The organism is Protofrankia sp. BMG5.30 (genome assembly GCF_001983005.1).
GTDB lineage: Bacteria > Actinomycetota > Actinomycetes > Frankiales > Frankiaceae > Protofrankia > Protofrankia coriariae.
Genome location: NZ_MOME01000042.1, coordinates 1 through 57,671, shown reverse-complemented (window position 1 = coordinate 57,671; position 57,671 = coordinate 1). Strand labels below are relative to the sequence as shown.

Sequence of the window (57,671 nt, the reverse complement as noted above, 5' to 3'; positions counted from 1 at the left end):
CACGGCGGTGAGCACGACCCCGCTGGCCGCGGTCGTGCTCGGGCAGGCCCCCCGGGTGCGGACCCTCACCGCGCCCGCACAACCGGGCGAACCCGCGCCGGGCGCCGTCCCCGCGTTCGCCGTCCCCGAGGACGCCGGCCGCGCACTGTCGCTCGCAGCCGAGCACGCACAGTGGCTACGGCGTCCCCGGGGCTCCGTGCCCGCCTTCGACGACGTCACCCCCGCGGGTGCCCGCGACATCATCGAGGCGGCACTGGCCGACCGGTCCGAAGGGTGCTGGTTGCGGCCGACGGTGGCGGCGGACCTCCTGGCCGCCGGTGGCATTCCGGTCGCCCGGCCCGAACACGCGGTCTCGGCCCAGATGGCCGCCGACATCGCCGGGCGCATCGGTGGACCGGTCGCCCTCAAGGCCGCCAACCCCGATCTGGTGCACAAGAGCGACCGGGGCGGCGTCCGGTTGGATCTGGCCACGCCGGCCGACGCCGCGCAGGCCTACCGGTCCATGTGGGCCGCGCTGGGCGAGGCGATGGGAGGAGCAACCGTACAGCCCATGATCGCCCCCGGCGTCGAAACCCTGGTCGGGATCGTGCAGGATCCCGCCTTCGGCCCGCTCATCGGATTCGGGCTCGGCGGCGTCCTCACCGACCTGCTCGCCGACCGGTCCTACCGGCTGCTACCGCTCACCGACCGGGACGCGGCGGAACTGATCCGTTCCCTCCGCGGTTCGGCGCTGCTGTTCGGGTACCGGGGAAGTCCACCGGCGGACGTTGCCGCGCTCGAGGACGTCCTGCTGCGCGTCGCCCAGCTTGCCGACGACCTGCCCGAAATCACCGAAATGGACGTCAATCCGCTCATCGTCCATGAGCACGGGGCGGTCGCGGTCGACGTGAAGATCCGGGTAGCGCGGGTGCCACGGACCCCTGATCCGATACTGCGCCGACTACGCTGACCGACCTCGTACAGTCCGCGGCGATGATCCGTTTCCCTGCGCTGGGTGGCCACGAGACCGCTCTGGCCGCTGTCCGCTTGTCGCCGCCGCGGACAGCGGCCAGCAGGCTCTCGTCGGCCAGGTATCACTGATCACTGCAAACGATCAGTGATACCTGGCCGACGCGTGCAGCGAGGCTGGGACGGAGTCGATCCGTTCCCGAGGCGGGAGGCGATCTGTATCGCCCGCCATGCCGAGGAGCCGCCGGCGGCGAGTTTCGTGACGTCCCGAGCGTTCACGACTTTCTACTTTCTACGCCTGGTCGCCGTCAGGCCAGCCCCTCTGCCCCGGAAACAACCGACAGTACGGACCTGCCCGTCCAGCCCCGATCCAGAATCTGCCGTCAGAACCTCGTCGCCAGCAGGCCGCCGTCGACGGGGAGCGTGACTCCGGTGATGTAGGAGGACCGGTCGCTGAGCAACCAGGCAACCGTTTCGGCGACCTCGCGCGGCGTGCCGGCGCGGCCGAGCGGGGTGTGGGTCTCAAAGCGTTCACGCACCTGCGGATACTGCTCGAACGTGGCTGCCACGCCGTCGGTCAGAATGGCGCCGGGAGCGACGACGTTCACCCGAATTCCCTGTGCCGCATATTCCTGGGCCGCCGCCCGCGCGAGCCCGGTGACACCGATCTTCGCCGCCTGATAGGCCGCGTCTCCGATTCCGGCGACCAGTCCGGACACGCTGCCAGCGATCACGATCGAACCGCCACCAGCCTTTATCAGCTCGGGTATCTGGGCACGGAGGTTCAGCCAGATGCCACGAAGCGTCAGGGCCTGTATGGAGTCCCAGGTCTCCTCGGTGATATCGGCCAGTCTCCTACCGAGTTCGTCTCCGACGGCCGCGTTGAGATACGCCCCGTTCAGCCTTCCATACCGTTCCAGCGCCGTCTGGACGAGTGACTCCACCCCGGCCGTCGTGCTGGCGTCGGCGGTCACGGCGACTGCGTCGAAGCCGTCAGCGGTCAGCTGGCCAGCCAGTTTCTCAAGCTCATCGCTGCCGCGTGCGCCCAGGACGACCCGGGCGCCCTCCTCAGCGAACAGCCGGGCCGCCGCGGCACCGATCCCCCGGCTGGCGCCCGTAACGATGATCACTTTGTCTGAGAGAAGTCCCATGGGAGAAATGGTACGAAAGTTGAATTAAGTATGCCTTAAGCGCGCGTCTCACGCGAGGAACTGCCTTCAGAAAGTGAGCACGGCAACGAAAAGAGAAAACCAGGGGAGTTGCGACCGTTGCGTTCGTGACGGACGGTCAGCCAGTGGTAGCAATGAGCGCGGCAGTGAAAGAGGGGAGGCTCGGGAAGCTGGACCGTTGCCTTCGCGGTGGCCGGCCAGATCGCGGTAACCATCCGCCCGGCCGGGAAAGTACCGGCAGCCGCCCAAGGACTACGAGTATCTGACAGATACCACCGAGAACGTCAGCTACCCGGCGATAACCATGATCCCGGCCCACCATACTACCGGCCGGCCACCCTGACTTTCGGACACCCTTCGGTAACTGTCCGGCAACAACTATCCGACAGCCCCGGCCCCGCGCTCCTCCCCCGACAGCCATTCCCGCGAACGGGGCCGCGGCGTGGCAGCGGTGGGACGAAAAGAGGGCAGAAAGTACGTCAGCGCTCCGTCCGCGCCCGCCGCCTTTCTGGTCAGGTCAGGGAGGGGGCCAGGCCGCCGGGGAGCGGGATGTCGCAGGCCGGTTGGGGCGTGCCGGCTGTGAGACGGACGGGAACGACTCCGGTCCAGTAGTCCAGGGTGAGGTCGGCCTCGTCGTCGGACGGAGGGCCGGTGCGGCGTTTCAGCGCGACGTCGGTGCTCTCGTCGTCCAGGCTCAGGGCGAGCACGGCTGTCGCGGCCAGCTCCCTGCTGGTGGGTGGCCTGCACTGCTGGGAACGCCCGACCCCGACGCGGTCCACCAGCGCGGCCAGCACCTGTGTCTTTTCCTCCACGGTGTCGACGAGACGGGCGTCGCCGTGGATCACGACAGAACGGTAGTTCAGCGAATGGTGGAAAGCCGACCGCGCGAGCACGAGACCGTCGAGCAGGGAGACGGTCACGCACAGCGGCAGCGGTGCCGGTCGCGCCGACACGAGCAGCCGCGCCGCGGTGGATCCGTGGATGTACAGGGAATCTCGCACCCGCACGTGCAGAGTGGGTATCACGTGCGGTCGGCCGGCGACGACGAGGCCGACGTGGCAGACGAGCGCCTCGTCGAGGACGGCATGAATGGCGGCACGGTCGTCGTTGACGCGCTCGGCGTAACGAGATGGTCTCAGCACGTGGCCATACTGCCCCGCCGGCAGGTAATGCGTCCAGCGAACCGCGTGACCGTCACTGCTGTACGTTCCAGGAGCCGGGAGATCTCTAGGATCTGGCGGACGCGGTGATGAATCCTATCCACATCGCGCCCCACCAGCATCCCTGAGAGACGATGGTCGTTATGGCGCCCCAGGCGAGCAGGCGCATGTTCAAAACGCCCGCCGCCGCTTYCATGCGCTTGCTGAGAAGCATCGCCTGCAGCCCGTTGAGGGTGAGAACCAACACGAGCCCGAGCTTCACGCGGGCCGTCACGGTGGCCAGATCCGGCTCCAACAGTGTGCCGCTGCCCATCAGGCCGATGAGTCCCGTCCAGATCAGCAGGTGCAGCCGATCGATTCCGGCGACGGCCTCGGCGAACGTGGAACGCCCGACCAGCCAGACAGCTATCAGGTAGTCGGCGACGAGCACGGCGCCGAATCCGAGGACGAGAGACGACAGATGGACGAACAGGGCGACAGTGTGCAGAGCTGGATCGGGGTGTATGTGGGCTGACATCCATACCGTTGCGCACCACACCGCGCACGCGGCGCACACGACAGCGGCGCGGGCTCCCCACGGGCCGGTCACCCTGCCGGGACGGACCGCTTCGTTCTGCGGTGTTCGCGGCGCTCGGGCGGGATCCTCCCGGGTCTCGAGTGACCGTTCAGGATTCGGGCCGGGTGTTCCAGGTACTTCGGTCAGATCTTTATGGTCCAGATCCTGGATCTTCATCCCACCGTCTTCGCCTTCGTGCTGTTACGCCGGTCGAACAGGTCGTCGACGATATCCTGCGAGCGATAGGTATCCTGCGGGCGGTGAGCAGGTACACTGACCGGCGGATCGCCGGTTCCGTTGACGAGACCGTGACAATACGAACCGCGGCGATACGAACCGTGGCAATACGGACCGTGGCAATACGGTTTGTCACCGCCGGCGGGAGCCACAGCCCGGCTGACAGTTGTACCGGCGGTTGTGCTGGTAGTGGTTGTACTGATAGTGGTTGTGCTGGTGGTTGTACCGTCACCTGTACGTCGCGGTTCGACGACAGTCTCGTTCCAAGCCCCGTGGCGAGTACCCGCGTGCTTCGGAGAACCGGCGACCCGCCGCTGGCAGTCCGATGGTTTCCAGGTGTTCTCAGCCAGCCCACGCGGACCGGATTTCCCGACAGCGGCCGCGAGCGATTTCTCGATGGTGGCCGCGAGTGCCGGGTCTGTTGCCGGCCCCGCTCCGACCGTCGGTACGCCAACCTCCTGGTCGGTCATCTTCCCCCCTGATGATTTCGGTCGGGCCGGTCGCGATTCGGATACGTCGGGATCGCTGGTCGACACCGGTGGTCGGGCGGAGGCCACAATGCAAGACAACCATGCAAGACGGCGATGCAAGACGAGCCATACAAGACGGCAGTACAAGACGGCAATCTGCGGAGTGATTCAGCTAGGAGACCGTGACGCTCTGCAGGTCCAGCTCACGGAACTGGGTGGGGACGACATTGTGCAGCCGTGCGGACCAGGCGGCCGTGGCGCTCTGGTACCAGATCGGAATCGTCGGCATGTCCCGCAGCACGAGCCGTTCGGCCTCCTGGTAGAGCTTCTCGCCCTCCCGCTCCGACGGCGCCCCGTCGGCGCGGGTGAGCAGCGCGTCGACGGCGGGGTTGGAGTACTGGCCGACGTTGGACGAGCCACCGGTCCTGAACAGCGGGTTGAGGAAGTTCTCGATCGACGGGTAGTCGGCGACCCAGGCGCTGCGATAGATCGCGCCTATCGTCCCGTCGTCGAGCTTCCGGCGGAACTCACCGAGCGTCGGTACCGGCTCGAACCGGCATTCCCGGCCGAGCGTCCTCTGGATCGACTCGCAGGTCACCTCCATCCACTGCTGGTTGGCGGAGTCGACGTTGGAGGTCAGCACGACCGGCCCCTGGAACCCGCTCTCCTCGAACAGCTTCCTGGCCTTCTCGGGCTGATAGGTGCACAGTTCCCCACACTGGTTGCCGACGTAGCCCTGCACGTTCGGCGCCACGATGCCGTCGGCCGGCGTCCGAGCCCCGTTGAAGACCTTCCTGATCAGGTCGACCCGGTCGATGGCCATCGAGATGGCCTGCCGCAGCCGCACGTCGGCAAAGCGCCCGTCATAGAGGGGAAAAGCGATCGCCTGGTGTCCGAGGTATGTGTAGGAGGCACGCCGGGAGTCCGGCAGATCCGTCTTGATCTTGCTGTTGACCGTCGACGACCACGGCGTGAACGAGAGATAGTCGAGTTTGTTCGCCAACACGTCCGCGTAGGCGTCGTCCAGGTTCGCGTAGAAACGGAAGTCGATGCCGTCGACGTGCGCTTTCTCGCCGGCGAAGCCGTCGTAGCGCTTCACGAGGAGGCTCTTCCCCTCCGTGTACGACACGAACTGGAACGGACCGTTGCCGACCGGATGCGCCTCGTAGGCCTTTCGGTCGGCGAAGAAACTCGCCGGCAGCGGGAAGAAGGCCGCATAGCCGAGCTGGGTGGCAAACGTGGAGAACGGCGCGGACAGGGTCACGACGAAGGTGCTGTCGTCGACGACTTTCAGGCCCGACAGTTCCTTCGCGGGCGGCRGGGCGTCCGGCTGCCCGCCGTCCGGCGTCGCGTTGTTCACCTGGCCGAAACCCTCGACGTGCGAGAAGTAGTTCGCGCCCTGCATCCCGTTCGGGGAGTAGGCGGTGTAGTTCCAGGCGTCGACGAAACTCTTCGCCGTGACCGGCGTGCCGTCATGGAAGGTCCACCCGGACTTCAGTTTGATTGTATAGACCTTTGCGTCGGTGGTCTGAATGGACTCGGCAACGGCGTTGCGTGGTGCGGCGGTTTTCGCGTCGTACTCCACGAGCCCCTTGAACAGGGCGCCGAGAACTCCGATGCCGCCAACCTCCGTCGTGTCGCCGGGGATCAGTGGGTTTTCCGGTTCGGTCTCACTGTAGCTGATGATYGACTGCCTGTTCGGGCTGGTACCGCTCGCATCTCCCTTACCACTCGTGGTGTTCGTGCCACACGCGCCGAGCARCACGGTGAGCGCTATCACTGAGCAGACAGCGGATCGAAATGGTCTCATGTTCTTTCCATTCACGATGATAATGCCGAAGACGTCGATGATGCCGAAGCAGCGTTCGACGGGACCGCGGACGGTCATCGTCCGCGACCGGTCCGGACACCTGCTTTTCCGTCGGCCCACCCCTGAAAACGCGCCGACAACACGAATGCCGAATCACACGGTCACGGACGGGACAACTGCCTGCGAGAACGTCATACAATGCCGAGGCAGAGCGGGAAACCGGGCCTGCCGCCCAGCAGATGGGCACCGGCCGACTGCAGGATGCGGTCCTGGGCGACGATGTGCTGGCACATCGTGTTCGTGTCACGCAGCCACCGGTCCAGCGGGGACGGCCGGTAGATCGAACCGGTCTGCAGCAGGTCGTAGAGCCGGCTCACGATCGACCGCGCCGTTCGGAAGGCGTGCAGGCGCGACAGCGGCAACGCGGCCCGCTCGTCCGGAGTGAGATCGTCGAAGGTGCCCCCGGCGGCCAGGACGTCGTGCTGGCGCCGCATGCTKCCGTACACCCCGTTGCGGGTGGCGACGAAGTCGGCCTCGCAGCCGGCGATGACGACCTGCATGCGGTAGTCGTCGGCCGCGGCGGCGCCCGTCGGACGTGCCCGGCTGGCGATGATCTCGCGGGTGTGGTCGAGCGCGGCGCGCGCGATGCCCAGCGGCACGCCGGGCATGTTGCGCATGTGCACCTCCGGCTGGGCGAGCGCGCCGGTGCCGTTGCGCACGGCCCCGAAGACAAGGGTGTRCTCCTCGGGGACGAACACGTCCGTGATCGTGTAGTCGCAGCTTCCGCTGCCGGCCAGACCGGTGGTGTACCAGGTGTCGACGATCTCGACCTGCTCGCGCGGCACCATCATCAGCCGCGAGTCGTGCGGATCCCCGTCCGGGCCCGGCTCCGGCCGGCCGTCACGGTAGATGAACGCCCCGGAGATCACCCAGTCGCTGTGGGTGATCCCGCTGCYGAACTGCCAGCGGCCGGTGAGCCGGTAGCCGCCGGGGACGCGCTCGGCGTGCCCGGTCGGGAACAGCAGCCCAGCCGTGATCATGTCCAGGCTGGGGAACATCTCCTTGGCCACCGGCTCGTCCAGGAACGCGGCGTAGAGCCCGGTGTCCGAACCGATCATCGCGCACCAGCCGGCGGACGCGTCGCCGTAGGAGAGCGCCTCGATGACCTCGGTCTGTTCCACCGAGGTGAGCTCGGGGCCGCCCCACCGGCGCCCGAAGCCCATCCGGAACACCCCGGTGGCACGCAGTATCTCCACCACGTCCGTGGGCAGCCGCCGCGCGCGTTCGATGTCCTCGGAGCGCTCCCGCAGCCGCGGGGCGGCCGCCCGGGCGCGCTCGAGGATCTCCCTGCCGGTCCGGGGTGGCGCCTGCGCGGCCAGGCCGGCCGGACCGGGGCCGGCCGCGGCGGGCTCACGGTAGGTCTGTGTCTCGGTCATGTGATCGCTCCCCTTGGATGCGGTGGGTGCGCTGGTGCCGCGTCAGCCAACGCCTGCCCCGGGCGCGGCGGACGGGACGAACGCCGGCTCACGCAGCGCTAGATCGCCTGGGCGAAGCGGAAGACGCGGTCGGGGTCGTAGCGGTGTTTGACCTCGTTCAGCCGCGCCAGGTTCGGGCCGTAGTAGGCCGACCGCCAGTCAGGAAGATCAGGATCGGGAAAGTTGACGTAGGCCGCGTCGGAGGCGAACGCGCCCATCTCCTGGTGCAGGCCGGTCAGCCACTCCAGGTTGTCCCGCGCCACCTCGGCGGGATCGTCGGTGTTCCACGAGGTGTCCATGCTGATCAGGAACAGCACATCCCGGTGCGGGAACGCGGTGTCGGCCACCGGCACCCGGTTGATCGCGCCGCCCCAGGTGAACAGGGCGACGCCGGCACCGTCCGGATTGCCGCTGCCCGGCCACTTCTCCAGGGCCGCCAGCACGGTCGCCACGCCCGCCTCGGGCAGCGGCTGCGGTACGCACCGGGTGCGTACCGCGAACGCGCCGCCCGAGGTGGTGTGGTGCAGGTAGTCCACGGCCTCCCAGTAGGTCCGGTCGGCGATGTCCGCCCGGTACGGCGTGGCGGCCGCCAGCGCGGGCTCGAGCAGCTCCCGCAGTTCCTCGGCCGGGCCGAGATGCTGCCCGATCATCGAGACCGTGCCGTCCTGGCCCGGGGCGCGGCTCGCGCCGATACGGGCGGCGAACGCCTCCGGCGCGCGTCGCATGACCTCCTGCGCGGTGCTCAGCACCTCGGGCGCGTGCTCCCAGGACCACAGCAGCAGGCAGGTGGAGCTGGCGGGCGGCACCGGCCGGGCCTGGAAGGTGAAGGAGGTGTTCACCCCGAAGTTCCCGCCGCCGCCACCTCGGCAGGCCCAGAACAGGTCGGCGTTCTCGGTCCCGTCGCAGGTGAGCGTCGTGCCGTCGGCGAGGACGACGTCAGTGCGCACCAGCGCGTCGCAGGTCAGCCCGAAGGCGCGTGACACCGCCGCGACGCCGCCGCCGAGCACCAGCCCGCCGATCCCGACATCGTCGGAGTTGCCCAGCGGGAACGCCAGGTCGTGCGGGCGCAGCGCGGCGTAGATCGCCTTCATCCGGGCGCCGCCGCCGACGGTGACCAGTCCGCTCGACGGGTCGACACGCACCTCGTCCAGCCCGCGCAGGTCGAGCACCAGCCCAGTGTTGACCGAGCTGCCCGTATAGCTGTGGCCGCCGCCCCGGACGGTGAACGGTGTGCCGTGCTCGCGGGCCCAGCCGATCGCCCGGCCGACGTCGGCGGCGTTCGCCGCCGTCAGCGCCGCGGCAGGCCGGACGTGGTGGTAGCGCTCGTTGAACGCCCTGCTCGCCTCGGTGAAACCGGCGTCGCCCGGCAGCCGCAGGCGGCCGTCGACCAGGCTGCGCAGGCCCTGCCAGCCGGCCACCCCGGCCACCCCGGCCACCCCGGCAGACCCGGCGGTTCCAGCCACTCCGGCGGCCTCGGACGCCCTGGTCGCGCCGGGCATCTCAGCTCACCTCCTCGAGGTAGGAGACGCCGGCCTCGGCGTGCGCGCCGTAGCGCTCCCACTCCTCGCGCAGCACCAGCCGTCCGCCGTCGTCCCGCTGCGGGGTGTTCACGGTGTGCCCGGAGATCACCCGGCCGTCGACGAGCGCCATGGTGTAGGACAGCCGCAGGGTGCCCTCCGGCCCGCAGGTACCGATGATCGCCCCGCGGCGCACCTGCCCACCGGCGAAGTCCGCCCACACCAGATCGCCGTCCTGGTGGTAGCGGGCGACCGTGCCGTCACCGCCGCCGGCCCTGCGGAACAGCCGCCCGTCGTAGTTGATCGTCATTCGTCCACGTCCAGGAGGCCGGCGGGCATTTCCAGGGCCGTGCCGGGCGGGGGCGGCGCGACCGGGTCGGCGTCCACCGTGACCAGCGCGCTCGCCACGTCCAGCCGCTCGACGCAGGTCGGTGTGTCGTCGGCCTGGCACACCACGAAGGAGTGGCGGGCGATGTAGCCACCCGGCGGCAGCCGCAGCGTGGTCCCGGGCTCGACCATCCGGGACGCGGTGACCAGCCCGGGCGCCGCCTGTGGCACGCGGACCGACCGCACCCGGCAGTCCCGCTCCGGGTAGCCGAACCGGATGCCGGCGACGCCGCGCCTGACCGGCACGATGTCCGGTCGCTGCCCGACGGCGACGTCGACGAGCACCTCACCCGGGTCGATGCCGGTGGCGAGCCTGCCGAGGAACGGGATCAGGTCGCCGCCGAGCCTGCCGTTGATCTCGATGATCAGCGGGCCCCGCTCGGTGAGCCGCACCTCGGCGTGGGTGATGCCGTTCTCGATCCCGAGGACCCGGTGTGCCCTCGCCAGGGTGTCGATCAGCACGGAGTCGTGCAGGAGCGGGTCGGCCGCGTCGACGACATGGCCGATCTCCTCGAAGTAGGGATGCGCTCCGGTACGCTTGCGGGCCACGAACATCGGCAGGTACTCGCCCTTGTGCACGGCGGCGTCGACGCTGATCTCGGGGCCCACGGCGTAGCCCTCGACGATGGCGCCGCCCTGGTACGACCTGTCGCCGATCAGGCTGGCCTGGTCCGCGACGCGGAAGGCCTCGTCCAGCTCGGCCTCGTCGGCGGCGAGGACGACGCCCATGCTGGCGCCGAGCGCTCGGGGCTTCACCACGACCGGGTAGCCGATCCGCTCCGCCGCCGCCCGGGCCTGCTCGGCGGTGGCCGTCATCTCGAACCCGGGCTGCAGCAGCCCGGCGGCGGTGAGCCGGGAGCGGGTGTCGTACTTGTCGCGGCACCCGTGCACGCCGGGGATGCTGAGGCCCGGCACGCCGAACTCGGCGGCGAGCTCGGCGGCGGACATCACCAGCGGCTCGTCCCAGCACAGCACGCCGACGACCGTGTGCCTGGCCGCCACCTCGCGGGCCGCGCCGGCCAGCAGGTCGTGGTCGAAGACGTTGACCACGGTGATCTCGTCGAAGTAGCCGCGCTGCCAGGTGGGCCGGAGGTTGTTGATCAGTACCAGTTCGAGGCCTGCTTCCCGGGCCCGCGCGGCGGCCGATCGGACCAGGTACTCGCGGTAGAGCTTCAGCCCACTGCCGATCACCAGCAGTACGTTCCTGGAGCTGTTCATGCGTACTCCTTCCAAGTCGGCGCTGAGCCCACGGCGTTCTCAGCGGTGGTCTCGGTGATCTGTGCGGCGATCCGCGCGGCGACCAGGGGCGCGGTGCGGAATCCGTCGCCGCCGGCGGCCGCGCACGCCCACACCGCCGGACCGGGACGGACGAGACGGGCGCCACCGGTGCCCGCGTCGACCAGGTAGTGGCACTGCCTGACCCGCCGCACGGTGTAGCGCTCCGGGCCGGTCAGGATCGACGCCACCAACCGGTCGACGTCGACCGGCCAGGAGCCGACACCGTCGGAGCCGTCAGCGAAGCCGTCCACGGAGCCGTCAGCGGCCCTGTCCCCGGGGCCGGCCACCGCGTCGACCTCCCGGCACACCGCGCTGGAACTGACCTTCAGCAGCGTTCCCTCGCCCGGCGGCAGCAGCCAGGACCGCCCGTCGGCGCCGACACGCCCCGCGCTGGGCGCGCGCTCCCACCAGCGCGCCAGCTCCGCGGGCGGACTGAGGTACACCATGGCCTGGCGGTAGAGCACCATCGGCAGGTCGACCAGCTCGCGCGACCACGGCCCCGCGGCGACGAAGACCAGGTCCGCGCCCAGCCGCCGGCCGCCGGCCAGCACGACCCGTCCCGCGTCGGCGTCGACCGAGACGACGTCCTGCCACGGCAGCACCGTCACCGCGGCGTGCGCGTCCAGCCACCGGGCCACGGCTGTCAGGACCCGCCGCGCCAGCAGCACGCCGGCGTCGTGCTCGAGCACCCCCACCGAACCCGCGGGGAACCTCATGTGCGGCAGCTTGTCCGGCTCGACGAGCTCGACGGGCAGGCCGGCGTCGGCGCCGGCCGCGGCCACCGCGTCGGCCTCGCCGGCGGGCCAGGCGGTCACCACGCCGACGCGGCGGTAGAGCCTGGCGCCCAGCAGCCGCTCCAGCGCCAGCCACTCGTGGTGGGCGGCCGCGACCCGCCGGGTGGCGGCCCGGTCGGCGGGGTCGAGCGCCCGGATCGCCCGGTGCTGGTCGAACGAGCTGGACACCGGATTGGGGACGGGGCCCCGGTCCACCACGGTGACCCGGTGGCCGGCGAGCGCGCACCGCAGCGCGGTCAGCAGGCCGACGACACCCGCCCCCACGACGAGCACGTGCCGCGTGTCAGGCGGCATCGCGCGCCACCCTTTCGCTGAGCCTGGGCATGCTCCTGGGCACGATCTCGGTCACCGCGCGGCCGGCGGGGAGGATCGCAAGGTCCGGCAGCGCCCGCTCGGCCAGGTCGATCAGGATGGGTGCCGCGCAGCGCAGCACCGCCTCGGTCTCGTGGCAGAAGTCGCCGCCCTCGCCCGGGCCCACGGCCCACCCGTCCAGCCGGGCCAGCTGCTCGACGAGCGTCTCGGCCGCCCGGTTGAGGCTGAAGTAGGGCATGTCGTAGGCCGCGACGAAGCGTTCGGTGATGAGCGCGACGGCTGCCCGGGAGCGTTCGGACACCACCAGCGGCCCTCGGCCGACCCACCTGTCGATCTCGGCCGCCACCCGGTTCCACGGCTCGACGAGACGCGAGCGGGTGATCCGGGCCAGTGCCTCGCGGCTGAAGTTGGTGCGCTGGAACTCCGGGCTGGTCGTGGCCAGGTGGAACCGGATCAGGTCCCTCGGCACCTCGGCCGCCAGGTCCCGTCCCCCCACCACATGGCCGCGGCTGGTGGAGAACTTCGCGTTGTCCAGCTCGTAGAACTCGTTGGTGAGGAACAGCTCCGGCAGGTCGTAGCGGCCGTCGTGCGCCAGCAGCATCGCGATCCCGGCGACCGCGAACGGGTAGATGTTGTCGAAGCCGAGGAAGTAGACCACGGTCGAGCCGGCCCCGGYCAGCCACAGCTCGTCCTCGGCGGCCAGGGGTGTGCCCCGGCGCTCGGCCGACAGCGCGGAGCAGTACATGCTCCACGCCATCGGCTCGGCGTTCGGATTGATCACCTGTCCGGTGACCTCGGGGAAGAGCGCGGGGATGCCCCAGGAGCCCGGATAGGTGACCGGATAGTCCGGCAGCGGCCGGGAGAGCATCTGCTGGACGGCCTGCGCCATGTGCGGGCGCATCATCGCGGCGTGGCCGGCGAAGTAGTCGCGCAGCCCGTCCCGGTACTCCTCCATCGGCAGCACCAGGACCCGCGCCTGGCGCGACCGCACCGGCTCGTCCGGGTACATGGTCGAACGCGGGTTGAGCAGTTCCCCGGCGGGGACCGGATGGGCGCAGCTCTCGCACAGCCCGGCGCACCCGTCGGCCAGGCAGACCGGGCAGCTTCCGCGCACGTACCCGTCCACCAGGTACTGCCCGGTGCGCGGCAGGTACGGGAACGTCATCGTCCGCAGCCGGAGCTTCCCGGCGGCGTACAGCCGCTCCAGGAAACCCCAGACCATCTTGGTGAACCGTTCGTCGACGCTGGTGAAGCCGTCGACCCCGATCCCCGCCGCCGCCAGGGACGCCTCCACCTGACGGGCGGAGCGGGCCACCAGCCGCGTCGGCGTCGTGCCCAACCGGTGGGCCGTGGTCACCACGTAGCTCGGGGTGTCCTGGATGCCGGTGCCGAAGATCACTTCACGGCCGGTCGCGCGCGCGTACCGGGTGTACACGTCGGCCGCCAGGAACGGGCCCGCCAGATGCCCCAGGTGCAGGTCGCCGTTTGCGGTGGGAGCCGGCGAGATCACCACTGTCCGCCCGGTCATGACGCCTTCCTCCCGAGCGCCCCGGGACGGTTCTCCCCGGGCTTCTCAAGACGGCGCAGGAAGTTGACCGCCATCTCGCCGTCCCACCAGAGGCCGTAGTACTCGAAGGCCTCGGTGCTGTCGTTGACAACCTGGTGGGTGCTGCCGGGCGGCAGGTGCGCGATGTCGCCCGCGGCGAACTCGTACCGCTCGCCGTCGACCAGCAGCGTCGAGCTGCCCGCCATGGCGATGAAGATCTCGTGCTCGTGGTGGGCGTGCGCGGTCGAGACGCCGCCTGGCCGCAGCACACACCAGGCGCCCTCGAACGGCGCGTTCAGCGCCGGCCAGGGCAGCAGCCGCTGCGAGTCGAGACCGTAGGCACGGGTCAGGTTCGCCCGGTCCAGTCTGCGGATCTCCATCACGCGCTCCAGGCCACCGATGTCGCCACCGATGCCGCACGCCGGTCGAGCAGGTCGGCGAGGATGTCCTGGGAGCGGTGGGCGAGCACGCTGATCAGTGAGTCCGAGATGCCGTGGGTCCGCTCGTTGACGCCCTGCAGGTACACCGCGCCCCATGCCGAGTCGTCCAGGTCGACGCGGTAGCGCCGGTTGACCGTGATGTCGGCCAGGCCCAGCCGCCCGGCAAGGTCCCGCACCAGCGCGGGCATTCTCGGCTCGTACCCGGTCCCCAGCAGCACCAGGTCGCAGCGCAGCGGCTCGACCTTGCCGCTGCGGCGGTCCCGCAGTTCCAGCACGACGTCGTCGCCGTCGACCCGGGCGCTGATGATCTCGGTCATCGCCCGTACCGCGGATCGCTGCTTTCCCAGCATCTTCTGCTGGTAGAGCATCGAGTACAGCTCGTCGAGGAAAGGCTCGGCCAGGCCGGCGTAGTTCGTCAGATGCATTTCGTGGAGAATCTCCGCGCGGATCTCGGGTGCGCTGTCGAAGAAGTCGTCGACGAAGGAGGGGAAGAACAGCTCGTTGACGAACTTGCTCGTCTGGTAGTTCTGCAGGCCGACGGAGCGCACCAGCAGGGTCGGCCGGCTCAGCGGAAGGTCCTGGTGCAGCGCCATGAACATCTCCGCCGCGCTCTGCGCGCCGCCCACCACCACGGTCCGCAGCGGCCGGTCGGCCGGCACCTGCGCGATACGGGTGCAGTACCTGGTGCTGTGGATCAGCCGGTCGGCGGGCAGCTCGCGGAAGACGTCGGGGACGTGGGGATCGCGGCCGGCGCCGATGACGAGGTCACGGCACCGTATGGTGCCGCCGTCGCTCAGGGTGACCGTCCATCCGACTACCGTGCTGTCGGCGGCCCGCCGGGGCTCGATCCGCTCGACCCGGGCGCCGTAGCGGATGCCGACGTGCTCCAGGGAGTCCGCAACCCACTGCTGGTAGTTCGACAGCTCCCAGCGGAACGGGTTGAACGTGCCCAGGTTCACGAACTCGTCCAGCCGGCCCTGCTCGTGCAGGAAGTTCAGAAAGGTGAACCGGCTCCGCGGGTTGTGCAGGGTCACCAGGTCCTTCAGGAACGACACCTGGCTGCGCGCCCAGGGCAGCAGCAGGTTGCGTTGCCATTTGACGTCCGGATACTGCTCCAGCAGCAGGGTGTTCTCCGCCAGCTCCCGTACGCCGGACTCCTCGATGCCGATCGCCAGCGCCAGGTTCGCCGGCCCGGCACCGACAGCCAGTATGTCAACCTCTTGGTCGGTCAAAATCCCACTCCGATCACCGTGGTCCTGTTCGTCTCAGCCGGTCTCGGTTCACCGGTACGTGTCGGTTCACCGGCACAACACAATTCAATACGACAGGATCATTGATCGAAAGGATTGGTCGACGAAGACAATCAAATGCGCGGGACGGCGAGGCACGAAATAACGCCGCCCGACGCGGGCGGCGTTATCCGGCGTACCATCTTCTCGACGTGCCACGTTCTTTTCAGCGGGCCATGTTCCGTTCCGAACGTCAGGTTCCGCTCAGCACCATGTTCTGTTCAGCACTGTGCCCTGTTCAGTGCGCCGCTGCTTTCTGTTGCGCCGTTACTTTCCGTTCGGCGCGTCCCACGTTCTCCCGCATGCCCACCAGCGCGCACAGCGCGGCGATGACGCCGACGACACCGCACAACAGCCAGACTCCGTTGGCCAGCCGCTCCCACGCGAGTACGCCGAGAACCGGCCCGAGCGCGAGGCCGAGCCCGAACGTCGCCTGGTGCACGCCGATGTAGCGGGCCTTCACCGCGGCCGGGAACCTGGCCGGATGCGCGAACATCGTGGGCCCGTTGATCATCACGCCGGTCACGAACACCACCGTGCTGACGATGATCAGCGCGGCCGAGTCGGTGGCGAGGCCGTACGTGGCGAGGCCGACCCCCATGACCACGGTGCCGAGCGCGCCCACGAGATTCGGCCGCCAGCTCCTGACGTACGAGGTGATCTTCAGCTCGCACAGGATCAGGGTGACGGATGACGTGGCGAGCGCAGCGCTGTACAGCGCGGCCGGATGGCCGTCATCGGAGATCTTCAGTGGCAGCGCGACCACGTACTGCATATAGATCATGGAACCGAGCAGCACCGAGGCCAGGAAGAACAGGTAGTTGCTGTCCCGCAGCGGCACACCGTACCCGGACCGTCCGCCCCCGGCCGGTTTCGTCTCCTCCGGTGTGGCCGGCGTGTCGGGCAGGAAGGTGTGCGCGACCACCGCGTACACGAGCGCGGTGAGCGCGTCGAGCCAGAAGAGCAGGTTCCAGTCGAGCAGGATCAGCCCGGCGGCGATCAGCGGGCCCAGCGCGGCGCCGATGTTCAGCGCGGTCCGCATCATCGAGAACCCCATGACCTGGTGTTCTTCCGGCATGAGATCGCTGAGCAGCATCGCCGCCGCGGGCCGGTAGGACTGGGTGGCCAGACCGGCCAGCCCGACGGCGACGAATATGAGGCTGAACGCCGACAGGCCGCTCAGCCACGGGACGAGCCCCACGATCACGGCCGAGGTCACCATCGAGCCGGTGATGGTCGCCCGCGGGCCGATCCGCTGGGTCAGCTCCCCACCGAGCAGCGTGCCGAACACCGCGCCCACGCTGTATGCCGTCAGCGCGAGGCCGGCCTGGCCGACAGAGAATCCGCGAACCGTCAGATACAACACCAGGAATGTCTGCACAAACGCGCCCAGCTGGTTGACGAGCACGCCGCCCAGCAGGTACCTGACCGATGGCGGTGTCGCCCGCAGGGTCGCCAGCACTCCTGCCGAGGAATCCGCTTCCGCTGAATTCTTTGTTTTAGTCATCTGCGCCATGACTCGATCTCAGCAGAAGCGTTCGTTGACCGACAGGGTTGACCGGACCGGACAATCAATCGCCGGCCGCGCCGGCCGCGCCGACCATCGGCCGAACACGCCGACCGATCAGCTGAACAAACCGTTGATGCCGCCGAAGTCGAGGGCTCCCTCGAGCTCGGTGTAGGTACCCTTGACGAGCAGTTCGATGGCCGCGCGCTGGGCGACCGAGTACGCCGCCTGGCTGATGCCGGTACCGACGCTCACCCGACGCACGCCCACCGATTCGAACTCGGCGACGGTCGGGGCGCCCGGCCCGGCCATCACGTTGATCGGCAACGGTGACGCCGTCACCAGTGAGGCCACGACGTCCAGGTCGAGAAGACCCGGCACGAAGAGGCTGTCGGCGCCCGCCTCGGCGTAGGCCGACGAGCGGGCGAGCACGTCCGCCAGCCGCCCTTCGGGCTCGCCGATACCGAACAGGAAGACGTCGGTCCGTGCGTTGACCAGCAGCTCTGGCAGCCCTGCCCGCACCGCCGCGGACCTGGCGGCGCGAAGCCGCTCGGCCTGCGCGGCGACGTCGAACAGCGGGCCACCGGGGGCCCGCGAATCCTCGATGTTCACCCCGACCGCGCCGGCTGCGACAACCGCTTCGATGGTCGCCGCGACATCCTCGGACCCGGGGCCGTATCCCCCTTCCACGTCGGCCGTGACCGGGACGTCCACGGCGGCCACGATCCGCCGGACCTGCTCGACCGCTTCGGCCCGGGTCAGGTGCTGCCCGTCAGACCTGCCGACCGACCAGGCGACCCCCGCGCTCGTCGTGGCGATCACCTTCGCGCCCGCCCGCGCGATCAGCGCGGCGCTGGCGGCGTCCCACGCGTTCGGCAGCACCAGCACCCCGCTGGCGTGCAGCGAGCGCAACAGCTCCGCCCTGGTCCGCTGAACTGTCTCCACCATGATCTCTCACCCCTCGGTCATGTCGAGTCAGCCGTATCGAGCTACCCGACCGTTCATATAGACGAATGTGTCCCGRCGGGCCCGCGGGCAGAATCGACACGACATATCGACACGGCGGGGCAACACGACAGAGCGGTTCGGCGGAGCCGTCCGATACAGTCGTTCTGTATAGCCGTCGTCCGGTATAGCCATCACCCGGTATAGCCGTCGTTCGGTACAGCCGTTCGATCTCGGTGCCGAGCGCACCGGGCAACAACTGGCCAGCGTTTCGAGCATATACCCGGCCGGGTTGGCCGCGACCGATCGGGTCGTGCTGTCGACGGTCGCGCCAACCCGTGAATGCCAACAGGCAAACAGATCCTGACAACCGGTGGATCCGGCCGGCTCACCGGCCGCGCCGCGGTCCTTCGGTTTGTCCGGCGCGCAGCTCCAGGGTGCAGCACTTGACGCTGCCGCCGGCCTTGAGCAGTTCCGACAGGTCCGCGCCGATCGGCTCGAAGCCGCGCTCGCGCAGCTGGCTGATCAGCCCGGTGGCGGCCTGCGGCAGCACGACATGCCGTCCGTCGGACACGGCGTTGAGGCCGAACGCCGCGGCGTCGTCGTCGGACGCCGTGATGGCGTCGGGGTAGAGCTCCTCGAGCAGCCGGCGGCTGCCCGCGGAAAAGGCCTTCGGATAGTACATGACCGTGTCGTGGTCCAGTACGGCGAGCGCTGTGTCCAGGTGGTAGTAGCGCGGATCGACGAGGGTCAGCCCGACCACCGGCATACCGAAGAACTCCTGGGATTCCAGGTGCGCCTCGGTGTTGGTCCGGAAACCCGATCCGGCCAGCAGCCGCGGCCCGGCGAGAAGATAGTCGCCCTCGCCCTCGTTGATCCACCGTGCCTGCCGGACGTTGCGGTAACCGTGTTCCCGGAACCAGCGCAGGTAGGCGGCGGACTCCGGGCAGCGGTGCGTGTGCCGGAAGCGCGCGACAAGCGCCTGGCCGTTCACCACGGTCGCGCCGTTGGCCGCGAACACCATGTCCGGCAGACCGGACCGCGGCTGAAGCTGTTCCACCCGGTGCCCCAGCTCGAGATAGAGATTGCGAAGCCATTCCCACTGGGCGACGGCGACCTCGGTGAAGGTGGGTTTCTTGGGATCCATCCACGGGTTGATCGAGTACTCGACGTCGAAATACGTCGGCCTGACCATGAGATAGTGCCGCCTGGTGGCTGTACGTCGCACGCCGTCCTCCATACCGCCTGTGAGCGCTGTTCTGTCACCGTGCCACACCGGATGGCACGGCTGGCCGCAAAAATGGGACCGGTGTCCTGTGGGGGGCTTTGTCCAGACCGCCTGGAACCGGGCGTTCGGGTCATGGCGGGCGTCTCGTGGTATCGCGGGCAGCAGGGTGCGTGGCCCGATCCGTCGATGCCGTGCGCGTATGGCCGTGGCCGGGCTGTCCCAGGTGTGGCATCCGTATGACGCGACGGGACCCGGCCTGTCGGCCAGCAGCACCCTGACGCCGGCCAGCGGCGCGCCGCCGCCACCGCTGGCCATCTGTCGCGATCCGCATGGCACACCTCTTGCGGGTGAATACAGCATGTTGTACACAACACGAACTTCCGATATCCGGTGACGCGCATGTGCCGGCACCCGGCGACCTCCGTCGCCGGCGAGGCCGGTCCGTGCTTCATGCCGGACCATTACGCGTCGGCGACAACCGTTCGACTGGTTCGTGCACCATTCAAACCACACGTGACGTTGACCGGAAGGACCGCCGAATCCGAACAATCAACGTCGGACCTGGTGGCCGGCAGGGCTGGCAGCGCCGGCCCGACGTCGCGGCGGAGCGGTTCGAGCGACACCCTCCGCGCCCCACCCTCCACCAGCGAGACCGACAGCGGCTCGGCGTCCCGTTGCACGTTCCCGGCGAACGCGCTGAACAGCCTTGACACACTGTAACGGCCGGCGACACTGGCCCGCCGCAGCAGGCCGGCGTCCACCATCGACTCCAGCAGTTCGTCCGCCGACTCGATCGGTACGCCCATGTCAGCGGCGACACCGATCGCGGTCGCCCATCCCGCCCTGTTCCGGCCGAGCTGGTGGACGAGCGCCTGCCCGGCCGGCGACAGCAGCTGGTATGCCAGGGCGAACCGGTCCCGCACGTTCACGTCGCCGACGCTGAGGATGTCCAGATGGATGTCATGATCAGCGAGCTGGCTGGCGGTGTACGCGATCGTCAGCTCCGGCCGGGCCGCTATCTTCCTGGCGACGATGCTGACGGCGAGTGGCAGGTCCTCGCACAGCTCGGCGACGGCGTCGGCGGCTTCGTGTTCCGCCCACACCCGTTCCGCGCCGGCCAGCCGGCCGATCAGTGTCATCGACTCCTCCCGGGTGAACGTGTCCAGATCGATCCGGTGCGTGCCGTCCAGCCCGAGCAGCCGCGCCCTGCTGGTCATCACGACCTGGCTGCGCGCGGTCTGCCCCAGCAGCGGCCGGACCCGCTGTTCGTCACGGACGTTCGCCAGCAGCACGAACAACCTGCGCTGAGCGAGCAGCGAGCGGTACAGACCGATCTGCTGCGCCGGATCRTCCGGCACGAGATGGGTGGGCACCCCCAGCGCGTGCAGGAAACCGCGCACAATGCTGTTCACGGGGCGGCTGGCCGTACCGCAGCCGCCGAGATCCGCGTAGAGACGGCCGTCCGGGAAGTCGGCGGACACCTCGTGGGCCAGCCGGAGCGCGAATGCCGTCTTGCCGATCCCGATCGGCCCGCTGACCAGCAGCGGCATCCTGGCCGGCCCGGCAAGGCCGATCAGCCGGGCCGCGGCARCCAGTTCCCGCGCGCGGCCGACGAACGTGCTCGACCCCATGGGCAGTTGGGCGGGACGGACGAGACTGGTCACCGTACTGGTCGCCACATGCGTGACGGCCTGCACCCCGGCCAGGCCGAACAGGCTGTCGGCCGACAGGACGGACGGCTCCCGGTCGTCCTGGGAGCTGACCGCCACACCTACCTGGCCCACCTGGCCCAACTGGCCCAACTGGCCTGGTGGTTGACCTGCCTGGCCCGGTGGCTGGCCTGGCTGTCCGGCGATCTCCCGCCAGCGCCGCTCCCAGGCCACGGGGTCTCCCCCGCATGCGGACACGAACGCCAGCGTCACCGCGAGGGTGGGCAGCCGGTGGCCGCTGGCCGCGCTGGACAGCACGGACGGCGCGAACAATGCGGTACGGGCGAGTTGCCGGTAACTTGGACTGCCTGCGCGCTTCCGTAGCGCGCGCAGATCGCGAGCGAATTCGGCGATCGGGCCGTTGGCCGCGTCCAACGGCCTCTCGGGCCTGCCCATGTCCATCCCTCTCCTGGCGTCACATAATTTCCGGTCCGCTACTTCGGGTCTCCGGTGAGCCGCTTCCTGAAATCCTGGTACGACACCTCCACCGTCATGGAAATCCCGTCCGGACAGCTCACGTCAGTKACTCGTGACCCCGGCCCCGACACACGTAGGGCGAACATTTTTCAGCATCGTCCCAACAAGGCTCGCAACAGCGTGTCGGCCCACGACGAAACATGTTCCGTATCACCTGGCCCAGAGTTCCGAAAATCCTTGCACAGCCGTTTTTCATATCGCCGGAACAGCGTACGTGGCTGAGAGCGGTTCGGGGCTTCCTGTTTAGCGGTGACGGCGGGGCGGCGCTCGACCAAACCTGCCAGGAAACTACCGGACAGAGTGAAATTGGAGGTGACGGCCGGATATCTGACCAGCCATTTCTCCATGTCCCGAGCGCCGCGGGTGGGCAAACTACCCAGGTCGGTGCGAGGCTGCTGGCCGGCGCACCGGACAGCGATCTCGTCAATGAACATCATGGCATCTCCGTGCGATGCCGGAGCAAACACCACCAACAACCTCCCCCGTTCGGCTCCCAGCGTGGCAAAGGGGTTTGCCGCGCCGCTCCGGGCGTGACCCCGGGTACACCGTAAGGTACCGGTCACCGGAACACGGTCGGCCGCGGAACACCTGGTTGCTCGGCCGCCGCACGTGCCGGCATGCCATTTCCCCAACGGTGGGCCCGGCCAGCCCGGCCTGGCGCCCTCGACCGGTTCCCGGAACAACTTCCTGGATCAACGCCATCAGCTCGAACTTCTTTTCCCCGGACGGCACATGACACGTGGCTGCCATGAGCTCGGTAACACCGGACCCGAAATGATAAAAGGGCCTCTGCCAGGAGAGGCCGGACAGGTGGATCACGTATGTTCAGTCCCGGCTGTTCGCGGCGGTGACGGCATCCCGTTCTCCGACACCGGCCCCGTGGAACGGCCCGGAGAATTCGACCGCCCAGCTGCCGGYCCTGGCGTACCCGGCCGCGCCGGTCAGCCCGACAGGTGTTCCGACCATCGAGCGCAGGCTGGTCGTGGTCACGGGACGCACCAGTCCTGCCGTCATGATCGTTCTCCTTTCCCGTCCGGACGCTCGCGCGTATGCGGTGGGAGCCGGGGTTCGCTCTCGCCCCGCCGAGGACGCCGGGCCAGGATGAACCGGGCCAGGAGGACACCRGCCAAACGGCATGGACGACGGACGGCGGCGCCGACCCGTAACGGAACCACCATTATCGAAACTACTACCATTGGTGCACCGATTATTAATACTTCGACGGAGCGTGACAACCCGTCAGTCGGCTATCCGACACAGATCACGCGGACGACTGACAAGAAATCCCGAAAGAAAATATGATCAATGCTGCAACCTGCGACGACGCGCGCCGTCCATGATCAGGAGAGGAATTTTCGACCGGCCCCTGATTCCTCGCCGGCCGCTCTCTCCTTCAGCGTATTTTCAGTATCATCTTCACCCTGACATGATCAGGACTAGATTAGCGAGACGACAACACGCACGAACGCCCGGGGCGCAGCCGGCCCGGCTTCGTGCCGGGGCACTCCTCGAACAGCGCTTCCGGCCCGATACGCCGAGCTCGAACCCGGCGGGACAGGCGCTACAAGTGATGACATCGGGTGATATGATCCCTCACGACGAGGATCCCGGTTCGGGATGATTCCTTGGTTCGGGATGATTCCTTGGTTCGGGGTGGTGCCTGTTGCCGGCGCAGGCCACAACAACGACTTCTTTTCCGTGGTGTTGTCTGCAACTCGGGAAAAAGGCCGGCCCGGCGAGTTGATGGTCGAATGATCAGGGGCGTGTGGACGCGGGACAGCCACTCCGGGCCAGCGTGCTCCCAGCCGTCCCGGCAGCCTCCCGGCGCAGTGCCGCCGACGAAGGCCCGACTGCCGCACTCGACCAGCCCCGGTGCCTGAATCCTCGGGCAGACAAATCCTCGGGCCGACGCCGCCCTTCGACCCGTCACCGTATTTCTGAACGCCGCCCGACCGGCGGCGGTGTCAAGGATGTCGACACCGTACCCACCGCTCCCGATGGCTGTTGCCACGGCTGGAGCAGTAATGTGGCGGACCCGGGCCGCAGGAGGGCGAAAAACCACGCCACCGCGCCGTTCACGCCCGCGTTCGCCCACCTCCCGACGGTGTTCGGGACACGCGTGGGGTCGCGCGGCGGGACGAATCAGACAGGCGTGCCAACCGGGTTTCACCGATTGGTAGCAGCATTCACACGACGGTGTGTTGTTTGTTCAGAGGCGGGATTTCGGGTCAGCAGCGTTCGATGGCGATGGGCTGCCAGTCGAGGGGGGCCGGCAGGTCGGGTTGCGGGCTGGCGAGGAGACGGCCCTGGACGAGGTCGCAGCGCAGCGTCTGGAGCGCGGCGAGCTGTTCGGGTGTTTCCACGCCGTTGGCGACGGCGGTGAGGCCGAGGGTGTGCGCGAGGCCGATGACGGCGGCGACGACGGCGTGCTCGGCGGGGTCCTCGGTCATCCGCGCGACACACCTTTTGTCGATCTTGAGGCCGTCGAGGGGTGCGCGGTGCAGGCAGCTCAGTGACGAGTAGCCGGCACCGAAGTCGTCGACGTACAGGCTGACCCCGCGGGCGCACAGGTCGCGCAGAGCGGCGGTGACGGCGGGGAYGTCGTCGGCGAAGGCGCTCTCGGTGATCTCCAGGCCGAGCTCGTAGCGGTCGTCGGCGTTGGTGGCCTCCAGCAGCGCGATGATCTCGGACAGGAAACGGGGATCGGCGAGCTGACAGGCCGAGACGTCGACGGCGATCCGCGGCGCCACACCGGCCGGCAGCTTCGGCGCCCACCTGCCGGCCGTCCGGCAGGCCATCTCCAGGACGCGGCGGCCGAGCGGAACGATCAGCCCGGTCTCCTCCGCCACGGCCAGGAACGCGTCGGGCTCGAGCAGGCCGCGTTCGGGATGCTGCCACCTCAGCAGGGCCTCCACGCCGGTGAGCTCGCCGGCCATGTTCACCACCGGCTGGTAGAACAGCCGCAACTCGTCGGTGACGAGCGCACGGCGCAGGTCGTTCCCGGTCCGCATGCGGCGCCGGGCCCGGGCCCGCATGGTCTCGTCGAAAACCATGTGGCAGCTGCGGCCCTGCCGTTTGGCGGCGTACATGGCGATGTCCGCAGCGCGCAGGATGTCCTCGGGGTCGGACAGCTCCGGGCCGGAGACGGCGATGCCGACGCTGGCAGTCACGGTGATGGTCCGCTCACATGCCGTCCTGGGGATGGCCAGCGTGCTGACGAGGCGTTCGGCGACCRCCTCGACGCAGGACGCGGACGTGATGTCCTCACACAGGATGGCGAACTCGTCGCCGGAGAACCGGGCGACGGTGTCGCCGGGGCGGACGGCCCGGCGCAGCCGCCCCGCCACCTCGCGGAGCAGGTCGTCACCGGCATGATGACCCAGCGAGTCGTTCACCGTCTTGAAGCCGTCGAGGTCGACGAACAGGACGGCGACCCGACGCGGCCGGTCGCCCCGGGCGCCGGTGAGCGCCTGGTGGAGCCGGTCGAGCAGGGCGGTGCGGTTGGGCAGCCCGGTCAGCCCGTCGTGCAGGGCCCGGTAGCGAGCGTCGGCGGCGCGGGCCCGCTCCACCTCACCGGCCCGCGCGACCACCACCGCGGTCGAGATCTGACCGGCCAGCAGCTCGACGAAGTCACGGTAGTCGTCGTCGGGGGCGAGCCGGTCGTTGACCCCGACGAGCAGCAGGCCGATGGCCAGCCCGTCGCAGCCCTCGGCGAGCGGCGCGGCGATCGCCGAGGCCGGTGGCCGGCAGCCGCTGGCCAGCCGGATCGGGAACCGGCCGGGCAGTCCCCGGACAGGACGCGCCTGGCCGGAGAACAGCGCGTCGGCCAGCTCGGGGAGGGGGGCCTCGGCACCGAGCGCGCCGAGACGGTCGATGTCCCGCGGGTCACCGGCCAGGCCGCAGGACGCCGCCGGCCGCAGCACCGGCTGCTGCGCGTCCGGGTCGCGCATCAGCAGGACGCTGTAGGAGACGTCCGCGGGATACCGGCCGAGCACCTCGATGACGCGGGTGCACACCTCCCACGGGTCGTACGAGTCCGCGGTGGCGGTGGCGAGCTCGCGCAGGCAGGCAAGCCGCCGGGTGGCGAACACCTGGCGGGTCGTCTCCCGCCCCGTCGCCATGACAGCGGCCACGCCGCCGTCGCCCATGACGTCCCGGACCGGGCTCAGGGAGAGAGTGAAGTGGCACTCCTCCTGATATCCGCGGCGGTCGAGCAGGAGGAGCTGGTCGTCCGTGCTGACGGCGGCGCCGCCGGCGAGCACCCGCTCGAGCGCCGGACCCATGATCTCCCAGGTCTCCGGCCAGACCTGCCGGAACGGCCGGCCCAGGGAGCGTGGATGTTTGTGGCCGAGGATCGRCAGGTAGGCGTCATTGTAGATCATGATGAGCTCGKGCCCCCACAGGAGCGCCTCGGGAAAGRCCGAGTCCAGGCAGATGCTCACTGCCATCCGCAGGGTGGAGTTCCACTCCTCGGCCGGGCCGAGCGCGGTGCCGGCCCAGTCCGTGGCCGCTGCCAGCCGTCCCATCACGCCTCGGGTGGCGAACATCCGGCCGTCCGCGCCGCCGGTACCGTCCACGCCGATGCCGTTCAGGCCAGTGTCCAGACCGGTATCCAGAGCGGTGCCGTCCAGCCCTGCGCTGCTCTGGCGAACGCCGGCCAGAGCGGCGCTGCTCGGGCAGAGACCGTCCGAGCCGGCGGTGTGCGGGCCGACGGCACGCAGGTCGACGCCGTCCGGGTTGGCACCGTCCGGGTTGTCCCTGGCAGCATCCACCGTGTCCATGGTGTCTGCCGAGAGCACCGTGTCCACCGGAGCCACGGCGTCCACTGGAACCATGGCGCCCGGGCCCCGGCCCCGGCCGATGTGTGGCCGCGCGGTCACCGTGACGCCTCCGGTATTAACGGAATATGGTGGATTCGAGCGTCCTGAACCTCCCCCCGCCGCGCGGCTGACACGGATGGGGCTGCCGGGCTTGCGGCGTCGCGGGCCGGCACAGACACGCGCGAACTACAATAAGTAACAAATATGCTACCGATAGTCATAGTGTCCTTTGCGTCGAAGCTACGGACACCGCGGGGCGTCTGCCTGCTGCGGCACCCGCGAGCCGGCCGTAGTGGGTCCATCGAAGAACCCGACCGGGGCGCCAGCCACCATTCCCGGCCGAGGGTAGTGACGGGAACATCGACGTGGCGCAAGCGTGTGCGCTCGGCTAGGCTCTTCGCCCGAAAATCGGGGCGTCTTGCCGAGGCTACTCCTTCTTCTGGCCGTCGGCAGTTCCTTCTTCCGGCCCTGGCGGTGCGTCCCGGCCCGTCTCCAGCGGTCCATCCGGCCCCCGCCCCGGGCTGCCGGCCATCGGACGGCCACCAGCCGGCTACCAGGGCAGTGCGGTCCGTTCACGCTTTCGCCGGCTTCGGCCGGTTTGTCCCGGGGATCTGGTTCCCGGCTGTCGAGGCGGGGCCGGTGGCACGATCGGCCTGGTCGTGCTCGCCTCCTGGCAGCCCTCTCCCGGCGGCCCTCTCCCGGCGGTGGGCGCGGAGCGTCGGGGTGAATCCGGCGTCGTAACGGGTCGTCCTGTGCCTGGCTCTGCCCCCGCCCGGCCGGGTAAACCCGCTCCGGGCCCGCTCCGCGCCCGCCCAGCTCGGGTTTACCCGGCTCAGACGTGCAGGATCACCGGGAGGTCCGCGCGCCCGCTGACCCGCAGCTTGCGGTAGGCGCGGGTGAGGTGCTGCTCGACGGTGCTGACCGTGATGTAGAGCTTCTTGGCGATCTCACGGTTCGTCCGGCCGGAGGCGGCGAGCATCGCGACCTGCAGTTCGGCGGCCGACAGCGTCGCGACGGCCCCGCCGTAACCGGAGGCGTCCTCCCCGCCGCGGTCGGTCAGCCGCAGCCGCAGCGGCTCGGCGCCGCACTCCTGCGCGAGCTGCACGGCCCGACGGGTGATCATTCGGGCCTTGGTCAGCTCGCCGGCGCGCCGGTGGGCGTCACTGAGATCCGCCAGCGCATAGGCCAGTTGCAGCCGGTCACCGCGTTCCTGGAGGATGTCGACGGCTGTCAGCAGCACCGCGGGGCGTTCCCGGGGCTCCAGGGTGGCGGCCAGCGCGCGCAGCCCCATCCCGCGCATCCGGGCGCCGCCGGGACGGGTCAGATGCTCCTCGGCGAGCGCCCGGCCCTCGGCGGCCCGGCCCAGGCGCGCCAGGGTGAGCGCCGCCTCGACCCGCCACGGCACGAACGACGGCAGGTCGATCTCCCAGGCGGTCATCAGACGCCCGCAGGTCAGCAGGTCGTCGAGCGCGGCGTGCAGCCGTCCGGACGCCAGTCGTTGCTGGCCACGCGCGTAGAGGTACTGCAGGCCGAAACGGGTCTGGAACATCGCGTCCGGGATCGGCGCGGCGACCTGGTCGGCGATGTGGTCGCCGGCCTGATCATGGGAGTGATCGCAGGACTGGTCGCGGGCCTGGTCGACGAGGTTGCAGCCGGTGACCGTCGAGGCCATGATCAACGCCGACAGCGGCCGGCCGACGCCGACCCCCCACGTCCACGCGGGGATGAGCGTCAGCGCCTCCCGGGCGTGACGCTGCGCCGCCGGCGCGTCGCCCTGGTGCACCGCGATCTCCGCGCGGATGCCCGAGAGCATCGCCTGCCACGTCGGCGCCCGCCGCAGCGCGGCATCGCGCAGGAACTGGTCGCACCAGGGCGCGGCGATGTCGGCACGTTCGGCGTAGACCAGCACGAGCAGCGCCCACTCCAGCGAGCCCAGGGTCATGTCGTCGAGAGGGGTGGCCTGCAGCACCCACTCGGCGGTACGGACCGTGTCCTGGTTGGAGCCGGCGCGCAGGACGTCGGTCAGCGTCGTCACGGACGGCAGCTGGGGGCCGTCGGTGACGGTTGTGGCCACGCTCGGCTCGGCCGTCTTCGGGCACCAGCCGTCCGCGCCGTCGAACGAAGCGACCCTGGCAGACAGCGGCGGATGGTTCGCCTGCAGGTACTCGCGGATGAGGTCGAGGCCGGCCAGCGACTGCGCGTCGAGCCGGTCGCGCCGTGCCTCCATCTGACGCAGGCCCGCGGTCGCGTCGTCCTCACGGCCGTGCCACAGCAGGAGCCTGACCAGTGGGATGGCGTGCTGGTCCGGCAGTTCCCCGGTGAGCAGTGCCGGGACCAGCGGCTCCACGTGCCGCAACGCCGCCCCGGGGTTGATCCGCCACTCGACGCGGGCCCGCAGCAGCGCGACCGTCGCGCGCTGGTCGTCGTCCTGGCAGGCCAGGCCGGCCAGCCGCAGGCACTCCAGGGCACGCCCCGCCTCGTCGCGGCCGAGGGCGGTCACGGCCGCCCGGCACAGGACGTCGAGCCCCCAGGACTCACCGGCGTGCTCCGCCGCGACGAGGTGGACCGCGACATCCTCCGCCGGGGCGCCGCTGCTGTACAACAGCGCGGCGGCACGGCGGTGCAGCGTCGTGTGGGCCGGGCCGTCCAGGTCGGCCAGGACGGCGGCGCGCGCCGCGGCATGCCGGAAACGGCCGGCGCGTAGCACACCGGCGTCCTCAAGGGTGTCGAGGACGCGGGTGGGAATCGGGCCGGCCACCGTCGGGTCGGTGCCGGTCGGACGGGCGCCGGTCGGATAAGTGCCGGTCGGGTCGGTGCCGGTCGGACGGGCGCCGGTCGGACGGGTACCGGTCGGATAGGTGCCGGCCGGGTCGGCGTCGAGCAGCCGTGGGAGCAGGTCTGCCGAACCGGCCTCCTCCAGCACCGCAAGCCCCCGGGCCACCCGCAGCAATGGCTCGCCGCCGCGGCGCAGGCAGGTCAGCACCGCCTTGCCGAACGCCTCACCGGGGGCCGGTCGGGCCGGCTGCCCCGCCGGCACCGGCGTCGGGGCGGAGGTGGCCGGCAGATCCTCGAGCAGCGCCCGCAGCAGGAGCGGGTTACCGCCGGTGAGCTCCCACCAGCCCGGTGCAGCCACACCCGCGGCGGTGGCACCCAGCCGCGGGGTGAGTACCTCGGCCACCCCGCGCACCGACAGCGCGCCGACCCGCAGCCGGTGGCACCGCGGCTGGCGCAGCAGGTCGGTCTGCCAGGTGTTGCGCAGCCGGTCCCCGGCCGGGTCCGCCAGCTCGGTGGCGATCAGCAGCACCCGCTGGGAGCCCAGCCGCCGGCCCAGGTAGATCAGCCCGCGCAGCGAGGCCGTGTCGACGAGGTGGGTGTCGTCGACGGCGAGCACCACCGGGGCGCGCTCGGAGAGCGTTTGCAACGCGGCCCACAGGTCCTGCAACAGGTGGGGGGACGGGTGGTTGGCGGGGGTGGCATCCCCGGCCGGGCCGTCGGGCAGGCCGGGTGGCACGGCAAAGGCCGTGTCGGGCAACAGGCCGCGTGCGGCGGGGCCGGCGGGCTCAGCGGGCTCGGCGAGGCCGGCGGGCGTGCCGGTGCCGTCCGGCAGGCCGGCCCGTAGGCCGCCGCGGGAGAGCTGGCGCAGGACCCCGAGCGGGAGATCACGCTCCACGCACGATCCGAAGGCCTCCAGCACGGTCGCGCCCGCCCGCGCGGCCCGCGCCATGAAGGTGTGCAGCAGCGCCGTCTTCCCGCTACCCGCTCCCCCGGCGATGACGACCGTCGCGCCCCGGGAGGCGGCACACTCCGCAAACAGCGCATCCAGGCATCGCAGGGCGTCGTCCCGTTCCACCAGGGCGGGAACGGACTCGGTGGAGTGCGCGTCCGGCCATCGCGGCATGATGGCGGACAGAGCTGCGGTACCCATGGTGCTGCGTTTCCTCCGGCTGCGCCGACTTGGCACGCGAGCGACTGCGCTCGTCGCTGACCACTGATCACCGTTGCTGATGTCGTCCGATGGTCCTCAAACTTTCCAACTATTATCACCAAGATAGTGGTTTTGCTCCCCTACCTCGAGATACACCTGTCGGGACATCTCTGCGGAGAGCACGGGCGCCAGGGCCGACAACACCCTCGACAGCGCCGGTCCGGACATCGACAGGCCGGACATCGCCGCGCCGGGTACCGCCGGACGGCCGTCATCATGACACCACGCTCAGGCTGCCCGCGGCCGGCGCCGCGCCCGGGGTGGGCCCGGCGTCCGCTGGGCCGGGCGGCGCGGCGCGCCCGCCGACCGGTCGTGGCACGGCGGCCAGCAGCTGCCTGGTGTAGGCGTGCGCGGGCCGGGCGAACACCGTGGCGACGTCACCGGTCTCCAGCACCTGACCGTCCTTCATCACGATGATCCGGTCGCTGGCGTGGTGGATGACCCCCAGGTCGTGGGAGATGAACAGCAGCGCGACCCCCAGGTCGTGCTGCAGCCCGGCGAGCAGGTCGAGGATCTGCGCCTGGATCGACACGTCGAGGGCGGACACCGGCTCGTCGCAGACGATCAGGTCGGGCCCGGGGGCCAGCGCGCGAGCGATCGCCACCCGCTGCCGCTGCCCGCCCGAGAGCTCCAGCGGGCGGCGGCGCAGCACGTCCGCGGGCAGCCCGACCTGGTCGAGCAGTTCCACGACCCGGGCTCGGCGGGCCGCGCCCCTCGGGGCGCTGGCTCTGGCCGGATCGGCGTCCCTGGTGGGGACGCCACCGATAGCTGGATCGGCGTCCCTCGGGACGCCACCAATGGCTGGATCGGCGTCCCTCGGGACGCCACCAATGGCTACCGCCTCGCCGATGATGCGCTCGACGCGGTAGCGGGGATCGAACGAGCCCAGCGGATCCTGATAGATCGCCTGAATGCGGCGGCGGCGGGCGCGGCGGGCACGCTCTCGCAGCCCGCTCCACGGCTGCCCGGCGAAGTGGACCGTCCCGCTGTCCGGCTCAAGCTGGCCGAGGACGATACGGGCCACGGTCGTCTTCCCCGAGCCGGACTCGCCGACGACACCCAGCGTCTCGCCGGCATGCAGCCGCAACGACACGTCCCGTACGGCGTCCCGCCAAGTGCCGTCCGGGGAGCGAAAACGCCTGGAGACGCCCTCGACCTCCAGCAGCGCCTCGCCGGTGGCTGCCGCGCCCACCCGCGCCCTGGGCGGGATGCCCACCCCGGTCGCGTCACCCGGGGCCGCCGGCCGGGGTGACGCGACCGCGGGACCGAGAGCGGCAGTGGGGACGACGCCGGCGGCACCGGCCGTACCGGAAGTGGCAGCGGCGCCCTCCGTACCAGAAGTGTTCGCCCAGGCCTCCACCGTTGCCGTGGCGTCCGTTGCCGGCCCCGGGGACGGTGCGCCGAACGGCGGCACCTCGACGGACAGGGCCCTGGCCGGCGGCACCTCGGCCGCCAGCCCCTCGACGGACAGCGCCTCGAACGGGTGCCAGCACAGCGCGTCGTGCCGGTGGTGCGCGCCCGCGGGCACGGCACGGGCCGGCAGGCGTTCGCGGCAGCGGTCGTCCGCCCGCGGGCAGYGGTCCGCGTACGGGCATCCCGCCGGCCCCGGCAGCGGGCCGCGGGAGGCGGCGGGAGCGAGCCGGGTGCCCTTGGTATGGGTGACGGGCACGGCGTCGAGCAGCGCCCGGGTGTAGGGATGGCGGGGGTCACCGAGGATCTGTTCGGCCGGGCCGTGTTCGACGATGCGACCGGCGTACATCACCGCGATGTCGTCGGCGAGCCCGCCGACGACGGCGAGGTCGTGACTGATCAGCAGCAGTGCGGCGCCGTCGATCTTGTGTTGCCGCAGCAGGTCGAGCACCTGCGCCTGCACCGTCACGTCCAGCGCCGTGGTCGGCTCGTCGGCCAGCACCAGGGCGGGGCCGGCGGCTATCGCCGAGGCGATGAGCGCCCGCTGGCGCAGCCCGCCGGAGAGCTGGTGGGGGTACTGCCGGGCGCGCCGGGCCGGCTCGGGCACGCCGACGTCGTCGAGCAGCTTCAGCACCCGGGCGTCGATCTCGGCACGGGGAACGACCCGGTGGGTGCGCAGCGCCTCCGCGATCTCGGCGCCGACCGTGCGCAGCGGGTCCAGCGACACCAGCGCGTCCTGGAGCACCAGGCCGATCCGCCGGCCGCGCACGGCCCGCCACCGCGCCTCGGTGAACGCGGCCAGGTCCTCCCCGGCGAAGCGCAGCCGGCGCGCGCCGAGGACGGCGTTCTCACCGGTGAGGCCGACGAGGGTGCGCGCGGTGACGCTCTTGCCCGAGCCGGACTCCCCCACCAGCGCCAGGCAGCGGCCCGCGTCCAGGGTGAACGAGACGTCGCGGACGGCGTGCACCGCCGCGCCGCCGGTGGTGAAGGTGACGTCGAGCCCGTCCACGACCAGCAGGGGCTCCGCCAGCGCCGAATCCACCCTGCCCACCCTGTCCGTCTTATCTGCCTTATTCGTTTTGCGTTCCTTACCCTCTTTGCCCTCCTTGCCTGCCAGGCTGGTACTGTCCGCCGGGCTGATGTCGCCCGCCGGGCCGGTCACGACGTCCTCCCCGCGAAGCGCCGCTGGGCGAACCGGCCGACGATGTTGACCGCGACCACCGTCACGGTGATCGCGAGGCCGGGGAACACCCCGATCCACCACGCGGTCGCCAGGAAGGAACGGCCTTCGGAGAGCATCGCGCCCCATTCCGGTGACGGCGGCCCGGCGCCCAGGCCGAGGAAGCTCAGCCCGGACGCGTAGATCACCGACGTGCCGAAGCCGACGGCGCCGAGGACCAGCAGCGGGCCGAGGGCGTTCGGCAGGACGTGGCGGGCGACGAGCACCGGCCGGGGCAACCCGAGCCCGACCGCCGCCTCGACATACCCGGAGCGGCGGACCACCAGCGCCTCCGCCCGCACGATCCGGGCGTAGCCGGGCACGAAGGCGATCGCGACCGCGAGCATGACGTTCACCGTCCCCGTGCCGAGCACCGTCACCGCCAGCAGGGCCAGCAGCAGGGACGGCAGCGACAGCAGGACGTCGGCGAACCGCATCAGCACCTGGTCGCCCACCCGGCCGGACAGTGCCGCRGCCAGCCCCAGCACCGTGCCGCCGAGCAGCGCGAACGCCGTGGAGCCGACGCCGACCAGCAGCGAGGTGCGGGCGCCGTGCAGCACCCGGGCGAAGACGTCCCGGCCGAGCTGGTCGGTGCCGAACCAGTGCGCGCCGCTGGGTGAGGCCATCGTCTGGGCGAGGTCGGTCTCGTTCGGGGCCCGGCCGGTGAACAGGCCCGGGGCGATCGCGACCAGCGCGAGCAGGACGAGCAGCGCCCCGGCCAGGGCGACGCCGACGCGCGAGAGCCGTCTGCGCCGCCGCGACCGGTTGGCGGCCCGACCGGCCGCGGTCAGGGCCGGGGCCGGACCGGTGAGCAGGCCGGGCTGGGTGGTGGTCACCGTCGGTTCACCCCTTCCTCAGTCGCGGGTCGATGGCGAGGTAGGCGAGGTCCACCACGGTCGAGATCAGCACGAAGACGGAGGCGGAGATCAACACGACACCGATCACCACCGGCATGTCCTTGTTCGACACCGCCTGCAGGGTCAGCGTCCCGATGCCGGGACGGGCGAAGACGACCTCGACCAGCACTGCGCCGCCGAGCAGCGTGCCGGTCAGCCAGCCGGTCAGCGTCACCAGCGACACCGCCGCGTGGCGCAGCGCGTGCCGGAAGCGCACCGCCGTGCGGGTCAGCCCGCGGGCCCGGGCGGTGACCACGAACGGCTGGGCCAGCGCCGTCTCCAGGCCTTCGCGCAGCACCTGCGCGAGCACTCCGGCGACCGGCAGCGCCAGGGTGATCGCGGGCAGGACCAGGGAGGCGAAGCCCTCCGCCCCGGCGACCGGGAAGATCGTCAGCCGGAACGAGAAGAACGTGAGCAGGACGATGCCGAGCCAGTACGACGGCGTGGACACCGCCAGCAGTTCCCAGGCGGAGGCCAGYGCGCGCGGCAGCGGCCGCCCGGCCGTCGTCACCGCGGAGAGCACCGCGACGACGACGGCCAGCACGGCCGCTGCCAGGGCGAGCTGGACGGTCGGCCAGAGCTGACTGTCGATCAGCTCGGCCACGGGACGCTGGAGCTGGTAGGACTCACCGAGGTCCCCCCGCAGCAGATGGCCGAGGTAGGAGGCGTACTGCACCACGACGGGCCGGTCGAACCCGAAGTCCTCGCGGATCTGCGCCCGCACCTCGGCGGAGGCGGTGGTGGACGGCCCGAGCAGCACCGTCACCGGGTCGCCCGGGACGAGCTGCAGCGCCGCGAAGGCGAGCGTCGCCGCCCCGAACAGCACCGCCAGCGCCGCCGCGAGCCGTACCGCTATCCCTCTGACCAGGCTCCCCTTGACCAGGCGCCCTCTGACCAGGCGTCCCCTGGCCAGGCGCCGCCCGGCCAGGGCCTGCCCGGCCGGGTCACCCCCGGCCGGGCCCGCGCTGGCCGGGAGTGTCCCGACCGGCCCCGCGTCCGTCACTTCTCGTCCGTCACTTCTTGTCGGTCCAGACGCCGTGGAACAGCGGCCACGAGCTCGCGTCGAAGGTCACCCCGTGCAGCTGCCTGGAGACCCCGACGACCGTGGTGGGGACGTAGACCGGGACCGACGCGGCAAGGTCGATGACCCGCTTCTGGGTCTTGCCGTAGACGTCGTCACGAATCTTGGTGTCGAGCGTGGCGGCACCGGCGTTGGTCCACTCGTCCAGCTGCGGGTCGCTGATGAACGAGGCGTTCTGGCCACCGGTGGCCGCCGAGCTGGTGCTGTTGAAGAACAGCCGCAGGATGTCGGGCTCGGGCCGCGCCCAGCTGGAGTCCAGGATGTCGAACTCGCCCGCGTAGCCCTTGGTGACGAAGGTGCCGATGTCGAAGGTCGGACGCTGGAGGTCGATACCGATCTTCTTCAGGTCGGCCTGGATCGCCTGGCCGAGGACCTGCCGCTGGTCCTTGATGTACTCGGCGGGCATGAGCGGCCAGACGACGGCCAGCCGCCTGCCGTCCTTGGTGCGGTAGCCCTCGGCGTCCCGCCCGGTCCAGCCCGCCTCGTCGAGCAGCCGGTTGGACAGTGCCTGGTCGAACGGCCAGGTGTTCTCCAGCGACTTGTCATAGGACGGGGTGCTGGGCGCCAACGGGCCCCAGGCCCGCTGGTACTGGCCGAAGTACACGGCCTGGACGTCCTTGCCGAGGTCGATGCCGCGCTGGATCGCGGTACGCACCCGCTGGTCGGTCAGGGGCTCCCGGGTCACGTTGAGGTAGATCTGATAGGTGCCGCCGGCGGCCTGCAGGCGCACCGTGCCCAGCTCCTTGTTCGCCTCGACGGTGGCGACGTTGGCCGGCGGGATCGCGCGGGCGCCGTCRACCTGTCCGCTGGTGAGCACACCCACCCTGGTGGAGTCCTCCGGCAGGACGCGGATGGTCAGCGCGTCCAGGTAGGCCGCCCCCTTGTTCGCGGCGCCGTCGGGTGCCCACCTGTAGTTAGGGTTACGGACGAACTTGACGCTCTGCCCCTTGGTGTACTCGGCCACGGTGAACGGCCCGGTACCGACCTGGGCCGGACCCTCCGTGCACAGTTTGTCCGCATTTTCCTGCAACGTCTTCGGTGAATAGAAACCGAGGTAGGGGGTACTCGCCGCCTGCAGGAACGGCGCCGACGGGGCGGAGAAGCTGATCCTTACGGTGTGCGGGTCGACGACCTCGGTGCCGGTGTAGGTCTTGATGAGCGTCGAGGCGTACCGCGACTTCGTCTTCGGGTCGGCTATGTGGTCGAAGTTGGCCTTCACCGCGTTCGCGTCGAAGGGTGTGCCGTCGGTGAACGTCACGTCGTCGCGGAGCTTGAAGGTGAAGGTCCTGAAGTCGCTGGAGGTCTCCCAGGAGGTGGCCAGCCAGGGGTGGATCTTCTGGTCGGCGTCGAAGAAGAGCAGCGAGTCGACGACGTTGCGCTGGACCTCGGCGGTGATGTCCTGCTGGCTGACGTGGACGTTGTAGCAGACCGGCTCGGTGTCGATGGCGTAGGTCACCGAACCGCCGGCGCTGGGCACGGCCTCACCGGGACTGGACGATCCCCCGCCGGACGACCCGCAGGCGCCCAGCACGAGCGCCGCGGCGACGGTGACGCCGGTGAGGGCGTACGTGGGCCTGACAAAACGCATGGAGCCACTCCGATGTTCTGGGCGGGAGAGAATGCGGCGGGACGGCTGGCATTCCGCGCGGCGGGCCGGTTACGGCGCACGCGGGGCATTTACCGGGACGATGACTTCGTGCTGGGACGACGACTTCGCCGGAAAACGAGGTGGCCACCGGGCCGGCGGCGGCACCGAGCCGCGTGGCCGAACGAAAAAGACGACCGCGTACGGGTCAGTGTGAACAGGTGGCGCTGGAGACGCGCAACAGGTCGATGTGACGCCGCGACGTCAGACGCGACGTCAGAACAGCCATGCCCCGACTGCTGTGACGATGCCCCCGCGACCTCATGCCGGGGACATTAGCCGAGCCCAAACCCGACCGGCGAAAAAGGTCGATGTGATGCTCGCCATATAGGCGTGCCCGACATCCGCCGTCCTGGCAGGCGGCGGTTTCGATAGTTGGTATTCGGATGAATATCGGGGTGCCAGTAGGGGTCGGCTCGGGTTGACTTCAAATCCGGCGCGTGTTAGCTGCGTCCAGCAGAACACGGATGCTGACCCGGTGTTACCGGCCCTGGTGACGCCGGCCCGATGACCGCCGCCGGAATACCGGTACCGGAATACCCACCGGCCGGACTGCCCCGTGGCCGCACAGATACGCGGCGTGCCGGGCGCGCCGGGTACCGGTGGCGGGAGTACCACAGGTGACGCTCCCGCCCAGGTGGCCCTCCCGCCCACGGAACACCGCTCACGCGGCGGCCCGGGCGGCCGTACCGGACAGGCCGGAGCTGTCCCGGAAAAGAACGGCGCTCCGGGAAGAACAAGGCCACGGAAAGAACGAGGCTCCAGGAAACCGTACCGGGGATATCGGCGGCCGTACCGGTATCTCGATACCCGCTGTCCCGTCATCTCGGCGACAGCCCGGCCAGGCGGGGGAAGGGGCACGGGGCCGGTGAACACACCGTCCCGACTGCCACACCGTCCCGACTGCCAGGCAGCGACCGCCGACCATCGACCATCGACCGCCGAGCGGCGCCACCGGCGGGCCGGCCAGCGGCCAGGGCCGGGGCGGGAGAACCGGGCGGAAAAACGAAGCCGTCCCCGCGGGCCAGCCCAGGAGGGCCCGCGGGGACGACAGCTGGGACAGGTCCGGTCGCGGCCCCGTCACCTTGTGTGGGTTGGTGTCACACGGGCTGGTGCTGGGGGTCGGCCGGCTCGCCCGGGGCGGATGCCGGCTGCCCGGCCGGTTGCGCGGCCGGCTGCCCGGCCGGTTGCGCGGCCGGCTGCCCGGCCGGCCGGGGCGTGCGGGCCAGCGCGAGAGCCACCACGGTCCCGGCGGCGCAGATGGCGGCCGACACCCAGCCACCCACCCGCAGCGCGTCCACGACCCCGGTCGCGGTGGCGTCCAGCGATGCCGGCCCGTGCGGACGGGCCGTCACGACCGCGACGATCACGGCCAGCCCCAGCGCGGTGCCGATCTGCTGGAAGGTCGAGGCCAGGGCGTTGGCGACGCCCTGCTCGGCCGGTGCCACCCCGGCGGACGCGGCGACGAACACCGCGGTGAAGGCGACCCCACCGCCGATGCCCCACAGCACCAGGCCGGGCAGCAGGGCCGGGTACGAGCCGTCCACCGACACCCCGGCGGTGACGGCCGCGATGCCGACGCCGCCGACGAACAGGCCCGCGGCCATCGTGGTGCGCAGCCCGTAGCGGGTGAGCAGGGTGACGGCCGCCGCGCCGCCCACCATCGAGATCACGGTGAGCGGGAGGAACGCCAGCCCGGCCTGGAGCGGGCTGAAGTCAAGCACGTTCTGCAGGTATGTCGTGAACAGGTAGTACTCGCCGGCAAGGCTGCCGACGAGCAGCAGCACCGCGAGCATCGCGATCACCAGCGTGCGCTGCCGGAACAGTCGCGGCGGGGCCAGCGGATCCCGGGTACGCAGTTCGACCAGGACGAACCCGGCCAGCAGGACCGCCCCGACGATGATCGAGGAGGTGGTGCGGGCGGCCGTCCAGCCGACCTCCGAGCCGGAGGCCAGGCCGAAGACGACAAGCGCCACACCGGCGGTGGCGATCAGCGCGCCGGGCAGGTCGAAGCCCTTCAGRCCGTGCGCCCGCGGCGGGTCCGCGGGCAGCAGGCGCGAGACGCCCAGCAGGGCCACGGCCGTGAGCGGGACGTTGACGAAGAAGACCGACTCCCAGCCGAACCAGTCGGTGAGCAGCCCGCCGAGCAGGGCCCCGGCGGCGAGCCCGCCGCTGGCCGCCACGCTCCACACCGCCAGGGCCTGGGTGCGTTCGGTTCCCTCCTCGTAGATGGTGTTGATGAGCTTGAGGATCGCCGGGAACAGCAGCGCGCCGCCGATTCCCTGCACCGTCCGCGCGGTGACGAGCACGCCGGGTGTCGACGCCAGCCCGCCGGCCAGGGACGACAGGCCGTATACGAGAAGCGCGACGCTGAAGACGCGGCGCGCCCCGAGCCGGTCGGAGGCACGTCCGCCGAGCAGCAGCAGGCCACCGAAGGCGACGGCGTAGGCGCTGACCACCCACTGTATCGACTGCGAGGTGAAGCCGAGCTCGACGCCGATGTCGGGCAGCGCGACATAAACGATGTTGTAGTCGACGGCGACGATGAACTGCGCGAACGCCAGCAGCGCGAGGGTGAGCCGGGCGCGCTGATAGGGCAGCCCGGGGGCTGCGGGGACAGTCATGGGGCGAGCCCCTTCCTCTTCTTCGGGTTCTTCGGTTCTTCGGGTTCCTCGAGGCGACGGCTGACACGGGGGACCAGCCCGGACGGACGACGTGACGCGGGCGGCGCAGGGTGCGGCGACGTGGGGCGACGTGGGGCGAGGACCGTCCGGGCCAACTGACGCGACAGTACGATGTTCAAAGACTACACGGCTATCAAAGTTTGGCCGCAGTGCAGGAGACAGGCGCTGTAAACTGCCAACGGTGGAAGATCGCATGCTTCGGCGCCGTGACCGGCTACGCGCCGAGACGGTCCGCGAGATCAAGGCGATCGCACTGCGCCATATGGCCGACGGTGGCGCGGCAGCGCTGTCGCTGCGGGCGATCGCCCGCGAGATGGGCATGACCGCGGGCGCGCTGTACAGCTACTACGACACCCGCGACGACATGATCACCGCGCTGGTGACCGACATCTACACCTCGGTGGCGCGGCGCCTGGAGGCCGTCCGGGCCGCGGCGCCCGCCGACGATCCCGGCGCCGCCCTGGTCGCGGTGGCGATGGCCTACCGCGAGTGGGCCGTCACCAACCCGCAGGAGTACCAGCTCCTCTACGGTAGCCCCATCCCGGGCTACCGCTTCCCGACCGAGGGTGACGCGTCCTCGGCGGAGCAGCAGGCGTGCGGCGTGCTGCTGCGCCTGGTGGAGACCGCCTGGCCGGGCCTGCGGGAGCGGATGTCCGCGCCCGGGGCGGACCTGGACGGCACGGGCGCTGGCACGGACGACTACGACTGGTCCGACTTCACCCCGCCGTTCGCCGCGCTGGCCCGCGCGGCGGTCCCGGGCCTGCCGCCGGCGGCCGTCGCGCTGTCGCTACGGATCTGGGGTCGGCTGCACGGGCTACTGGCACTCGAGATCAACGGGCACCTGCGGCCCCACGTGGCGGACCCGGCGACGCTCTACCGCGCCGAGGTGCGCGAGCTCGCCGCCTGGCTGGGGGGCTCCGGCACAGCGGGAGCCGGCACAGCAGGCCCTGGCACGGCGGACGCCGGTACCGCGGGGGCCCGCGCCGCCAGCTCGGCGCGGATGGCCGCGATGACCGGCCCGGGGTCCTCGGCCAGGTAGAAATGCCCGCCGGGGAAGACCCGCAGGTCGAACCCGGCGGTGGTGTGCTCCCGCCAGGCCTGTGCCTCGTCGAGGGTGACCTGTGGGTCGGCGTCGCCGGTGAACACCGTGACCGGGCAGGGGAGCACCGCGCCCGGCTGCGACCGGTAGGTCTCGACCGCGGTGTAGTCGGCGCGGATCGCCGGCAGGATCATCCGCAGGATCTCCTCGTCGCCGAGCAGCCGGGGGTCGGTGCCGGCGAGCTGGCGCAGCTCGGCGACGATGCCGGCGTCGTCCCGGCGGTGGACGTCCTGCCGCTGGCGGTACCTCGACGGCGCGCGGCGGCCGGAGGCGATCAGGCACACCGGGCCGTCCTGCCCGCGGGCCCGCAGGCGCAGGGCGACCTCGAAGGCCACGACGGCGCCCATGCTGTGCCCGAAGAACGTCAGCGGCTCGCCGGCCCACGGCCGCAGGGCCGTGGCGATCCCCTCGGCGAGCCCGGCGATGCTGGTGACCGCCGGCTCGCCGAGGCGGTCCTGGCGGCCGGGGTACTGGACGGCGAGCACGTCGACGCCGCGCCGGCCCGGGCCGGCCGGCGCGGACAGCTCCTGGGACAGCGGGAAGAAAAAGGGCGCCGAGCCGCCCGCGTGCGGGAAGCAGACCAGCCGCCCGGCGGGATCCGCCACCGGATGAAACCGCCGTATCCACAGATCGGCACCGGTACCGCTGCCGGTACCGTCGCCGGCACTCACCCCGGGTCGCGTCATGACGACTGGTGTCCTTTCCTGCCGGCGGCCGGCCGGGCCGGCGGATGACGCCCGAAAATACCCGGCCTGGTTTCCGTCATCCCTATCAGGGCCGCCATCGGGAAGCAAGACCGGCATCCGAGGAAAAGCCTCACAGAGGCCAACGTTTTATTCTCCGGGGCAGCTGGCACATAATATGGGCCGCACATCCCGTGTGAGCTGTACCACAATGACGGTAAGGGTCGACTAGGGGTATCGATAGGGGTTATCGCCGCGCGCTTTTCTGCGGACCATCTACATACTGGCCCTCCTGACGGACCGGCGGGTACCCGAGTACGGTTCGTCGCACGCCCGTAGGGCGGGCGCGGGCGCGGCCGGCAGCAGGCCGTGTCCGGGCGCCCCGGTCAGGTGTGCGTGGACGGGACGTGTGAACGCGGAACACATAGGCGCGGACGAAGACGAAAGGGTGTGATACAGCGTGCTACCGCACCGCTCCAGCCGCCGCCGCGCCGCACGCTGTCCCCACCACGGTCTCCCCTGCGCCGAGCGTTGTTGTCGCCTCGGGAACCCGCAACCGCGCTGACAGCCCCGGTGCCCGGGGCCGGCCTGACCGCGCGGCGGGGCAGGGCCGGCTGACCGCGCGGCCGGCCGGCCCGCCGCTCGAACGGCACCCCCGCCGTCACCCGTTCATCGAGATCCACACCGTGCGGCTCGTCCCCGAGCCCCTCCGCGGTCCCCGGCAGCCACACCAGATCTTCCCGAAATCCGGGTCCCGTCTCCGCGCGAAACAACGAACGTGATCGCGCCGCCTTCGGCCGGCGCGGCCAGCCGCCACCCCGGCATCCGGCCGCGCCGGCCGTTTACGAGAGGAAATGGACACCCAAGATGTCGCATGCCGAGACGCCGTCCGACATCGCCGTCGTCGGGCTGGCCGCCCGACTGCCCCAGGCGGTCGGCCCCGGGGAGTTCTGGCAGCTGCTGGAGAATGCGCGCAGCGCCGTCACGGATGTTCCCGCCGGCCGTTGGGAGGGAATCCCGGACGATATCCGCCCGCTGCGCGGCGGTTTTCTCGACGGCGTCGCGGACTTCGACCCGGAGTTCTTCGGCATCTCGCCGCGCGAGGCGGACGCGATGGATCCGCAGCAGCGTCTCGTGCTCGAGCTCGGCTGGGAGGCGCTGGAGGACGCCCGCGTCGTCCCGGCCGCGCTGGCGGACACCCGCACCGGCGTCTTCGTGGGCGCCATCGCCAGCGACTACGCCGGGCTGGTCCACCGTTACGGCCTGAACGCCGTCACCCGGCACACTCTGACCGGGCTGGCCCGCGGCATCATCGCCAACCGGCTGTCCTACCTGCTGGGCCTGCGCGGCCCGAGCCTGACGGTGGACACCGCCCAGTCGTCGTCGCTGGTGGCGGTGCACCTGGCCTGCGAGAGCCTGCGCTCGGGCGAGTCGGAGCTGGCGCTGGCCGCCGGCGTCCACCTCAATCTCACCGCCGAGACGGCTGTCAGCGCGCAGCGCTTCGGCGGGCTGTCCCCGGACGGGCAGTGCTTCACCTTCGACGCGCGGGCGAACGGCTTCGTGCGCGGCGAGGGCGGCGCGGTCGTCGTGCTCAAGCCGCTCGCGGCCGCGCTCGCCGACGGCGACCGGATCCACGCGGTGATCCGCGGCAGCGCGGTCAACAGCGGCGGCGCCACGGCGGGCCTGACCGTCCCGAGCGCACAGGCCCAGCGGGACGTGGTGCGCGCGGCGGCCAGCCGCGCCGGCGTCGACCCGCGCGACGTGCGCTACGTCGAGCTGCACGGCACCGGGACCGCGGTCGGGGACCCGATCGAGGCGTCCGCGCTGGGCGCCGCCTACGGTGTCGGCCGGCCCGCCGACGACCCCCTGCTGGTCGGGTCGGTGAAGACGAACATCGGCCATCTCGAGGGCGCCGGGGGGATCGTCGGCCTGGTCAAGACGGTCCTCGCGATCACGCACCGGGTGCTCCCGCCGAGCCTGAACTTCGTCACGCCCAACCCCCGGATCCCGTTCGAGGAGCTGCGGCTGCGCGTGGTGACCGCCCGGCGGCCCTGGCCGCACGACGACCGGCCGCTGCTGGCCGGGGTGAGCTCGTGGGGAGTCGGCGGGACGAACTGCCACGTCGTGCTGGGCGAGGCGCCCAGCGCACGGCCCACGGCGGCCGGGGCAGCTGGAGCGGCCGGAGGATCCGGGGCGGCCGGAGGATCCGGGGCGGCCGAAGCGTCGTCGGCCCCGCCGGCGCGCGCCGGCGGCGATCGTGAGCCCGCGGCACACGCCGACGGTGGCCGTGAGCCCGCGGTACGCGGCGTCGCGCCGTGGGTGCTGTCCGGGCGTGGCGTGGACGCGGTGGACACCCAGGCCGGCCGTCTGCTGGCGCTGCTCACCGACCCCCCCGCCGGCGGCACCGGCAGCAGCGTTGAGAACGCTGAAAGCGGAGACGGCGGCGCCGACGGTAACAGCACCGGCGGCGGGGGCGATCCCGCGGACATCGCGCTGTCGCTGGCGACGACCCGGGCACGTTTCGAGGACCGGGCGGTGGTGATCGGCGCCGACCGGGCCGAGCTGTCCGTCGGGCTGCGCGCGCTCGTCGCCGTCGAACCGGCCGCGGGCGTGGTGCGCGGGTCGGTGGGTGAGCGCGGCAGGACCGTCTTCGTCTTCCCCGGCCAGGGCTCCCAGTGGGCCGGCATGGCCGCGGAGCTGCTGGACACCTCCCCGGTGTTCGCCCGCTCGATCGAGGCGTGCGCGGCGGCTCTCACACCCCATGTCGACTGGTCGCTGCCGGACGTCCTGCGTGACGCCCCGGGCGCCCCGTCGCTGGAGCGGGTCGACGTGGTGCAGCCGGCGCTGTTCGCGGTGATGGTCTCCCTCGCCGCGGTGTGGCGGGCCTTCGGTGTCGAGCCCGACGCGGTGATCGGCAGCTCCCAGGGTGAGATCGCCGCGGCGCACGTGGCGGGCGCGCTCACCCTGGAACAGGCCGCGGCCGTGGTGGCGCTGCGCAGCCGCGCCCTGGTCGATATCACCGGCCGCGGCGGGCTGGTGTCGGTCCCGCTGCCCGCGGCCGAGGTCGCCACGCTGCTCACGCCGTGGGCCGACCGCGCGGGCATCGGCGTGATCAACGGTCCGGACGCCACGGTCGTCTCCGGCGAGACCGGCGCCCTCGACGAGTTCGTGGCGACACTGACCGCGGCCGGTGTCGACGTCCGCCGGATCCCGGTGGAATACGCCTCGCACTCGCCGCAGGTCATCCCGGTGCGCGAGCGGCTGCTCGAGCTGCTCGACGGCATCACCCCGGTGGCGGCAGACGTCGCGTTCTACTCGACCGTCACCGCCGGCAGGTTGCCCACCACCGAGCTGACCCCCGCCTACTGGTACCGCAACCTGCGGGAGACCGTGGACGTCGACCGGGCGGTGCGGGCGGCGCTCGCGGCCGGGCACGGCACGTTCGTCGAGATGACACCGCACCCGGTCCTCACCGGCGCGATCCAGCGGATCGCGGCGGACGCCGGCCCCGGGCACGCCGACACCCTCGTCACGGGTACGCTGCGCCGCCACGACGGGGGCCCCCGCCGGCTGCTGGCGTCGCTGGCCGAGGCGTACGTGCGCGGGGTCGACGTCGACTGGGCCGCGGCGATCGACCCGGCGGCGCGCGTGACGGACCTGCCCACCTATCCATTCCAGCGGCGGCGGTTCTGGCTCGGGGGCGCGGCGGCCCGCCCGGCGTCGCCCACGGCGACACCGGCCACCGATCTACCTGACGTATCCATACCGGCGCAGATCGTTCCGGATCATGACACGGCGACCCACGGCACGGACGTGGCGGTACCCGCAGCGCCAAGAACGTCGTCCCCCGCCGGCCCGTCGCGGCTGGCCCGCCGGCTCGACGGGCTCACCCCACGGGAACGCGACGCCGTCCTGCTCGACCTCGTCCGCGCGGCGGTGGGCACCGTGCTCGGCCACACCGACCCGGCCGCGGTGAGCACCGGGCGCACGTTCAAGGACCTCGGCCTGGACTCGATCGCGGCGGTGCAGTTCCGCGGCCTGCTCGCGGCCACCACCGGGCTCCCGCTGACGCCCACGCTGACCTTCGACCATCCGACACCCGCCGCGCTCGTCCGCCATCTCGCCGAGATCGCCGGCGCGACCGGCGTGCCCGCCGGCACCGGCGCCACGACCGGAGCCGCGGCCGAGAACGCCGTGGGGGCCGCGGGCGGGGCCGGGGCGGACGAGCCGGTCGCGATCGTCGCGGTCAGCGGGCGCTGGCCGGGCGGGGCCGACTCCCCCGAGGCGCTGTGGGACCTGCTCGCCGCCGGCCAGGACGCCATCGGCGGGTTCCCGACCGACCGCGGCTGGGACCTCGACGCCCTCTACGACCCGGCCGGCGCCGACGAGCACGGCACCGGCCGGCCCGGCACGTCCTACACCCGCCAGGGCGGCTTCCTCGACGACGCCGGCCTGTTCGACGCCGCCTTCTTCGAGATCTCCCCCCGGGAGGCCGCGGCGATGGACCCCCAGCAGCGGCTGCTGCTGGAGACCTCCTGGGAGGCGCTGGAACGCGCCGGCATCGACCCGGTGACGCTGCGGGGCAGCTCGACCGGGGTGTTCGTCGGCGCCACCCCGCAGGACTACGGCCCGCGGCTGCACGAGGCCACCGGCACCGCCGGCGGGTACGCGCTCACCGGCGGGCTGCCCAGCGTCGCCTCCGGCCGGGTGGCCTACACCCTCGGCCTCGTCGGGCCGGCGATCACCGTGGACACCGCCTGCTCGTCGTCGCTGGTGGCGCTGCACCTGGCCGTGGGCGCGCTGCGGTCCGGCGAGTGCGGGCTCGCGCTGGCCGGCGGCGTGACCGTGATGTCGACGCCCGGCATGTTCACCGAGTTCTCCCGGCAGCGCGGGCTGTCCGCCGACGGCCGGTGCAAGCCGTTCGCCGCCGCCGCGGATGGCACCGCCTGGGCGGAGGCCGTGGGCGTGGTCGTGCTCGAGCGGCTGTCGGACGCGCGCCGCCACGGCCACCGCGTACTGGCGGTGGTGCGCGGCAGCGCGGTGAACTCCGACGGCGCGAGCAACGGGCTGACCGCCCCCAACGGGCCGTCCCAGCAGCGGGTGATCAACGCGGCGCTCGCGAACGCCCGCCTGACCCCCGCCGACGTCGACGCCGTCGAAGCCCACGGCACCGGCACCACCCTCGGCGACCCCATCGAAGCCCAGGCCCTGCTCGCCACCTACGGCCAGCACCGCCCCGCCGACCGGCCCCTGCTGCTCGGCTCGGTCAAGTCCAACATCGGCCACACCCAGGCCGCCGCCGGCATCACCGGGGTGATCAGCGTGGTCGGGGCGCTGCAACGCGGGGTGCTGCCGAAGACGCTGCACGTCGACGCCCCGTCCCCACACGTCGACTGGACCACCGGCGCCGTCGAACTGATCACCGACACCCGCCCCTGGCCCGACGTCGACCGGCCCCGACGGGCCGCCGTGTCGTCCTTCGGGATCAGCGGCACCAACGCCCACATCATCCTCGAGCAGGCCCCACCCGCGGACGACAACGACGGGGACACAGCCGGTGGGAACGCGCCCGGGGCCGCCGGCACGCCCGGCGGGAACATCTCCGACGCGGACGGCACGCCCGCCGCGAACGCGTCGCGCGCAAGCACGGCGGACGCGGACACGCCTGACCCCGGGAGCGCGTCCGGGGCAGACCGGGCGGCCGATGCATCCGAGACGGTGCCCGTGCTGTGGACGCTGTCCGCACGCGGCGGGCCGGCGCTGCGGGCGGCCGCGGCCAGGCTGCACGACGCCGTGTTCACCCGGCCGGACGCCCGTCCCGCCGACGTCGGGCTGTCGCTGGCGACCACCCGTACCGTCTTCGACCACCGGGCCGCCGTGGTCGGCACCGGCCGTGAGGCGCTGCTCGCCGGGCTGCGCGCTCTCGCCGCCGGCGAGCAGGCGCCGGGCGTGGTGTCCGCGGCCACCACCGGGAACCCGGGTGGGAACCCGGGTGGGACGGTCTTCGTCTTCCCCGGCCAGGGCTCCCAGTGGCCGGGAATGGCCGCCGGCCTGCTGGACTCCTCCCCGGTGTTCGCGGAGTCGATCGCGGCCAGCGCGGACGCGCTCGCCCCGTACGTCGACTGGTCGCTCGTGGACGTGCTGCGCGGGGTGGACGGCGCGCCCACCTTCGAGCGCGTGGACGTGGTGCAGCCGGCGCTGTTCGCGGTGATCGTCGCGCTGGCCCGGCTGTGGGAGTCGCTGGGCATCCGGCCCGACGCGGTCATCGGGCACTCGCAGGCCGAGATCGCCGCGGCGCACGTCGCCGGCGCCCTCACCCTGGACGACGCCGCCCGCATCGTCGCGCTGCGCGCCCAGGCGATCACAAAGATCGCCGGGCTGGGCGGGATGGTCTCGGTGCCGCTGCCCGCCGCCACCGTCGAGGCCGACCTGCCCGAGCTGGCCGCGCTGGCCGGTGGCGCCCCGGGCAGCATCTCGGACGACGTCTCGATCGCGGCCGTCAACGGCCCGGCCGCCACCGTCGTGTCCGGGCGGCCGGCCGCCCTCGACCAGCTACTCGCCGCCTACCAGGAGCGCGGGGTCTCCGCCCGGCGCATACCGGTCGACTACGCCTCCCACTCCGCCCAGGTCGAGGCCATCCGCGACGACGTACAGACCCTGCTCGCGGACATCGCGCCACGTCCCGCGAACGTCGCCTTCTACTCGACGGTGACCGGCGGACGGCTCGACCCGGCCGAGCTGACCGGCGACTACTGGTACCGCAACCTGCGCCAGCCGGTCCGGCTCGACGACGCGGTCCGCGCGGCGCTCGCCGACGGCCACCGCATCTTCCTGGAGTCCAGCCCGCACCCCGTACTGACCATCGGCATCCAGCAGACCGTCGACGACGTCGCCGAACACGGCCTGGCCACCGCACGCAGCACCGGCGCCGTCCCCGGGCACAGCACCGAGGACGCCGCCGGAAACACCGCCGGGAGCACCGCTGCTGGGAACCCCGTCGGCGGGTGGGACGCGGCGGCGGGACCCGTCCTGGTCACCGGCACGCTGCGCCGCGACGACGGCGGCTGGGACCGGCTGCTGCTCTCCCTCGCCGAGCTGTACGCGCACGGCGTCACGCCGGACTGGCCCGCCGTCTACGGGCCGCACGCCCGCGTCACCGAACTGCCCACCTACCCGTTCCAGCGGGAACGCTACTGGATCACCGCGCCGACGCACGCCGGCAGCCCGGCACCGGGCCTGGCCGCCGGGCATCCGCTGGCCGACGCGGCGCTGCCCGTCGCCGGTGACGACAGCCTGCTGCTCACCGGACGGCTGACCACGGCCACCACACCCTGGCTGGCCGACCACGCCGTCGCCGGCAGCACGGTGCTGCCGGGCGCGGCGGCCGTCGAGCTCGCCCTGCACGCCGGCGCCCTGGTCGGCCACGGCCACCTGCGGGAGCTGACGTCGCACGCCCCACTGGTGGTCCCGGACGGCGGCGGCGTCCGCTTCCAGCTCGTGGTGGGCCCGCCGGAACGCGACGACCCCGGCATCCGGCCGGTGACGCTGTACTCCCGCCCGGAGGGCTCCCGCCCGGCCGCGGGACGGCCGGACTACATCCGGCCAGGTGACGGCTGGTCAGGTGGTGGCAACGCCCACCCCGACGAGGACGTCCCCTGGACCCGCCACGCCAGCGGCCTGCTCGCCCAGCGGCCGCTGGCGCCGGCACCGGACGACCTCGCCGGGCAGTGGCCGCCGGCCGACGCGGTCGGCATCGACCTCGACGGCTTCTACGACCGGCTCGCCGACGACGGGTACGGCTACGGCTACGGCCCGCTCTTCCGCGGCCTGCGCGCCGCCTGGCGGCACGGTGACGACGTCCTCGCCGAGGTCCGGCTGCCCGTCGCGGACGCCGCCGAGGCCGACGGCTACGGGCTGCACCCGGCCCTGCTCGACGCCGCCCTGCATCCGGTCGTCGGCCTGCTGCCCGGCCAGGGCGACGCCCTGCTCCTGCCGTTCGCCTGGACGGACGTCTCGCTGGCCGCCACCGGGGCGACCGCGCTGCGGGTCCGCGTCCGCCCGACCGGCACGGGCACGGTGAGCGTGCACGCCGCCGACCCGGCCGGCGCCGCGGTGCTGTCCGTCGGCGCGCTGGCGCTGCGGCCGGTCGCGCCGGGCACGCTGGCCGCCGGTGGCGCCGACGCGGCGTACCTGCTGGACTGGTCGCCGCTACCGCCGCTGTCGCCGCCCGCGACACCCGCGGACGCCGCACCCACCGGCCTCGTTGGCGGCGCTGGCGCTGTCGACATCCTCCCGGATCTTCCGAGCCTTCCCCCGGACGCGCCGGCCCCGGCCACCGTCGCCGTCTGGGTGAACGCCCCGTCGGCACCGGGCATCCCGGCACCGGACGTTCCAGCGGTGGACGTTCCAGCGGCGGACGTTGCGGCAACGGTCGCGGCCACCACCGAGCGGGCGCTCGCCACGGTGCAGTCCTGGCTGGCCGACGAACGTTTCGCGGTGGGCCGGCTGGTCCTGGTGACCCGCGGCGCGGTCGCCACCCGTACCGGCGAGGACGTCACGGACCTTGCCGCGGCCGCGGTCTGGGGGCTGGTGCGCTCGGCCCAGTCCGAGCATCCCGGCCGGCTCGTCATCCTCGACCTGGACGGCGACACCGACACCGACACCGGCGCCGACCCGGCCCGTGCGGCCGCAGTGGCGGCGGCGCTGGCCAGCGGGGAACCCCAGGCCGCGGTCCGCGACGGCGTGGTGCTGCTCCCCCGGCTCGTCCGGCAGCCCGCGCCCGGCTCACCCGCCTCGGGCGAGCTGCCACCGCCGCCCGGCGACAGCGCCAGCCTGGTCGACACCGGCCTGTACGGCGACCGTGACCTCAGCGGCGCCACGGCCGGCGACGCTGACAGCACCACCGGCACCGGTGCCGGTGCCGGCCAGCGCACAGGCGCCGGATGGGAGGCGGGTGGCACGCCGTGGCGGCTCGACGTCACCTCGCCCGGCAGCCTGGACGCGCTCGCGCTGCTGGCCGACCCGGACGCGGCGGGGCCGCTCGCGCCGGGAGAGGTCCGGGTCGCGCCGCGGGCCCTCGGGGTGAACTTCCGCGACGTACTGATCGCTCTCGGTGTCTATCCGGGCCGGGCCCGCATCGGCGCCGAAGGGGCCGGCGTGGTCGTCGAGACCGCCCCCGACGTCACCGACCTCGCCCCCGGCGACCGGGTCACGGGGCTGCTGCCGGGCAGCGCCGGTACGCTCGCGCGCGTCGACCGCCGGCTGCTCGTCGGCTTCCCGGCGGACTGGTCGTTCGCGCGGGCCGCCACCGTCCCGGTCGCGTTCCTCACCGCCTACTACGGCCTGTTCGATCTCGGTGCCCTGCGGCCGGGCGAGCGGGTGCTGGTGCACGCCGCCAGCGGCGGGGTCGGCCAGGCCGCCGTGCAGCTCGCCCAGCAGGCCGGCGCGGAGGTGTTCGCGACCGCCAGCCCCGCGAAATGGGACGTGCTGCGCGCCCTCGGCCTGGACGACGACCACATCGCCTCCTCCCGCGAGCTGGATCCCGTCGACGGCTTCGAGGCCCGGTTCGGCCGGGTCGACGTGGTGCTCAACGCGCTGGCGCACGAGTTCACCGACGCGTCCCTGCGGCTGCTCGGCCCCGGCGGCCGGTTCGTCGAGATGGGCAAGACCGACCCGCGGCGTCCCGAGGAGCTGGCCGCGCACCATCCCGGCGTCTCCTACCTGCCGTTCGACCTGCTCGCGGACGTCCCGCCGCAGCGGATCGCCGAACTGCTCACCGAGTTGGGCCTGCTGTTCGCCCGGGACGCGCTGCGCCCGCTGCCGGTGGCGGCCTGGGACATCCGGCACGCCCCCCGCGCGCTGCGCCACCTCGCGCAGGCCCGCCACGTCGGCAAGCTCGCGCTGACCGTGCCGCACCGGCTCGACCCGTCCGGCACGGTCCTGGTCACCGGCGGGACGGGGACGCTCGGCCGGCTGGCCGCCCGCCGGCTGGTCACCCACCACGGGGTGCGCCACCTGCTGCTGACCAGCCGTAGCGGGCCGGCGGCGGACGGCGCCGCCGAACTCGTCGACGAGCTCACCGGGCTGGGCGTCAGCGTCACCCTGGCCGCCGTCGACGTCGCCGACCGGGACGCGCTGGCCGCGCTGCTGGCCACCGTCCCCCGCACCCACCCGCTCACCGCGGTGATCCACACGGCCGGGATCCTCGACGACGCCACCGTCACCGGACTGACCCCGGAGCGGCTGCGGAGGGTGGCCCGGCCGAAGATCGACGCGGCGTGGAACCTGCACGAGCTGACCCGCCACGCCGATCTCGCCGCCTTCGTGCTCTACTCGTCGGTCGCGGGCGTGGTGGGCACCCCGGGGCAGGCGAACTACGCGGCGGCGAACACCTTCCTCGACGGGCTGGCAGCAGCCCGCCGCGCCCACGGGCTGCCGGCGGTCTCGCTGGCCTGGGGCTACTGGGAGCAGGCCAGCGGCATGACCGGCCATCTCGGCCGGGCGGACGTGGCCCGGCTGGGCCGCGGTGGGCTGCGGCCGCTGCCCACCGAGACCGCGCTGGCCCTGTTCGACGCCGCGCTCACCACCCCGCACCCGGCCCTGGTACCGGCCCGGATCGACCGGGACGCGTTCGGCCAGGACGACAACCGGCCGGCGGTGCTGCGCGGCCAGTCCCGCCCGGCCGTCCGCCGCGCCGCCGGTGCCGGCGACGGCCACGGCGGCCCAGCCGGCCCAGCCGGCCCGGACGGCCTGGCGGGTGACGGCGGCACGCGGTCGGGAGCGGGCGCGTCACTGGCCGACCGGCTCGCCGGGCGACCCGAGGACGAGCGGGAGCGGATCCTGCTCGACCTGGTGCGCACGACCGCGGCGACCGTGCTCGGCCACGCCGACGCGGCGGTGATCGAGGTCGACCGCGGATTCCTCGCGTCCGGGTTCGACTCGCTGACCGCGGTGGAGTTCCGCAACCGGCTCGGCGCGGCCGCCGGGCTGCGGCTGCCGAGCACGCTGCTGTTCGACCATCCGACCCCGGCGGCGCTGACCGCGCACCTGCGCACCCTGCTCGTACCGGCCGCGCACGGCGGTGCTGGGAGCGCGGCCGTCCCGTCCCAGCGGGAATCGCTCACCGACGTGCTGGACCGGCTGGGCAACGTCCTGACGACCGCGCCCGACGCCGCCACCGACCCCGACGCCCACGAACGGGTCGCGGTCCGGCTGCGGCAGCTCCTCCAGGTCTGGGACGGCCGCCGGCCCGCCGGCGCGGGCGGCTCCCTCGCAGGCGACCTGGCGGATCTCCAGTCGGCCGACGACGACGAACTGTTCGACGTGCTCGACAACGAGCTGACCACCCCGTACGGAGGCTGAGCTCACATGTCCACCGCGTCCTCTGGCTCCCAGGTACCCCCGGTGTCCTCCGCGTCCGCCGCGTCCGCCGCGTCCTCCGCGTCCGCCGCGTCCGCCGCGTCCGCGGGCGGCGGCTCCCGTGAGGAGAAGCTGCGCGACTACCTGCGGCGGGCCACGGCCGACCTGCGTGCCGCCCGCGCGCAGGTGCAGGAGCTGACGTCGTCCCGGCACGAACCGATCGCGATCATCGGGATCGGCTGCCGTTACCCGGGCGGGGTGCAGTCACCAGACGACCTGTGGCGGCTGGTCGCCGACGGCCGCGACGTGGTCGGCCCACCGCCGACGGACCGCGGCTGGAACCTTGACGACCGCTACGACCCCGACCCGGCACGGCCCGGCACCACCTACTCCCGCGAGGGCGGCTTCCTGCCCGACGCGGGCGACTTCGACGCCGCGTTCTTCGGCATCTCCCCGCGCGAGGCGCTGGCGGCCGAGCCGCAGCAGCGGCTGCTGCTGGAGACCGCCTGGGAGGCGCTGGAACACGCCGGGATCAACCCGACGACGCTGCGCGGCTCCGACACCGGCGTGTTCGTCGGGGTGATCGCCTCGGACTACGGTGCCGGCGCCGGGGCCGCGGCGATCCAGCCGCTGGAGGGGTACGTCCTGACCGGCGGGACGACCAGCGTCGCCTCCGGCCGGGTGGCGTACTCGTTCGGTTTCGAGGGCCCGACCGTCACCGTGGACACCGCCTGCTCGTCGTCGCTGGTCGCGCTGCACCAGGCCGTGGGCGCGCTGCGGTCCGGCGAGTGCGGGCTCGCGCTGGCCGGCGGCGTGACCGTGATGCCCACCCTGCGATCGTTCGTCGAGTTCTCCCGGCAGCGCGCGCTGTCCGCCGACGGCCGGTGCAAGCCGTTCGCCGCCGCCGCGGACGGCTTCGGCCTCGCCGAGGGGGCCGGGGTCCTGCTGCTCGAGCGGCTGTCGGACGCGCGCCGCCACGGCCACCGCGTACTGGCGGTGGTGCGCGGCAGCGCGGTGAACTCCGACGGGACGAGCAGCCAGCTCACCGCGCCGAGCGGCCCGTCCCAGCAGCGGGTGATCAACGCGGCGCTCGCGAACGCCCGCCTGACCCCCGCCGACGTCGACGCCGTCGAAGCCCACGGCACCGGCACCACCCTCGGCGACCCCATCGAAGCCCAGGCCCTGCTCGCCACCTACGGCCAGCACCGCCCCGCCGACCGGCCCCTGCTGCTCGGCTCGGTCAAGTCCAACATCGGCCACAGCCAGGCCGCCGCCGGCGTCGCCGGCATCATCAAGACCGTCGAGGCGCTGCGGCACGGCGTCCTGCCGAAGACGCTGCACGTCGACGCCCCGTCCCCACACGTCGACTGGACCACCGGCGCCGTCGAACTGATCACCGACACCCGCCCCTGGCCCGACGTCGACCGGCCCCGACGGGCCGCCGTGTCGTCCTTCGGGATCAGCGGCACCAACGCCCACATCATCCTCGAGCAGGCCCCACCCCTCGAGGACCGTGCCAGCGACGCCGGGACCACGCCCGCCGGGAGCGCGTCCACAGCCGACGGCACGCCCGGCGGTGGCGCGCCCGGCGCGGGCACGCCCGACACCGGGATCACCTCCGACACCGGGGTCGGAGCCGGGCCGGTGGCGTGGGTGCTCTCGGCGCGCGGCGGGGACGCCCTGCGCGCCCAGGCCGCGCGCCTGCACGACCATGTCGCGGCCAACCCGTCCGCGCGTCCGCTCGACGTGGCCGCGGCGCTGGTGCGGGGCCGGGCCGCCTTCGCCCACCGCGCGGCGGTCGTCGGCGACGACCGGGACGCCCTGCTGGCCGGGCTGGCCGGGCTGGCCCGCGGCGAACTGCCCGCGGGCACCGTGCGCGGTGTCGCCCGGGCCGGCCGGCTGGCCGTCTTCGTCTTCCCCGGCCAGGGCTCCCAGTGGCCGGGAATGGCCGCCGGCCTGCTGGACTCCTCCCCGGCGTTCGCGGAGTCGATCGCGGCCAGCGCGGACGCGCTCGCCCCGTACACCGGGTGGAACCTGCTCGACGTCCTGCGCGGGGCGCCCGGCGCGCCCTCGCTGGAGCGGGTCGACGTGGTCCAGCCGGCGCTGTGGGCGGTGCTGGTCTCGCTGGCGGCGGTGTGGCGCTCGTACGGGGTGCACCCGCACGCCGTCGTCGGGCACAGCCAGGGGGAGATCGCCGCCGCGTACGTGGCCGGCATCCTCACCCTCGACGACGCCGCCCGAATCGTCGCCCTGCGCAGCCAGGCCATCACCACGATTGCCGGGCAGGGCGGCATGGCCTCGATCGCACTACCCGCGGACGACGTGCGGGCGCGGCTGGCCGACAGCGGCATTGGTGACACGGTGTCGCTGGCGGCCGTCAACGGCCCGCGGTCGACCGTCGTCGCCGGCAGCCCGCGGGCGCTGGCCGAACTGGTCGCCGACTACCAGGCGCAGGGGGTGCGGGCCCGGCTCGTCCCGGTGGACTACGCCTCCCACTCGCCCCAGGTCGACAGTCTGCGCGACCACCTGCTCACCACGCTCGCCGGGATCACCCCCCGGGCCGGGACGATCCCGCTGCTGTCCAGCGTGACCGCCGAGCCGGTCGACGGCAGCACGCTCGACGCGGCGTACTGGTTCGCCAACCTGCGCGGCACCGTCCGGTTCGAGGCCGCCACCAGGGCCCTGCTCGGCAGCGGCCACGACGTGTTCATCGAGGTCAGCCCGCATCCGGTGCTCGTCGGCGGGATCAACGAGACGGTCGACGCCGCCGGGCCGGCCGGTGCCGGCGTCGGCGTGCTCGGCACGCTGCGCCGCGACGCCGGCGGGCCGGCCCAACTGCTGACCGCGCTGGCCGAGGCGCACGTCCACGGCCTGCCGGTCGACTGGAGCGACACCCTCGCCGGCGCCGACCCGTACGCCGTCGACCTGCCCACCTACGCGTTCCAGCGGCGCCGTTTCTGGCTCGCTACCGGGACGGCGGCGGCCGGCGAGCTCACCGCGGCACCGGCCTCGTCCACCGACCGGCCCGGCCTGGACGGCGGCGAAGGCGATCTCGACACGGCCGGGGCGGCGGGCACCGGGCTCGGGCTCGCGGCCGGGAGCGCGGCCGGGGCGTCGGGGCATCCGCTCGCGGCGCTGTCCCCGCAGGCGTTGCGGGAGCGGCTGACGGAGCTGGTCCGCACGACCGCGGCCGGGGTGCTCGGGCACGCGGACGCGGAGTGGATCGACGACGGGCAGACCTTCCGGGACCTCGGTTTCGACTCGCTCGGCGCCGTGCGGTTCCGCGACGGGCTCGCCGCGGCCACCGACCTGACCCTGCCGAGCACCCTGGTGTTCGACTTCCCGACGCCGGCCGCCCTGGTCGAGCGGCTGATCACTCTGGTGTCGGGCACGCCCGCGACCACTGCGCGGCGCGCCCGCCGGCGCGTCGACCCCGCCGAGCCGATCGCGATCGTCGCGGTCAGCGGACGCTGGCCGGGCGGCGCCGACTCCCCCGAGGCGCTGTGGGATCTCGTCGCCGACGGCCGGGACGCCATCGGCGGGTTCCCGTCGAACCGCGGCTGGGACGCCGAGGCGCTCTACGACCCCGAACCCGGCAAACCGGGACGGACCTACACCCGTGACGGCGGCTTCCTCTACGACGCCGACCGCTTCGACGCGGAGTTCTTCGGCATCTCCCCGCGGGAGGCCGCCGCGATGGACCCGCAGCAGCGGCTGCTGCTGGAGTCCGCCTGGGAAGCGCTCGAACGCGCCGGCATCGACCCGCACAGCCTGCGCGGCAGCCGGTCCGGGGTGTTCGTCGGCGCCACCCAGCAGGACTACGGCCCGCGTCTGACCGACTCGCCGCGCGACGCCGAGGGCTACGTGCTCACCGGCAGCACGACATCCGTGGCCTCCGGGCGGCTGGCCTACACCCTCGGACTGGAAGGGCCGGCGCTGACCGTCGACACCGCCTGCTCGTCCTCGCTGGTCGCGACCCATCTGGCCGCCCAGTCGCTGCGCGGCGGCGAGTGCGACCTGGCGCTGGCCGGCGGCGTCGCCGTGATGGCGACCCCGGGGCTGTTCACCGAGTTCTCCCGGCAGCGGGGGCTCGCCCCCGATGGCCGCAGCAAGGCGTTCGCGGCGGCGGCGGACGGCACGTCCTGGGCCGAGGGCGTCGGGTTCCTGCTGCTGGAGCGGCTGTCGGACGCGCAGCGGGCCGGCCGGCGCATCCTGGCGGTGATCCGCGGCAGCGCGGTGAACTCCGACGGCGCGTCGAACGGGCTGACCGCACCGAACGGCCAGTCCCAGCAGCGGGTCATCGCGGACGCGCTGGCCGCCGCCGGGCTCACGGCCGGCGACATCGACGCCGTCGAGGCGCACGGTACCGGCACCCGCCTCGGCGACCCGATCGAGGCGGAGGCACTGATCGCCACCTACGGCCAGCAGCGCCCCGCCGACCGGCCGCTGCTGCTCGGCTCGATCAAGTCGAACATCGGGCACACCCAGACGGCGGCCGGCATCGCCGGCATCACAAAGATCGTCTATGCGCTGCGCCACGGCCTGCTGCCGAAGACCCTGCACGTGGACGCGCCGTCACCGTTCGTGAACTGGTCGGCGGGCGCGGTGGAACTGCTCACCTCCGCCCGCCCCTGGCCGACAGCCGACCGCCCCCGCCGGGCCGCGGTCTCCTCCTTCGGCATCAGCGGCACCAACGCCCACGTCATCATCGAACAGTCCCCCGACCAGGACGTCCCAGCGGATGCCCCCGCGGACGCTTCGGATCATGACAACGAGGGAACAAGCGGTCGCTCCGGCAACCACTTCCACCCTCAGCCTTCTGACGGCCAGCCTTCTGGCGAGATCACCGGCGGCCCGACGGACGTCCCCGTGGACGCCCCGGCGGGGGACGCGGGCGCGGGGGCGGTTGTCGTGCCGTGGGTGGTCTCCGCGGCGTCAGCGGAGTCGTTGCGGGAGCAGGCCGCCAGGCTGGCCGCGCACGTCACCGCCGACAGCGCGCTGCGGCCGGTGGACGTCGCCTACTCGCTGGCCACCACCCGGGCGGCTCTCCCCCACCGGGCCGCCGTCGTCGCCAGCACCCGCGACGACCTGCTCGCCGGCCTGGACGCCGTCGCGACCGGCCAGCCCCACCCCCACGTCGTCCACGGCAACGTCACCCCCGGCAAGATCGCGTTCCTGTTCACCGGTCAGGGCGCGCAGCGCCCCGGCGTCGGCCGCGAGCTCTACGACACCCACCCGATCTTCCGCCAGGCGTTCGACGAGACCACCGCCGCCCTCGACACCGCCCTCGCCGAACACAGCCAGCGCCTCGACCAGCCGCCTCCCGACCGGCCACTACGGCCGTTGCGCGAGGTCATCTTCGACACCGACCCCACCGACCTCAACCAGACCCTCTACACCCAACCCGCCCTCTTCGCCCTCGAAACCGCCCTCTACCACCTCCTCACCCACTGGGGCCTGCAACCCGACCACCTCGCCGGCCACTCCATCGGCGAACTCACCGCCGCCCACACCGCCGGCATCCTCACCCTCCCCGA

General features: G+C 72.2%; 31 protein-coding genes and 1 pseudogene (1 of these 32 running past the window's edge). 5 read left to right on the top strand and 27 right to left on the bottom strand.

Annotation, left to right across the window (positions count from 1 at the left end; translation table 11 throughout):
- Positions 1–949, top strand: the 3' portion of a protein-coding gene (locus tag BL254_RS20075) for an acetate--CoA ligase family protein (RefSeq protein ID WP_371391028.1). Its footprint begins 491 nt before the window's first position; the window shows 949 of its 1,440 coding nt (coding positions 492–1,440); the start codon falls outside the window, past its left edge; the stop codon is at positions 947–949.
- Positions 950–1,331: 382 nt separating this feature from the next.
- Here the strand turns inward: BL254_RS20075 and BL254_RS20070 are convergent, their stop codons facing one another.
- The 18 genes from BL254_RS20070 to BL254_RS26425 all read right to left on the bottom strand — a co-directional run bounded on the left by BL254_RS20070 (position 1,332) and on the right by BL254_RS26425 (position 22,268).
- The gene (locus BL254_RS20070; protein ID WP_047224331.1) at positions 1,332–2,099 is read right to left on the bottom strand and encodes an SDR family NAD(P)-dependent oxidoreductase; all 768 of its coding nucleotides are present in this window, start codon (positions 2,097–2,099) and stop codon (positions 1,332–1,334) included.
- Between the two features lie 530 nt (positions 2,100–2,629).
- Positions 2,630–3,259, bottom strand: coding sequence for a pyridoxamine 5'-phosphate oxidase family protein (locus BL254_RS20065; protein ID WP_083731239.1), 630 nt, complete (start codon positions 3,257–3,259; stop codon positions 2,630–2,632).
- 85 nt (positions 3,260–3,344) lie between these two features.
- Positions 3,345–3,707 carry a hypothetical protein gene (locus BL254_RS20060; protein WP_217699332.1) on the bottom strand — a complete coding sequence of 121 codons (363 nt, stop codon included), beginning with the start codon at positions 3,705–3,707 and terminating at the stop codon, positions 3,345–3,347.
- 1,005 nt (positions 3,708–4,712) lie between these two features.
- Positions 4,713–6,305, bottom strand: a complete 1,593-nt coding sequence (locus BL254_RS20055; protein WP_217699331.1) for an ABC transporter substrate-binding protein — start codon at positions 6,303–6,305, stop codon at positions 4,713–4,715.
- A gap of 236 nt (positions 6,306–6,541) precedes the next feature.
- Positions 6,542–7,786 (bottom strand): acyl-CoA dehydrogenase family protein, encoded by a 1,245-nt coding sequence (locus BL254_RS20050; RefSeq protein ID WP_083731238.1) that lies wholly within the window; start codon positions 7,784–7,786, stop codon positions 6,542–6,544.
- A 98-nt stretch (positions 7,787–7,884) separates the two neighbouring features.
- Positions 7,885–9,243, bottom strand: a complete 1,359-nt coding sequence (locus BL254_RS20045; RefSeq protein WP_086055561.1) for an FAD-binding oxidoreductase — start codon at positions 9,241–9,243, stop codon at positions 7,885–7,887.
- Positions 9,244–9,325: 82 nt separating this feature from the next.
- Positions 9,326–9,652, bottom strand: a complete 327-nt coding sequence (locus tag BL254_RS20040; RefSeq protein ID WP_047224334.1) for a hypothetical protein — start codon at positions 9,650–9,652, stop codon at positions 9,326–9,328.
- The gene (locus BL254_RS20035; protein ID WP_047224335.1) at positions 9,649–10,947 is read right to left on the bottom strand and encodes an acetyl-CoA carboxylase biotin carboxylase subunit family protein; all 1,299 of its coding nucleotides are present in this window, start codon (positions 10,945–10,947) and stop codon (positions 9,649–9,651) included. Before BL254_RS20035 ends, BL254_RS20040 begins: the two co-directional genes overlap by 4 nt.
- On the bottom strand, positions 10,944–12,095 hold the full coding sequence (locus BL254_RS20030) for an FAD-dependent oxidoreductase (RefSeq protein ID WP_047224336.1): 1,152 nt from the start codon (positions 12,093–12,095) through the stop codon (positions 10,944–10,946). Before BL254_RS20030 ends, BL254_RS20035 begins: the two co-directional genes overlap by 4 nt.
- Complete coding sequence (locus BL254_RS20025; protein WP_076844552.1) at positions 12,085–13,641, bottom strand: class I tRNA ligase family protein; 1,557 nt, start codon at positions 13,639–13,641, stop codon at positions 12,085–12,087. The genes BL254_RS20030 and BL254_RS20025 overlap by 11 nt, the downstream gene beginning before the upstream one ends.
- Positions 13,638–14,039, bottom strand: coding sequence for a cupin domain-containing protein (locus BL254_RS20020; RefSeq protein WP_047224338.1), 402 nt, complete (start codon positions 14,037–14,039; stop codon positions 13,638–13,640). Before BL254_RS20020 ends, BL254_RS20025 begins: the two co-directional genes overlap by 4 nt.
- The gene (locus BL254_RS20015; RefSeq protein WP_076844550.1) at positions 14,039–15,331 is read right to left on the bottom strand and encodes a lysine N(6)-hydroxylase/L-ornithine N(5)-oxygenase family protein; all 1,293 of its coding nucleotides are present in this window, start codon (positions 15,329–15,331) and stop codon (positions 14,039–14,041) included. The genes BL254_RS20020 and BL254_RS20015 overlap by 1 nt, the downstream gene beginning before the upstream one ends.
- A 295-nt stretch (positions 15,332–15,626) precedes the next feature.
- On the bottom strand, positions 15,627–16,895 hold the full coding sequence (locus BL254_RS20010; RefSeq protein ID WP_052914833.1) for an MFS transporter: 1,269 nt from the start codon (positions 16,893–16,895) through the stop codon (positions 15,627–15,629).
- A 117-nt stretch (positions 16,896–17,012) separates the two neighbouring features.
- Positions 17,013–17,843: an isocitrate lyase/phosphoenolpyruvate mutase family protein gene (locus BL254_RS20005; protein ID WP_083731236.1), complete on the bottom strand. Its 831-nt coding sequence runs from the start codon at positions 17,841–17,843 to the stop codon at positions 17,013–17,015.
- Positions 17,844–18,228: 385 nt separating this feature from the next.
- Entirely contained in the window at positions 18,229–19,068 is an 840-nt protein-coding gene (ddaH, locus tag BL254_RS20000) for a dimethylargininase (protein WP_047224351.1), read from the bottom strand.
- A gap of 461 nt (positions 19,069–19,529) precedes the next feature.
- On the bottom strand, positions 19,530–21,173 hold the full coding sequence (locus tag BL254_RS19995) for an NB-ARC domain-containing protein (RefSeq protein WP_139342415.1): 1,644 nt from the start codon (positions 21,171–21,173) through the stop codon (positions 19,530–19,532).
- 170 nt (positions 21,174–21,343) lie between these two features.
- Positions 21,344–21,691 (bottom strand): hypothetical protein, encoded by a 348-nt coding sequence (locus BL254_RS26430; protein ID WP_139342414.1) that lies wholly within the window; start codon positions 21,689–21,691, stop codon positions 21,344–21,346.
- Positions 21,692–22,079: 388 nt separating this feature from the next.
- Entirely contained in the window at positions 22,080–22,268 is a 189-nt protein-coding gene (locus BL254_RS26425; protein ID WP_139342413.1) for a hypothetical protein, read from the bottom strand.
- 603 nt (positions 22,269–22,871) lie between these two features.
- On the opposite strand from BL254_RS26425, the gene BL254_RS27380 reads away from it, so the two are divergent.
- Entirely contained in the window at positions 22,872–23,009 is a 138-nt protein-coding gene (locus BL254_RS27380; RefSeq protein ID WP_175648428.1) for a hypothetical protein, read from the top strand.
- A gap of 473 nt (positions 23,010–23,482) precedes the next feature.
- Here the strand turns inward: BL254_RS27380 and BL254_RS27375 are convergent, their stop codons facing one another.
- From BL254_RS27375 to BL254_RS19955, 8 genes are all read right to left on the bottom strand, one after another.
- Complete coding sequence (locus BL254_RS27375) at positions 23,483–26,134, bottom strand: bifunctional diguanylate cyclase/phosphodiesterase (protein WP_175648427.1); 2,652 nt, start codon at positions 26,132–26,134, stop codon at positions 23,483–23,485.
- Positions 26,135–26,906: 772 nt separating this feature from the next.
- A complete protein-coding gene (locus BL254_RS19985; protein ID WP_076844544.1) occupies positions 26,907–29,999 on the bottom strand; it encodes a LuxR family transcriptional regulator in 3,093 nt (1,030 codons plus the stop codon).
- 274 nt (positions 30,000–30,273) lie between these two features.
- Positions 30,274–32,511, bottom strand: a complete 2,238-nt coding sequence (locus BL254_RS25345) for an ABC transporter ATP-binding protein (RefSeq protein WP_083731240.1) — start codon at positions 32,509–32,511, stop codon at positions 30,274–30,276.
- Positions 32,512–32,627: 116 nt separating this feature from the next.
- The gene (locus BL254_RS19970; RefSeq protein WP_083731235.1) at positions 32,628–33,524 is read right to left on the bottom strand and encodes an ABC transporter permease; all 897 of its coding nucleotides are present in this window, start codon (positions 33,522–33,524) and stop codon (positions 32,628–32,630) included.
- 7 nt (positions 33,525–33,531) lie between these two features.
- Positions 33,532–34,482, bottom strand: a complete 951-nt coding sequence (locus tag BL254_RS19965) for an ABC transporter permease subunit (RefSeq protein WP_047224357.1) — start codon at positions 34,480–34,482, stop codon at positions 33,532–33,534.
- A gap of 115 nt (positions 34,483–34,597) precedes the next feature.
- Positions 34,598–36,253, bottom strand: a complete 1,656-nt coding sequence (locus BL254_RS19960; protein WP_047224343.1) for an ABC transporter substrate-binding protein — start codon at positions 36,251–36,253, stop codon at positions 34,598–34,600.
- Positions 36,254–36,458: 205 nt separating this feature from the next.
- On the bottom strand, positions 36,459–36,539 hold the full coding sequence (locus tag BL254_RS29610; protein ID WP_371391025.1) for a putative leader peptide: 81 nt from the start codon (positions 36,537–36,539) through the stop codon (positions 36,459–36,461).
- An 871-nt stretch (positions 36,540–37,410) separates the two neighbouring features.
- Entirely contained in the window at positions 37,411–38,934 is a 1,524-nt protein-coding gene (locus tag BL254_RS19955) for an MFS transporter (protein WP_076844542.1), read from the bottom strand.
- Positions 38,935–39,187: 253 nt separating this feature from the next.
- Between BL254_RS19955 and BL254_RS19950 the strand changes: the two are divergent.
- A pseudogene (locus BL254_RS19950) lies at positions 39,188–39,832 on the top strand (TetR/AcrR family transcriptional regulator); the annotation flags it as partial.
- 35 nt (positions 39,833–39,867) lie between these two features.
- Here BL254_RS19950 and BL254_RS19945 read toward each other — a convergent pair.
- A complete protein-coding gene (locus tag BL254_RS19945; protein WP_076844540.1) occupies positions 39,868–40,779 on the bottom strand; it encodes a thioesterase II family protein in 912 nt (303 codons plus the stop codon).
- Positions 40,780–41,643: 864 nt separating this feature from the next.
- Here BL254_RS19945 and BL254_RS27880 point away from each other — a divergent pair.
- Together BL254_RS27880 and BL254_RS29125 are read left to right on the top strand one after the other, a co-directional pair.
- Entirely contained in the window at positions 41,644–52,137 is a 10,494-nt protein-coding gene (locus BL254_RS27880; RefSeq protein WP_076844538.1) for a type I polyketide synthase, read from the top strand.
- A 6-nt stretch (positions 52,138–52,143) separates the two neighbouring features.
- Positions 52,144–57,671 (top strand): beta-ketoacyl synthase N-terminal-like domain-containing protein (locus BL254_RS29125; RefSeq protein ID WP_175648426.1); only part of this gene is annotated, 5,528 nt, incomplete at its 3' end.

What these genes read in the sequence shown, in the direction of transcription:
- BL254_RS27380 (WP_175648428.1), top strand. Translation starts at nt 22,872, where the DNA reads ATGATTCCTTGGTTCGGGATGATTCCTTGGTTCGGGGTGGTGCCTGTT.
- BL254_RS20030 (WP_047224336.1), bottom strand. Translation starts at nt 12,095, where the DNA reads ATGCCGCCTGACACGCGGCACGTGCTCGTCGTGGGGGCGGGTGTCGTC.
- BL254_RS20010 (WP_052914833.1), bottom strand. Translation starts at nt 16,895, where the DNA reads ATGACTAAAACAAAGAATTCAGCGGAAGCGGATTCCTCGGCAGGAGTG.
- BL254_RS20040 (WP_047224334.1), bottom strand. Translation starts at nt 9,652, where the DNA reads ATGACGATCAACTACGACGGGCGGCTGTTCCGCAGGGCCGGCGGCGGT.
- BL254_RS20070 (WP_047224331.1), bottom strand. Translation starts at nt 2,099, where the DNA reads ATGGGACTTCTCTCAGACAAAGTGATCATCGTTACGGGCGCCAGCCGG.
- BL254_RS20035 (WP_047224335.1), bottom strand. Translation starts at nt 10,947, where the DNA reads ATGAACAGCTCCAGGAACGTACTGCTGGTGATCGGCAGTGGGCTGAAG.
- BL254_RS29610 (WP_371391025.1), bottom strand. Translation starts at nt 36,539, where the DNA reads ATGGCTGTTCTGACGTCGCGTCTGACGTCGCGGCGTCACATCGACCTG.
- BL254_RS20005 (WP_083731236.1), bottom strand. Translation starts at nt 17,843, where the DNA reads ATGGTGGAGACAGTTCAGCGGACCAGGGCGGAGCTGTTGCGCTCGCTG.
- BL254_RS27880 (WP_076844538.1), top strand. Translation starts at nt 41,644, where the DNA reads ATGTCGCATGCCGAGACGCCGTCCGACATCGCCGTCGTCGGGCTGGCC.
- BL254_RS20020 (WP_047224338.1), bottom strand. Translation starts at nt 14,039, where the DNA reads ATGGAGATCCGCAGACTGGACCGGGCGAACCTGACCCGTGCCTACGGT.
- BL254_RS19945 (WP_076844540.1), bottom strand. Translation starts at nt 40,779, where the DNA reads ATGACGCGACCCGGGGTGAGTGCCGGCGACGGTACCGGCAGCGGTACC.
- BL254_RS26430 (WP_139342414.1), bottom strand. Translation starts at nt 21,691, where the DNA reads ATGATGTTCATTGACGAGATCGCTGTCCGGTGCGCCGGCCAGCAGCCT.
- BL254_RS19985 (WP_076844544.1), bottom strand. Translation starts at nt 29,999, where the DNA reads ATGGGTACCGCAGCTCTGTCCGCCATCATGCCGCGATGGCCGGACGCG.